The organism is Pseudomonas flavocrustae (assembly GCF_029872515.1).
GTDB lineage: Bacteria > Pseudomonadota > Gammaproteobacteria > Pseudomonadales > Pseudomonadaceae > Chryseomonas > Chryseomonas aestiva.
Genome location: NZ_JAPDIQ010000004.1, coordinates 1 through 57671 on the forward strand (window position 1 = coordinate 1; position 57671 = coordinate 57671).

Consider the following 57671-nt stretch of genomic DNA (forward strand, 5'->3'; position numbering starts at 1 on the left):
GCCTAGAATGACGGCTCCCGCGTCGGCGGCCCCCGGCCCCGACGCCCGCCCCCGGCAGGCAGCCACGATGTTCACCAAACTCGATCCGACCGACTGGCAGCTTATCCACCTGCTGCAGCAGAACGCCCGCGCCTCCAACGCCACCCTGGCCCGCCAGCTGGGCCTGGCGCGCACCACCGTGGTCACCCGCCTGGCGCGCCTGGAGCGCGATGGCATCATCCAGGGCTACGGCCTGCGCCTGGGCTCCGAACTGGAACAGGCCGCCGTGCGCGCCTACTGCGCCATCAGCGTCCTGCCGCGCAGCACCGCCGGCGTCATCCGCGCCCTGGAAAAGATGGTCGAGGTCGAGGAAGTCTCCTCGGTCAGCGGCCAGTTCGACTACCTGGCCTTCCTGCGCTGCACCACCCACGAAAAACTCGACGAACTGCTCGACCGCATCGGTAATCTGGAGGGGGTCAAGCAGACCCAGACGTCGATCATCCTGAATCGGAAGATCGACCGGCGCAGTGGCACTTAACGACCTTTTCATAATCAGGTGGGAATGATATCGGTAGCTCGCGGACGGTCTGGTTTGGTGTCAGCTCATTTAGGTGTACTACGACAGTTCACTGCTGGTATCTGCGGTGTTTTTCCTGTAGGCATCTAGCGCCCAGTGAACGCTAGATTATGGTGCCCAAGGCCACCTGTCCGAATCGTGAAGCTTGCGCGCCAATTAGCGTCCGATTCAACAGGTGGCTTGGTCCATGACCGCTTGGGAGGCCTGGAAGGTCAGGTCGCCCAGGATCCCGGCCTGCGCTTCCTGACCGCTAATCATGAAAAGCAGGTTCGTCCACAGCGTCTCATAGCCACGGAGCCAGGCGAGCAGGTCTGTATCCAGGACGTGGCTGTACATCAGGGCAGTGGCAGCGCTGTGAAGGCGATAAGGCTGTTCAGGCAGGTAGTGGTAGCAGTAAGGCCGACGCAGCGGACCTTGCCAGGGGTACCACAGTGAACCGTCGTCCTGTTCCACGCACAGATCGACCACCAGCTTGCCAAGGTCCTGCAGGAGCGCTGCATAGGCAACGCCCGCCGTCCAGGCTTCAGCTTGCGCTGCCTGCTCCTCGGGCGGCGCACCGATTGGTAGCAGGCAAGCCTGACGCAGACGCAGCGCATAGCAGACCCGTTGCAGGGCGTGGTCGAGCATGCCGCCTGCATAGCGGTACGGCCCGTCCAGGGATACCGGAAAGGCCTGGACCAACTCGGCGTAGCGCTGCAGTGGCGTCCGGTACAAGCGATCAAATTGCTCACGGGATACGGCGGTTCGCTGCCAGATCTGGTCCATCAACGTCTGGCGTTCGGGGCGCTCCAGTAATTCCGCGCCGGGTAGAGGGTGATGCAAGCCATTACTCGCTAAGGCTGAGGTATTAGAGGCCGACGATACGGCCGCATGGAAGTGGCGACGCCAACGCATAAACATGGTGAGCGCTCCTGGGGTGTAATAGATCTGAGCCGCTTACTTGCGGAGTCTGTGTGACGTAGTGGCAGGTCCAATGGCCATCAGCGCATCGCCTGCCGAACGGCGTCCGTCCCTCTGGCGCCAGCGCGGCGCGCATCCTGGGTACCGCTCGCCAGTGCCTGAAGGGCCGCACCGGCCCGTAGGCCTGCCCAGGTCAGAGCCGTTATCCAGAACGTTGGAAAGGCGATAAACATCGTGGCCATGACGAAATTCAACAACAGGTCACCGAAGGCGTTGTTCAGGCCAATCAGCGGATCGAAGTTGCGGTAGGGACGTCCGGCGCCAAAGCCCCAACCATAGAGGGCATCCAGGATGGTGCTGTCGAGCCAACGGGCCAACTGAAACCAGAACTCCACGAAGAAGAGCGCGAACTGCACGGTGCTGAGCGTCAGCGTGGTCTTGAGGTCGTAGGTGCCTATGACCAGCAGCAAGGGAAGGCCAATCACCAGCGCCATTTTTAGCAGCGACAGCACCATCGGCAGTGCCTGACGCACGACGTCCATAGCGGGAAAGAACCCCAGGGATCCCAAGGCCAATCCCGTGTCTCCGGCCAAACGGGCGGCCATGTTAGGCAGCGACATATCCACCTGGCCGCCATAGTCGGTGTAGACCTGACCCTGATTCAGCTTCTGCTGGCGCGGCGCGACGACAGCGCGTATGACCGCATCGTCTACGGTCTGCCGGGAGACAAAGCCTGCCCACTGCGCCAGACGGTTCAGCAGGCCGGCATCAACCTGTGTCAGCAATCGCTCGCGCAGCCCCCGTCCTGGATCGGACCACCATTGGCGACAGGTTGGATAGCCTGCGCCGTTGGGACCCGGTGCCAGGCCTGCATCACGCGTCGCTTCGTAAGGCCAGGCGGCGCGTGGGGCACGCGCCCGGTCGATGTCATAAAAGCCGGGTGAGTTGAGAAAGTAGCGAGAGCCGATCCAGGTAACGTCATAACGCTGATCCGCAGCCAGGCCAGGGCGCTGCATGAACAGCCGGGCGCGCGAAGGGCCGTAGCACTCACGGGTGAAGTCGGCTACTTCCTGTGCGAGCAGTGGATCGGCAATGCGTGTGGCATCGAGCTCCATACGGATCTGTCGCAAGTCCGTGCCGCAGGGAATGGCCGCGATGGCCGCACCGGTCACAGCCTTTGACAGCGCGTGCACAAAGAACCACCAGACCGGTATCAGGGCCTGCTGTCCATTGAGCTGGGTATAGCTCAGGGCCCAGCCGGTCTTGGCAGGGGCCGCAACATCGACTTGGCATTGGCGGGATCGGGTCGTATCAAACTGAAGGGTGTTCAGCGATACCGGGATCATGGGAATCGCTGCAAAGGCGATGATGCCGATCGCCAGGAGCATGCGGCTTTCGATGCGCCGGCTGGACAGTAGGCTCTGCTGGCTTTCATCCGCACTGACTGTACGAGCGTGTAGCCATTCCTGGGCCACGATCAGCAGAAAGGGCAGCGCAAAGAGACCGCTGGCCAGCAAGAGATTCCAGATGCCGTTATGGATAAGCCAGCCGACCAGGGTGAGGTAGTACTCAAGGTAGTCCGTGGTGTAGAGCGTCATGACAAGGTGTCCTCACTACACGGCGTGGGCCCAAAGGCGCCATTCCGCAACCGCCAGTGTCGACAGGGCCAGGCCTTCCAGCAGGTACAGACGTATCACGCCGCGTGATGACCCTTCGCGGGCGCGTACCCGTTGGTGCAGCCCATACCAGCCCCACACCGTGAGGCCATACAGGCACAGCCGCCACAACAACAGGAGCATCGCGTGCGCCTCCACCCAAGCGGTCCAGACCTGTAGTCGGTCTAGGGAAGGTTGGCCGAATTGCGGTGCCAGGAGGAGCACCACCAGGAGCACCAGCGAGGCCAGTGAGCGACGCCGCAGGCATTGTTTGCGGACCGCACGCCAAATAAGTTGCCTCATGGCGCATCCTCCTGAGGGGCCTGAATCACATCCAGGCGGCGGGGCGCGGCATCACCCTGGAAGATGCCGCTTGAGCGAGCGGCGCGTTCGCGTTGGCGATCGACCACACGCGACGCCGCATTGGTCGTCAGCGTCCTGCGCAGCTCCAGCTCGGTCTTCAGGTTACCGACCTCCTGGGTCAGGGTTTCCTGCTCGGTACGAAGGGTGCGCGTGGCGATCTCATTTGCGGCGACGTTGGGCTCCTTGAGACCGGTCAGCAGCAACCGCTGGAGCAACAGCGCTTGCTCCACGACGCGTGACAAGGCCACCTCGGAGGCAAGACGCTCGCTTAGTACATCTCGGTCCGGCTCATCGCGTAAGGCCTCGATGACACCTCGGGTGACGGGCAATGCGCGGCTACCCGCAGCGGTAAGGTGCTCGGAGGTGGTGGGCGTGGTGCCTGCCACGAGGTCGCGCAGCGTGCGCAGGACCTTGTCGTACTCCTCCTGGATCAGCGGCGTCAGGCCTACGCCGGGTGTGGTTTGGGTCTTGGTGCACTGCGTACAGGTTCTAAGTTCGCGCTCTCCTAAGACTCGATTGGCCCAGGCTGTCGCGGCGTGGGGCGACGGCCAGACCTGACAGATCAACCGGTCGTGGCACTGCGCGGGGTCCAGGTCGGTGGTCTCTTGAGCACTTCGCCCGTTGAGCAGGTTGTAGCCTGCCCGGGTCACATCGCTGATCAGGCGAATTGGGGGCTGATCACGTCCTCCTGCTGGCGCGCCGGCCACCCACGGCACGCCCTGCTGACCCCCGCGCGTTTCAGCCTGCTCGACCGCGGACACTCCGTCGCGACTGGCAAGGGTTTGCTTGAGCGCCATGCCTTCGGCTAGCTGATCCCATCCGGCGCTTCCGCCTGCGAGATCTGCCATGCGACCGGCCAGGGCGCGGCAACTGGCCTTGGAGCGATCAAAGTCCAGGCGCGCCTGCAGGATGCCGTTGGTGAGGAGGTTATACAGGGCAGGATCTGCCCGTTGGATGATGAGCGCGGGCAGTGAGGCCACTGCCCTGGTGGCGTTCTGGATGACGTTGTTCATCAGGCTGTGAAAGCCGTTGGTGACGCCATTGAGCTGATTTTGCACCGTGGTCGACAGGCTCATGTCGCCACAGACCAGGTTGCTGTTCCAGCCAACGCCCACACCCAAGCTCTCCATGTTGCCCGCCGGGCTCATGGACACCGCCCGGCCGCCGCCAATGCTGTAGAACACCTCGTCACTGAAGACCGGTCCGCTGAGGTTGATACCTGTGTTATCCAGGCGAAGTGATTGCGCGCCACTGTTGGTGAGCAGCAGCATGCCTGTGACGAGGTGCAGAGCCCGCCAAAGGCCCATTCGATGAGGAGGGGTCATGGAGATACCTACTGAGATCGCTACAGAAAGTCCTGGCTGCCCAGCAGCACCTGGCCCTGGCGCTCACAGCAGGCATAGGGGCGCCACAACGCCCAGGCGTAGTCGCCCTGCATGGCCTGTGGCCCTGCTTGGTCATGTGGGAACACCACGCAGGTGGACGAAAGCCGAGGCGCCAAGGGCTGCCACCTACCGGTTTGGGCATCGCCCTCTTTGAGCGGGCCGGCAGGCCAGTAACCCGGTTGCGGCTGCGCCCGCAGCGGCTGGTAGACGTGGGGCTGTCCCTCCCGTGTGACGATATCGCCTGCGCGCTGGGCGATGACGGCAGCGCCCTTGTAGTCATCGGCTTGATGCACAAAGCCGGTCCGGGGATAGACGGTGCTCCAGAGGTTGGCCTGCGCGCGGGTGCCAATCTCCCGTAGGCCGGGCGACACCGCTTCAGGATAGGCGCGCTCGGGTACGCCATATCGCCAGGCCAGGGTATCGAGGGTGCTGAGCAAATAGGGTTTGAAAGGCGTCCCGGCGCCACCGCAGGTGTAGCCAAACTGGCCGGCATACTGACCCAGGGCGGCAGCGCCGGGATGACCGATCACATCCGCATTCTTAAATAGGGCGAGGTTGTTTTCATGAGCATCGGCGCTGGTTCCTGCGCCGCCTGAGCGCGCCATGGACGTCGTCGGACTCAGCGCACGCAGGGCGTGCCACGGGTTTTCACCGGTGTTCGAATAGCTGGCAACGACGGCGTCCGGAACGTAATGCCTGACTTTGAGCGAGGTGCGGACGCTACAGCCGCCTAAGGTGCAGTAAAGCCAGTAGCAGATGCCGACAACGCGGTACTGCAGGCAGTCGGGTGAGGCCACCGAAGCCACGATCGTCGGGGTATCCAGCGCCAGTGCTGCGGTCGTGCTGGCAAGGGTTCCGGCCAGCAGCAAAGGACGCAGGCGAGCAGAACGCTTCATGGCCGGCGGCCCTGCTGGCGTTCGATGCGTGCCACGGCCCGGGCCACGTTCGTATCGCCATAGACGACGTAGCGGTGATCAACCACTACGGCCGGTAGGTGGGTAAGCCCCAGATGCCAGGCCTGTAGGAGATCTTGGTAGGCATGGGTCAGTTGCAGGGTGAGGACCGGCGTCTGTTCCAGGCGATGGCAAACCCGTTGTTCAGCAATCGCAAGGTCGGGTGGTAGGTCTCGAGAAAGCGCTTCTTGCAGCCACGAGGCCTCGTCGAGCAGAACGACACGGGCACCCTGAGTCTGAGTAAGTGGATGGTGGCGGTCCGTATAGGCCACAACGTCCGTAGCCTCTGCGCGAAGGCAGGCTAGCCCCAGGACCAAGGGCCCCAGGCAAGTAGGGCGATACCGGGCATTACGATGGGGCATGGCGGCAGTCGTCTCCAGGCACGGGGATATGCCTAGTTCAAAAGACGACGAAGCCGAGTACCAGAAAGAATAGGGAAGCGGGCCTTACCGGATTTTTAGCGACGTTTTGCTTGAGTGCGCATGCGGTCAGCACCGGAGAACACCCTTTGTGGGCTGCAGTGATCGATGCTCAACTAAAACTCAACTGGCAGCGGGTCTGGACCACGCTGCCCCGTGCTGCGAAAGGCTGGAATGAGCGCTAGGCCAGCGCGCAATTGCTCATAGGTGTAGTGCATCATGCGCCAAATGTCGGTACCGTGTATGTCAAATGACGCTAGAGGGTTTTGTCATGACTACTGTCACCAGCCGGTCGACCAAAGACTATAACCTAGCCAAGCCGACATGGTTTCTCCTCCACATTGATGCTGGCCAGCTGAGTGATTACGACATCTACAAACGCACTACAGAGGGCTTTCACCGTCACGACGTAGATGCGTTGATTTCGGCATATCAGCCTTTGGCGCACAAAAAGATCACCAGTCGCATCATTGGCAAATCGATCCGTACGCTGCAACGCCAGAACAGCTCAGGCCGCTCCGAAAGGCTGGATGCTCTTCAAAGCGCGGTCGCGTTTCAGTACGCCAAGGTGCTAGAGGACGCAATCAATGTGTTCGGTGACCAGCAGCTTGCAGAGCAGTGGTTGAGTCGGCCCTGTAAGTATCTCGACGGAGACATTCCTTTAGATGTCATCCATAACCCGATGGGGTTTCAGGCGGTCGAAGACTATCTAGAGCGAATTAAGTACGGGGTCTATCAGTGAATGCTTTGCCTTGGTCGGGAGCGTGGCATGCCTGGCGCCTCGACCGTGCTGAGTTTGCGGACACATGGGACAAAGGAATCGGAGCTCATAAGGTGGGTGGCCGATGGAATCCGCCGGGGCGCCACGTTGTGTACGCGGCTGCGGATCCTGCTACCGCGATCTTGGAAGTCGCGGTCCACACCGGGTTTGACCTGCTGGACATCGTTCCGCATGTGCTGACTTGCTTCACCGTGCTTGATCCAGACCTGATCAAGGTCGTGCAACCCGAGGACGTTCCTAACCCCAATTGGTTAACTGGTGCCCGGCCCTCTCCGAATCAGTGTCAGTTCGGGGACAACCTGTTAGCTAATTGTCCGTTTGTCCTCATCCCCTCCACGGTGTCTCGACACTCGTGGAATCTGCTCATGAGCTGCGATTTGGCAGAAGGTTCATACCGGTTGGAAAGCCAGGAGCGGTTTGGCCTCGATACGAGATTGGTTAAAAAAGTGAGCGAAGAGTAGAAAGATCAAAAGCGTTGCTCACGCGAACCCATTACTCTGATTTGCGTTTCGCGTGCTTTCGGGAGGACTTTCCAGCGTGAAACCAGCCTTACGGATGTAAAGCACCGCTGCTGCTGACGGTAAATTACCGCCTTGCTTGGATAAATCGATTTGGCCACGCTTGGGTGGAGCATGCAGATTAGGGTATGCGTTTTCTATAAAGCCTATGGCAGTGCGGCGACTGATCATCCCTGCGGATAATGAGCGACAGGTCTGCCTGAGCGGCCGCTTGTTCAGTTAGGCGGCGGCCTAGGAGGGTCCAGGAGGGCCGTGGTAATGCCACGCTGCTGGTCAAGCGCCTCTGCCATTTTGAACGCTGCGTCCAACTCGCTGAGCCCGTCCTGTTGCATATAGCGGTAGCGCTCAGCTTTTTCTTCCGGGTCGGTCATGGCCAAGGCCAGAACGAGGCTAGGCGGTACCACGCGAAAGAGCGTTTCCATCGACTTGGACAGGATAACCCCTTCGCTAAACTTGCCCGCTTCCTTGCGCGCCGAGCGCATCAAGGCCTTCTGCGCCGGCGTCAGCTCGCGAAAGCGAGCGATCTTCTCGACTTCGTCGGGAGGCATCGACAGGCAGATCCACCACTCGATCATGTTGAGCATGGGTTCGGCTGCTGCTGGCAAGTCGTCCAGATTCTGAGTGGCCAGCCAGAACCAGGCGCCGAGCTTTCGCCACATCTTGGTGATCTTGACCACATAGGGTGCCAGCAGTGGGTTCTTGGTGATGATGTGTCCTTCGTCGGTGACATTGATCAAAGGGCGTCCCAGGAACTGATCGCGCTCAGCCAGGTTGTTCACGGCGTTGATGAGGCTGACGTAGGCCACGGCAAGCTGCGCGCCATAGCCTTCCCGGGTAAAGGTAGCTAGATCCACCAGGGTGATGTCAGCCTCCAGCCAAGGCGTGCCGGGGCGATCAAAGAGCTCTCCGTCGCTGCCCTGACAGAACAGACTCATGGCTTCGGCCATGTCCAAGAGGCGGGCGCGTTGAGGTTCGGGAAGGGCGTCGTCGCGCACCTGCTCGCGTAACGTGGCGCAGAGATCGCGGGTCAGCACGGGCTGTCCCTGCGCGACACAACGTTCGGCGGTCGCCAACAGGCACTGACGCAGCAGGCTTCGGTCTGCGCGGGTCATGCGTGCGTCCTCGCGTGGATCACCGCCGGTGATCATTAGGCGCGCGATGATCTCCAGTTCGCCCAAGACATCACGTTGCTCATCCGACGCCTCCGAATGCTCACCCTCTGTACTGTCGAGCGCTTCGGTCATGGTTGGTGTGACCAGTCGCCAAGCATCGGCAAAGGGGGCCAGGCTGATGCCGCTGCCCGGTGTGAGGGTTACGCGGTGAACGGATAACCCCAGGCGGGCGGCGAAGTCGGCAAACAGCCCAAAGGAGTTACCGGCCTCGACGATGAATAATCGAGGTCGGTACAGCGCGGTCACCTGCTGCAGCAGGTAATTCAAGGTCGCGCTCTTGCCCGACCCGGTTGGACCGAACAGAAACAGGTGGGCGTTCATCTGGCGATCAAGGCGGCTCAGCGGGTCGAAGGTCACCAGACCCCCACCTCGATTGAAGAAGGTGATGCCGGGATGACCCGTTCCCGTACTACGGCCCCAGACAGGGGCCAGGTTCGCGGCGTGCTGCACGAACATCAACTGGGTATACCAATGCCGGCGGTCGGCCGCAGGATCAAAGACGGCGGGTAGCCAACGAAGGTAGCTGTTAAGCGGCGCCACCTCCGCGTCTTCGCGTACCACCTGCAGGCCTGCCGTCAGCAGCGCGTTGTTAAGTGTGTGGCAGCGTTGGCGCAGACTCTCCATTGCCGGTGCGCGCACATAGAACGCCAGCGCGCCTCGATACAACTTGTGCTGTCCGCCAATCAGGGCCCGGGCCTGCTCGACGTCCTGGCGGGTGTGCAGGGAGGCGAGGGTGTCGCCCACGGCCTTGCGTGCCAGGGTATTGAGCTGCGCTTCCAATCCATCCTGTGGCGTTGCGACTACCGTCAGGCACATCACCGTGCCCTCTGGTAGCTGATCCATTACCGCATTGAGGGCCTCACCATGCCGCATCTCACCGCTCAGGTGGCCTGCTTCCGGAGGTCGACGCAGTCGATCAACCACCAAGACGCGATGAGGTTGATCGTCGAAGTACCACACCCCGGTGGTTCGGTCTGAGCGAGGTGGCGTGAAGAAAAGGCGCTGCGCAAAATCGGTCCCGCTGGCCAATTCCAGGGCGTCGGGTGGTGTCGTGTCCGGATAGCGGGTGAGGGCGTAGAAGCGTGCCTTGTCGGCGTCGGTATGACCTAGGTGAGTAGGATCGGGATTGAACCAGCGCAGCAGCCAATCGTGGATGGCGGCAGCGTCCAGGCGTGTGCTGGACACACCTGCGCTGGCGAGCGCCGCGGTAAGGCGCTCGCAGGTTGCATTCAGGGCTTGCTCAGGTGGTGAGACAGGGCTGCGGCGCGTGGTGGCGGGAAGGCGCCGGTAGACGACCATCCGGGTACGGCGGTGCTGCCCACGCCAGGGCAACTGGGTCACGGTGGTGTCGTCGAACAGTCCGCCGGGCGTGCTGACCGCCTGCAGGTGGCGGGCGGTCAGGCCCAGGTAGTAGTGCGTGAAGACGCTGTGACGTGCGAGAGGGCGGACGTAGTCGGACAGTGTGTTGAGGTAAGCGTCGAAGGTGGGCTCGTCCTGGGCATAGAACTGTACGACCCAAGGACTCTCGTCGTGCTCATCGAGTGTTTCCTGCAGGGCGGTTTCTACGGCGTCGCGCGCTTGCGCGAACCAGTCAGGCTCGCGTCCTTCTGTCGCCAGTGGTTGCAACTCGAAGAAGGCTGCCACCGAGCGGCCATCGTCCAAGAGCATGCACTGCGCGTCAGGCAGGTATTCCACCCACGGCAAAAGATCGACGAACGAGGGCGCCTGGGCGTACAGCCTGTCCTGATCCGCCTGGGTAGCAGGCCGGCGTTTGGACGGGTCCAGGCAGGCGCCTGGGGCGGCCAGCCCGTGCTTGGCTAGCCGCATGACATGGGCCTGCCAGGCATCCGATGACTGAGGATCCGGTGTCGTCTGGCGCAGGCGCGGCCAGCGGAGCCAAGCGCGGCGCATCAGTAGTCCTCCACGCGCTCACCGGGCAGGGCGTAGGGTACGTGTCGATAGAGCGGAAATACTGTGCTGTAGCCTGGTACCGGAACCGACTCCTCGCCGGCCAAATGCGGGAAGACATACATCACCAGGTCAGGGTTGGGCAGGCGGGGAAATTGCTGGTTGAGTACCTGAGCGCGCTGGCGCAGGTCCGCACGCGGGCCGCTGGAGGGGTGCTCATCTGCGACGGATAGTGGGCGACGCACCTGCTGCCGGGCCTCGCTCAGGCGAGCCTCGGCGCCCTGGACACTGCTCGTGTGGACACGCCAGAGGTCGAGCATGCTGTGATCACCGGGCGGCAGTAGGGTGTCCTTGCTGGCGCAGCCTGCCAGCGCAAGGGTCAGCAGCGGGGTGGCAAGCGAGAGCGTCGTATTAGTCCAAGGGCGCTGCATGGAGTCCTCCGGTCAGGTGATGAACGCGTCGCCCCTGGGGGGCGTAATCCAACGTGCCAGGCCGCTCCAGGTGAACCGCGACCTGGGCGCCGGGTTTGACGTACACCGCCGCGAAGGCTTGGCCATAGAACCGATTGACCCACTGCGACAGGTCTTGCATGCCACTGGCTAGGATTTGGTTGAGCGCCCCCTGTCCGGACGTGCTGGTGGTGCCGAACGTGCCGGCGCCGCTGAAGACGGCATGTGTGCTCTTGTCGGCTGAAAGCAGCGATGCCGCGCCGGCACCTGCGGCGGTGATCAAGGCCTGCGAGCCCAGGTACTGGGCCGCATTGCTACGCCGTTCACCCGCTACGCAGGGAATGCCCTGGTCATCGCTGATCCAACCCAGGGCGTTGTCCGCCGACTCACCTCGCCGGCCCTGGCCGCTGGGCGGGTCATCGTCAGGTAGGGTGCGGATCGTGCCGTCGGTAAAGACAAAGGTCAGGCTGCGGATCTGTCCGCGGACGCAAGACAGGGTCCAGTCGCCGGAGGCCGTTCCGCTAACCACGGCGCCGGCCACGTCGGGTAATTCGATGCCGTTGGCGGTCAGGTTGTCCGGGCCGATCAGCACCTTGAAGGGGTAGGGGTCATTCACCGTGCCATCGACAGGGACCCGTCCGATCAAGGCCGTCATGGCGACCGAGCCCACCAGGGTGGCATTGGCTGGCAAGGTATAGACCGGTTTGGCCGGAGCATCAGGTGCATGGCTTATTCGGTCGTCAGGGACTGCGGCGGGTGGCGACTCAGGGGCTAATCCCAGCTGCAGTGGGTGCGCCTGGCTCTTGCTGGACGCAGCGTCAGGCGGCACATCGCTTGGCTCAATCCAGCGCAGTGGTACTTCAGTCGACGCCTCTTGGGTGGGCTCCAGGCCGAGTCCTACCGGCAGCTCCGTGGCATCGTCCTGTGCGGGGGTGTGCAGGCGCTGCTTGACGTCGTTGAGCAGTTGTTCGGTCTGCTGCCGTTCACGCGCCAGCTGCTCCTGAGCCTGCTGCCGCTGCGCCCGCTCAGCCTGCAGGGCGTGTTCGATTCGCTGATCCACCAGCGCGGTTGCATCCTCTGGACGGCCGGGCGCATGACGTGACTGCTGCACATCGCGCGTTGCAGTCTCAAGCTCCTGACGCAGCTGCTTGACCTGAGCTACCAGGGTCGCGACGGTGTCCCGAGGGGAGTCGCCTTCAACCCCCAAAGCGGCGCGTTCCTCTTGGGTCAGCGCATGAGCGGTTTCGGGCTCAACATCAGACGTACTGGAGGACCCGGTGCATCGCGTAAGGCCAACGGCAGTCATCATTCCGGCCAGGGGAATGGCCGCCCATTTGAGTAGGCTACTGGTCTTCATCGACATTACCGTGGCGCAGCGCGGGCAAGACAGGAGGGCGAGGTGCGACGTCTGGGAAGGGCGTGACCCTGGGGAGCAAGGCGCCCCGCAGTCCCTGGTGGCGAGTGACGAGATAAACCACTGTGGTATCGGTGGCCTGACCGGACGGGCCAAGGTCGGGGTGCTGGAAGGTGGCAGCCACAAAGTCGCCCTGTAGTGCCTCGGGCACCAACGCGATAGGACGTGCGCTTTGATTGCTCAGGCGAACCGCGGTGACCCGCAGGTGCTGCAGTTGCCAGGCGGCAAGGGCGCGCGCCCTAATCGGTAGCCCCGGCAATAGGCTGTCCAGGGGCAGCTCTTTCTCCACCGCGGCGGAGCGAATGCCCTCGACTGGCTCAAGGGTGCGTAAGGGTGCATAGAGACGCTGGGCGGCATAGCGGGTCAGGGCCATCGCCAGGGCCGCGTCCGGAACGCTCTGCGCAGTACCGGCTTCAGGCGTAGTCAGCGCAGGCGGCGAGCCCTCGTCTGGCGCATCTAGGACGATACGAATCGGCTCCGCTGCCGGTTGCCCCGATTTGGCCGGCTCTGCAGCGACGTCGAGCAGGATGATCATGCCTGTCTGCACATCCTGTACCTGCAGCCGCGTGGGCGGAAGCACGGTGCTGGCGCGCAGATACAGCGCGCCGCCAGTACTTTGGATACGCAAGCGATCACTCAGGGCTGTAGGGATGCCAACGCGCACCTTGCGGTCAAGGAACACGACACGTTCCTGGCCTACCGTGAGCGGCACCGCGAGGGGCAGGCGCTGCCAGTGCAGGATCTGTGTGGCATGACCGGGTGCTGCCACACCGAACCCGAGAAACAGCGCGGCGAGCAGGGATAGGGGCTGGCGAGTCATGTGGCGGCTCCTGGGGCTTGAGCAGGCGTCGGGTCCGGATGGGGGTCGATGCGTTGTGGCGGCTGGGCATAGCAGTCCAGCGCAAGGCCGAACGGGTTGTGCTCGGGGTCTTGATCCAGCTGCACGACCTTGAGCTGGTAGCGCACCAGCGCCCGCTTGATCTGCTCGCTGCTGTAGTACTCGTCCGCCGTCAGATCCAGCGTGACGATCCAGTCGCGAGCCGAGATCACCCTGACCCGACGCGCCGGGTCCTCGCCGTAGCCGCGTCCTGGGATTTCGTAGAGGCCCCGGACACGTAGCCGCAGCTCCCCGTTGGCACGTCGACGCTGATAGTCCTGCTCGAGGAAGGCCTGGCAGGCGGGCGTGAGGTAGGCCGAGAGGGTTTTGAGGTTGCGCGGGTAATCCGCCTCGCCATCGCTGGGCCAGCGCTGCAGCTGCTGCCAGATGTAGAAGGCGAAGGCATAGACGTTTTCGGGCGGTACGTCCCACCAGCGTCGAGTGCTGCCTGAACGCAGGTCAGGCGGTATATGGATGGTCAGATCCCGCGGCGCGCTCCACCAGCCGAGGCCCAGTAGCAGCGCCAGTAGGGCCAGGGCACCGGCGGCCAGGCGAAGGGTGCGTATGTGCGCCTGCAGATGCACGATTTCGTGGCGAAAGCGGCTCATGACCAGCGCTCCCCTTTACGCAGGACCGGCCGGGAACGTCGTGTGCTCCAGGTGCCTGAACGCAGGATCAACCGCTGTGCGCCGACCCAGGCGGCCAGGAGGGGGAGGCGGGTTGCTACCTGCCATTGCAGGTGCCGATGCAGCCAGGTATCAGGTCGTCCGCGCTTGAGGGTCTGCAGCAATCCGCTGCTCAGGTAGAGCCCAACCGCCAGGGTGATGAGGATGCCGGTGGGCAACACCGCCAGCTGCCCAACTACAACCGCCAGCGGCAGACTCAGCCCTAGCCCGATCAACGCAAACAGGGTGGAGGCAAACCAGAGCTCATCCGCGGTCAGCCCTCGGACAACAGCCGGTTGGCGATTGAGTCGGTGGGGCAGGAACAGAACCTGGCCGTCTTCGGCGCGTACGGTCTCCATGGTGAGGGGCAGCTCCGCGCGTCAGAGCACACCGATGGCGGTGGTCAGCAGCCAGATACCCACGACCAACAGCATGGCGCCTACGGCCACGGTGAGACCAAATTGCCCCCAGGTGGCGCGGCCAGTGTGGATCTCGGAGTAGCGGGTATAGGCGTGGTAGCACACGCCGATAAACATGGACGCCACGACCAGCAGCGCAACCAGCATGACGATGTCGTAGCCGTAGTTCTGCAGGGTTTGCAGGATGCCGGTGCCCTGGCCACGGGTGGGCGCTTCCATCTTGGGCAAGCCAGCGGCGTAGGCGCCTTCAATCAGCCCGATACCACTGACGGCCGTCAGGGATTGAGCAAGACGGCGAGGGCAGATGCGCAGCAGCGACGTAGACACGTTCAGGTCCTCCACAAGTCAGGAGAGCAGTAGAAAAATCAGGGCCAGGTACAGGAAGAAAAAACGCACCGCGACGCCCAGCAATTGGCGTTGGGTCATGCGGTGTTCGGCCCAGCTCACGAAGGCCGTACGCAGTGCCCAGACGCCCCAGAGCTGAAAGACGGCAAAGACCAGGCTCAGCACCACCGTGGAGACGGCAGCAGGGGTGAAGCCACCGCTGGCCTGAAAGGCTGTGCTCTGTGCGGCGGAGAGGGTCATGGCGAGGACGCCTCATGTCGATCGACCTCGCGGGCGTAGTTACCTGCCAGCGGCTGCAGATCCCTGGGCTGGGCCCGAGACGGCGTCAGGTAGTGTTCGATGCCCTGGCGGATGCGCTGCAGGTCTTGCTGTAGGCGGGCATAGTCGAAGTGGTAGCGGGTGCCTGCAGGGGCTGTGCGCGCAGCGGTCTGGACGGCCAGGTGTTCGGTGATCGTCAGCTGCCGGATGACTGCGGCTAGCTGCTCACGCTCAGCGTCACTGTCGCCCGCCCATGCATGGGGGGCGCTTAGGGCAACCGAGAGCGGTGTGAGGAGGAGTGCCCACTGAAGTAGGGCGAGGCCTTTACGCGTTGCCATCTTGCTCGCGTCCTGAGCGATTCGATGGCGCGAAGGTGCCGTTTACGGGAGCGTCACGCCGCAGAAAATCCGATTCAGCGCGTACCCGGTTTTTTGTGGACGGCGGCCTCACCGAGAAAGCGGAGCGCACGCCAGCCGGTTTGTTGGTTGCAACCGGTAACCGCGAACGTTAGATTTTGGCTGTCGTGGTCAATCCCGCGACCGGGCGTCAGAACCCGTTAAACCAGGGCGCGGCAGCGTCATAGCCAGGCGAATATGGGTCGTTTGATCCGTTCCGCTTTTCTATGGCAGGCCGTGCGGGGCAGGCTATTGCCTGGCCGGTTCCCTTGGTTTCCGGTTTCTGACCCCCGTACGGTCTGCCACCACTTCTGTGTCAGAACGGATGGTGGCAGCTCCTTAATCAAACCAGGGAGCATAAGTAGAATGCCTCGTCCTCCTTTCAAGCCCGGGCTCCGCCTGGCCTATCCGATTGTCTGTTCCACCTCCTGCGCAGAGGTGATCCATGACTAGTCGCACCAGCACCATTGTTCCTTTTCCGACGCCTCTGCTTCGAGCGCGCCAGCCAGACTTCGAGTCGGATACGCCGGAAGCCGAAGCTGAGTTGCATATTTCAGTGCTGAACGATCTGCTGGATCAGTTGGCGTCTGAGTCGGTAGAGAACGGAGAACTTCGTCAGCAACTGCTTGCGTCGATGATGCGCGAGTTGCTTAACGATGTTGTCGTGCTTTACCGCCAAGCCCTGACAGAAGCGAGACACTAACTACAGCCTCAGCTGAAGTCGCTGCACCTGTTGGAGCGGTTAGCACTGACAGGTGCGCCCGTCTTGCCCCCTGGAGACGATCAATTCGGCGTTGCGTCGGTGCTCAGGGCGTCGGGGCTGCTCTATCCGTTGAGCAAGCAGGTAAGCCTGCAGGGTAGAGCCGCCCTGTCAGGCACTCCGCATACAGCCGGCGAATCGGCTTGTAGGTTGCATCTGGGTGCATCGGGCGTTAGATTTTGGCTGTCGTGGTCAATCCCACGACCGGGCGTGAGAACCTGGAAGTTGTCCAAGGCGCGGTAGCGTCATAGTGCTTAGCCAGTATTTGCATGCTGCGCTAATGCTCCTCTATGGCGGGCCGTGTAAGGCAGGCTTTTGCCTGGCCGGTTCCCTTGGACGCCGGATTCTCACCCTTGCACGGTCCGCCTCCTATGCTCGTGAGAAGGCTGGTAGGCGGTTCCTTAACCTGTCCAAGGAGTAAAAGGAAAATGCCTCGTCCTCCTTTCAAGCCCGGGCTCCGCCTGGAATATCCGATTGTCTGCTCCACCTCCCGCGCGGAGGTGATCCATGACTGATCGCACCAGCACCATTGTTCCTTTTCCAACGCCTCTGCTTCGAGCGCGCCAGTCAGATTTCGAGCCAGTTAGGGCAGAAGCCGAGGCTGAATTGCACGTTTCAGTACTGAACGATCTGCTAGATCAGTTGGCGTCTGAGTCGGAGGGCAAGGGAGAACTTCGTCAGAAGTTGCTTGCGTCGATGATGCGCGAACTGCTTGACGACGTTGTCGTGCTTTATAGGCGAGCACTAACACAGGCTCGACATTAGCAACAGCCCAAGCGAGGCCGCTACATCTTTTGGTGAGTTAAAGATGTTGGTTGAGTCGTTTCTAAACAGTCGACGATAATTTAGTGTTGCCTTGGTCATTTTGTAGTGGCTAAGGCAACAAAATATCTTGCGCGTCATTAGAGTATATGGGTAGGTAACGAAGCTAATTTAGCTGGCGCGTTATGTTTTCGCATGATCTATTTTGATTTGAGATATGCAAAAGCCTTTTAAATTAGAGGTGTTTTAAAAAGATTTGCTTACTGTAACCCACCCTCTCACCGGTGATTGATCTGCCACCAGGGAAGGCTCACTGCCCAACCGGTTTGCAACGGAAAGCGAGCCTTGCCACTGCTCCGGCCCACGCCAATTTAGGCCGATACCTGCTCCAGACAAGCTACCGCTGTTTTCGGCGTTAGTCGTTGGATGACGATTGACCTTCACGTAAGCACTGTCTACGAACGCTATCGCTTGCCAGTAACCCAGAGGCCCCGAGCCTAGATCATGGCGTAGTTCGACAGTACCGGCGTAACCGGTATCACCCGAGAGCGCGCCTATGTCATATGCCCGTACGCTGTACGGACCACCAATCGTCATTTTCTCCGCAGAATCCAGGTTCACGTCACTCCACTGCGCAGCCACGTTCACATAGAGCGCATTGGTTGGCGTGAGTCCCTGTAGCCGGGAGAGATTGAGATTGAACTTGGAGAAGCTACCTTGCGCCTGCGCCGACGTGTTGACCTCGTCGAACACGGCCCGCCCACTCGTGACGCCCACGCTCCAGAGGTTGATAGCGCCCGCAAGAACATCGTCACGGAGATCGCCATTGAGCCCCAGCACCCAGTTGTTCAGATGCCTATCGGTCCGCAAGTCGGTCGCATCGATACGATCGTCCAGCTGTTTCCTATCGAATTGAGCCTGGACGTAGACGTTAGCACTGCGACTCCGCATCAGCGGATGCCGCACCCAGGCACTCCCCACCATGGCGGTGCCATTGGCGTCCAGGTCCGAGATGTTGTCGCCCAATCGATAGCGAAGATAGGAATAGGACGCGCCAGCGCGGGTCCCCTGCCCATTCATCAAGGCCTCGTAAGAGAAACGCCCGTAGTTCATCCCGTTCCCGGTCGTCAGGAGCGTAGCGCTGAGCACATCCCCTAGGTGAAGCGGATTGAGTACATTGAAGTTGGCCGACAGGCGTCCACGATCCGTGTACTTGTTACCGTAGTTGTCCAACGCAACGTTGGCAAAAGCGCTGGGATTTTGCTTGGTCGCAACAGTCAGGTCGGACGTCGCGACATCGCTACCGGGCTTGAGGGTCGCCGCGACCCCAACACCAGGGATGTCGGACAGCAATAGCAAGCTGCGGTTGAGCGAGCCGTCATTGATCACCGATCCACTGTGCAGCGGCGCGATCGTAGCCTGCAGGAGACTATCGCGTACCTCGCTCTGGTTATCGAGCTGCACTTTGCCATAGTGAGCTTCGATCACCTGGATGGTGACCACTCCGTCTCGGATGGTCTGCGCGGGAATGATCGCCCGCGTCAGCTGGTAGCCATGATTCTGATAATAGGCGGTAATTCGACCGGCAAGGTCACCCACTTGGCGCAAGGTCAACGACTTCTTTTCCTCGCCGACGACGAGGCCGTGAAGGGCGTCGGTGGGAAATATCGTATTGCCCGTTATCCGTAGCTGCTTGACGAAGAAGGGAGCCGACTCCGGCAACGTCGCATTGGTCTTCGGCTGCGCCTGCAACGAAGGCGCGGACGAAGGCGGTGAAGACGGTAAGGTCGGCTGCAACTGCTGCAGGATGGTCCCGGCGTCCGGCGGCACCTGGGCGTAGACCGAAGCTGCAAGACCATTCAGGAAGACGACGGCAACCAGCGGTTTATAGGCCAGTGCGAAAACGTTTCTATTGTTCATGAAGACCTACTGGGAGACGCTGACAGCGACAGGAGGCAGTTGAACGCCACCATTCTGGATACTGAGCCTCGGTGCTTGGGTACCGAAGCCGATGGAGGCGTTCACGAAAGCCGTATTACCGCTGTTTCCGTTACGCTCGTTACTGGCAACATTGTCCTGCTGCAAGTCACGCACCTCTAGGGTAGACGACAGGCTCAATGCGCGTGGCTGGGCAGTGGCCTGGACGGGAAGGACTGCCGACTGCACCTGAGCTACCGCGTTCTGTGTTGTCTGGAGCGAGCCAGTGGTAACGAGCGTCGCTGCGGGTGTAGCTGCAGCAGGCCCAGCAGGGACCGCGGTAATGCTAGCCAGCGTCGTGGTTTGGCCAGTAAGGGTGTAGTTGGCACTATCGCGGCCATTCAAGCCGTTGCTCAAGGTGACGAGCTTTCCATTGCCTACGGCGGCGTCCGCGAAGGCACCACTCGAAACCAAGCCGACGGCATCCCCACTCAGGAGCCCGGTAAACACCGCATTGCCGGTATCGATGCTGGCCGTTTGCGTACCGTCAAAAGCTTTGTCGCTGGCAGTGATGCCGGACAGGGTTAGAGAGGCAGGCGTTATGTTCGCCGTAAAGCTCGATGGGAGGATAAGACGGTAGTTGTCAGCATCGGCGCCGCCGAGGGCGTAGCCACCAACCGTCACCGCCTTGCCATTGCCGACATTCTTGTCGGCAAAACTGGCGCTACCGCTGCCTGCTACCGAGACGATGTCATTACCGGAGGCACTGACCGAGCCGGTACCCGACAAGGTTGCCACAGTGGTGCCATCGTAGACTTTGTTACTGACGCCCAAGCCCGTCAGTAAAAGCTCAGCCTTGCTGATGGTAGCGGTCAGGCCAGAGGGTTGGACCAAGTTGTAGTTGCCGGCATCGGCACCCGTCAGGCTGTAGCCGCTGACATTCACCGCCTTGTTGGCACCCGCGTTCTTGTCGGCGAACCTGGCGCTGCCGCTGCCCACTACCGAGACTACATCGCCACCGAAGGCGCTGACCGAGCCGGTACCCGACAGCGTCGCTGCCGTGGTGCGATCGTAGACCTTGTCGCTGACACCTAGCCCTGCCAATACCAAGGAGGCCTTGCTGATGCTCGCGGTCAAGCCAGACGGTTGAGCCAGGTTGTAGTTGCCCGCATCGGCGCCGCTCAGGGTGTAGCCACTGACCGTAACGGCCTTGCCAGCGCCGGCGTTCTTATCGCCAAAACTGGCGCTACCGCTACCCGAGACAGCGACCGCATCACTGCCAAAGGCGCTGACAGTGGCCGTCCCTACTACATTCGCCGCGGTGGTGCCGTCATAGGTTTTGTTGGCCGCGGCCACCCCAGTCACGCTGAGGTCGGCTTTGATGACGTCGGCGCTCAAGCCGGACGGTTGGACCAGATTGTAGTTACCGGCATCGGCGCCGGTCAGGGTAAAGCCGCTGACGGTAGCGGCCTTACCGCTGCCCGCATTCTTGTCGGCAAAATTAGCGCTGCCACTGCCCGCGAGCGAGACCACATCACTCCCGATGGCCGTGACCGAACCGGTACCTGTCAGGGTCGCTGCGGTGGTGCCATCGTAGACCTTATTGCTGATACCCAAGCCCGACAGCAACAGATCCGCCTTGCTGATGGTGCCGGTCAGGCCGGACGGTTGGACCAGGTTGTAGTTGCCAGCATCGGCGCCGCTCAGGTTGTAGCCGCTGACATTCACTGCCTTGTTGGCACCCGCGTTCTTGTCGGCGAAGCTGGCGCTGCCGCTGCCCGTCACCGAGACCGCGTCGCCACCGAAGGCGCTGACCGAGCCGGTACCCGACAGCGTCGCTGCAGTGGTGCCGTCATAGACCTTGTCGCTGACGCTCACACCGCCCAACACCAAGGAAGCTTTGCCAATGGTGGCGCTCAGCCCGCTGGGCTGAACCAGGTTGTAGTTGCCTGCATCGGTGCCACTCAGGGTGTAGCCACTGACCGTGACGGCCTTGCCAGCGCCTGCGTTCTTATCGCCAAAGCTGGCACTACCGCTGCCCGAGACGGCGACCGCATCGCTGCCGAAAGCATTGACGGTGGCCGTCCCTACTACGTTTGCGGCGGTAGTACCGTCATAGGTTTTATTCGCCGCGACGACCCCTGTCACACTGAGGTTGGCTTTGGAGATATTAGCCGTCAGGCCAGTGGGCCGAACCAGATTGTAGTTGCCGGCATCGGCGCCGGTCAGGGTAAAGCCGCTGACGGTGGCGGCCTTACCGCTGCCCGCATTCTTGTCGACAAAATTGGCGCTGCCACTGCCCGCGAGCGCGACCACATCACTCCCGATGGCACTGACCGAACCGACGCCTGTGAGGGTCGCTGAGGTGGTGCCGTCGTAGACTTTGTTGCTGATACCCAAGCCCGACAGCAGCAGGTCCGCCTTGCTGATGGTGCCGGTCAGGCCGGAGGGTTGGACCAAGTTGTAGTTGCCAGCATCGGCACCGCTCAGGCTGTAGCCGCTGACGTTCACTGCCTTGTTGGCCCCCGCGTTCTTGTCGGCAAAGACGGCGCTGCCGCTACCCTGCACCGACACCACATCGCCATCGATCGCGCTGACCGAGCCGGTACCCGACAGGGTCGCTGCCGTGGTGCCGTCATAGACCTTGTTGCTGACGCTCACACCACCCAACACCAAGGAAGCCTTGCCAATGGTGGCGGTCAGGCCAGACGGTTGGACCAGGTTGTAGTTACCCGCATCGGCGCCACTCAGGGTGTAGCCACTGACCGTGACGGACTTGTTAGCGCCGGCATTCTTATCGCCAAAGCTGGCACTCGCGCCGCCAGAGACGGCGACCGCGTCGCTGCCGAAGGCATTGACGGTGGCAGTTCCCACGACGGTTGCGGCGGTGGTGCCGTCGTACGTTTTGTTGGCTGCGGAGACGCCCGTCACGCTGAGGTTGGCTTTGGCGATATCCGCCGTCAGGCCGGTAGGCTGAACCAGGTTGTAGTTGCCCGCGTCAGCGCCCGTGAGGGTGTAGCCACTCACCGTGACCGCCTTGCCCGTGCCGGCGTTCTTGTCAGCGAAGCTACTACCTGTACCGCTCCCCGACACACTGACCACATCACTACCGAGTGCTGAGACCATGGCGCTGCCAGAGATCGTGGCGTTCGTCGTGCCGTCGTAGGTTTTGTTGTTAGCCGAGATGCCGGACAGGCTCAGGTCGCGCTTGCTGATAGTGGCGGTGCTGCTATCCAGACCATTGAGCGCGTACTTGGACGCGCCGGAACCGCTCAGCGTGATACCGGAAACCGTGACCGCTTTGCCGGTGCCCACGTTCTTGTCGGCAAACGTGGCAGTCGCGCCGCTGGTGTCGACAGTCACGTCCGAGGGGACACCACCGCGTACGGTCGCCGAGCTGATCGAAGCGGCCGTGCTGCCGTCATAGGTCTTGTTGCCGATGACCGCTGCCAGGTTCACATACATGTAGGTACTGAGCTTGCTGGCATCCGGCATTCTGATCAGCGGATCACCGTTGACGTCGGTTAGCCCCGCGTAATTGGTCGGCGAGGTATAGCTGCTCGGGTTGTAGTAGATCTGAACCTTGCCAGTGCTATTTCCGAAGATATTTGATTCGTTGTTAAGAAGGACAGTGCCGGTGCCTGTACCTGTGTTATCCGAACGCAGGACCATGCTGCCAGTGGCTGACCCCGCGTCCAAATTAGCCAGACGGAGCAGTTCAATGTTCCGGTAGGCGCTAAGGGTGAGCGTGGTACCGCTGGTCCAGTTGGACCCCCCGATCAGCGCGCCCTCGGCCAGGATGATATCGCCGTTGCCGCTATGGCCCGTGCAGCTTAGGCCGCCAGTACAGGTCGTCGTTGCGCCAGTCTTGATGGTCACGTTGGACGACTGCAGGGCAGCCGTCACATCGGTATCCTTCATATCCCCGGTACTGTAGCCGTCGGAGTAAATGGTGAAGTCGTTCGGGTCGAGTAACCAATCTCCGGTCTGGCCATTAGGCGCCAGCGTGGCGACAGAGGCATTCGAACCGATCGTCAGGTGCTTACCGGATGTCTCGACGCTGCCGCCGTTACCGCTCGCCCTACCACCACGGGCACTGATGTGGCCGTCGAAGCGGGTCGCCCCGTCCGACCAGACGGCAACCTGACCACCATTTCCACTGCTGCGCGCATCCGCTTCAATCCGACTGCCCGCGGCGACCGTGGTGTTCGTCGCCCGCTGTTCAGATCCAAGGCCTTTGAAATTGCCCCCGATCAGCGCTGAGCCACCGCCCGTATCACCGGACGCATCGATTCGGCTGTTGGCGGTCAGGTTGACTGTCCCGCCCAGGACCTTGGCGCTACCGCCGTGCTGGCCGGCGGCTACGCCTGCCACGTCCAGCGTTCCATCGTTGGTCGTGGTGCCCGCACTGCCGGCCTCCAGGACGATGGTGCCATTGACGTTCTGTACGCTGCGCGCCTGCACGATGCCGGTGTTGTTCACCACACTGGCGAGGACTGTGTCGCGTGCGCCCGCGGACATCCACACCGCCCCACCATCGGCTTGCACCAGGCCGCCGTTTTCCGCCAGGGTATCGACGGTGCTCTTGTTGATCTGCAGGTTCACCAGCTTGTCGCCAGTGAAGGATAGAGTCACATCACTGCCGGCAGCCAAGGCCGCCGCGCCGCCGGGTGCCGTGATCGTGCCCTGGTTCTGGACCTGCTTGCCGACGAACGCGACATAGCCACCGTTCGCCGTGTTGATGGTGCCCTTGTTGACGACACTGCCAGCGCCTGTACCGCTGAAGGTCCGCGCATTACCCGAAGCAGCGCTGTCGTTGATATCCAGCGTGGAGGCGACCAGGCCGCCGACGTTTACCTGAGCGCCGGAGCCGAAGACGATGCCATTGGGGTTGATCAGATAGACTTGGCCATTGGCGTTGAGCTTGCCCAGAAACTGGGTGGGGTTCTGATCGCCGATGCGGTTGACGGCAATCGCGGACGTCGAAGGCTGCGAGAAATTGACCGTCTCTGAGGCGCTGGTGTTGAACGACTGCCAGTTCAACGAGAGGTTTTGACTGCCCTGGTTGATCGTGGTGGTCGAGCCAGACTGATTGATCGTGCCGCTGCCGGCCGTGATCTGTCCCCCCGTCGGTCCTGCATGAGCCAGGGGTGCCACCATACTGGCGGTCACGACGACTATCGCGCTGAGCTTACGGGTGACTTTCTTTCCTTGACCCCGGGTGAGCTCGGAGACCGCAACCCACGTTTGGTGCAGATCGCTCCATACCAAACGGTAGATGTGGTTCAGGGTTGCGTGTCGCATTTTCTCTTCCTTGGCGCCAACTGGGCCACTGGCCGTTTCACAACGGCGCTTTTTTGATTTGGTTAAATTTTGCAAGATGGGTTGCGACGCGCTGGTCTAGGCCAGACTTCCTCTGTGGCGGCATCACTGGCAGCTTCGATACGCGCTATCTCGGCCAACTGCGCCGGATCTTGAGCAGTCGCTTTAGTAACGTTGCTCCAACGAAGCTTTTCGTTAAATCTTCAGTACTCAACACGCTCTGAAATCCAGCAGTGCGTTGGCGTAGAGGCGGTTGGCGTGGATAGATCCCTCCACCTATGTAAAGCGGCTGGATCGTCATGGCCGATATCGATTATGCAGGAGTAGCGCCCCGGCATAGCGCCAGTCTTCGTGGTAAGTCTTGTATGACAATTCCGCCCACGATGGATAATTCACCTGTGTCGTAGGTAGCACCAGTCGAGCCTTGATCTGCGGCTGTTTTGTAGCAACGAACGGCAGCAGCCCCATCGATTGGATTCCCGAGGCCCTGTTCAGGGCGATCTCCGCCACTTATTCGAGATCAATGGGTGGTCTTCTCCCCTAGCACCTGCTTTAGCTCGCAGATCTGCTGAAGAGCATTTGAGGCCAGCACTATCGTATTGTCAGCGCTAACTGCCGATGGGCTGCCATCGTGATAGTGCTTGTGTCCACGAAGCAGTGGCTCAAGCGTGATAGCAATTTGATAGCATTTCAATGCGGCCATCAGGCTCTAGGCTTTACTCACCTTAGGCGGTATCTACATGAGGCGCCAGCAACTACGCCGCCGCTGACCAAGCATATGGATGGTTTTGTATTGGTTGATAGTCATGAGCACAGTCGATCCCTATTTCTCATGTTGCAGAGAATGACGTCCGGTGTTTCAAGCGGCTCGTCTCGGACTTTTCCACCATATGCTCAAACCAGACAGCGACCTACGCGAACCTGCCACTACCTTTCCAATATTGCATTGGGGCCTACCTATATAACGCACTGGTGACAGCTCTCTGCAGCATCTGACGCCTAGGTCAATTCTCAATTTAATAAGGTGCTGGTGCTTGGGTCGATATGGGTCTTTCAGCTAAGGAGATGGCGTGTCGGTTGCAACTGGGTGCGTCGGGCCGTTAGATTTTGGCCGTCGTGGTCAATCCCATGACCGGGAGTCGAAACCCGAGTTGTCTGAGGGCGCGGAAAAGCGCCATAGCGTAGTGATCTTTGCGATGCATCGAGCACTGCGATTCTATGGCGGACCGTGCGGGGCAGGCTTTTGCCTGGCCGGTTCCCTCGGACGCCGGTATTTCGACCCCCGTACGGTTCGCCACCCTTGCCGAGTCGAAACGGTATGAGTGGCTCTTCAACCTGTCCGAGGAGCATGCCGAATGCACCGACTTCCTTTTAAGCCTGGGCTCCACCTGGTACATCCGACTACGTGTCCTACCTCTTGCATGGAGGTGTGCCACGACTGGTCGCACTAGCACCATAGTCCCTTTTCCAACGCCTTCGCTTCGAACACGCCAGCCTGACTTCCAGCCAGATACGCCGGAAGCCGAAGCTGAGTTGTATGTTTCAGTGCCGAACGATCTGCTAGATCAGATGGCGTCTGAGTCGGTAGAGAACGGAGAACTTCGTCAGCAACTGCTTGCGTCGATGATGCGTGAGTTGCTTAACGATGTTGTCGTGCTTTACCGCTAAGCCCTGACAGAAGCACGACATTAACAACCCTCTTGAGCAATGACGCTGCACCTGTCAGATAAGGTAGAGCCGGCAGGTGCGCTACTGTCCTTGCCAAGAAGACAGGTTAATACGTGCTAGTGCTTTGGTAGAAAGCCGGCGGCCTGAAGTTGTTTCACTCAGCGAAAGATCAACGACTGGTGAGCTGCGCCACCTGTGCGAGCACCGTCGCCGACTGCGATCGCCACGTTACCGGCAGCCACTGCCGCATCTCCGCAGGCAAACACCCCTGCTACGCTGGTTTCCCGCATCTGGTCTACGGTGAGGAAGTTGCCCAAGGGACCGCTTTCAACGGCAAGGCCCAGCTGCTTGATCAGGGGGTTGTTCAGATGCGTGCGTGGTTGGACGAACAGTCCTGCAAGAGTAATCACACGACCACTGGCCAGCGTTACTTCCAACCGCTCCCCGCCAATAGAAACAACCTGCTCTTGCTCGAGCGAAACGCCACGCTGTGCAAGCTTCTCGCTTTGCTCTGCATCGGGCTGGAAGGCGCCGTTAAGGAACAAGGTTGTTGGTCCCCAATCAGGCAGCATCAGGGCCTGATGGATAGCGAGTGGTGAGCTGGCCAAGACACCGATGTTTCCTTTGCCCACCTCATACCCATGGCAGTAAGGGCAGTGGAAGACCTGTCGCCCCCAGCGCTCAGCCAAGCCAGGAATATCTGGCAGCTCATCGGTGACGCCGGAAGCCAGAATCAGCCGACGGGCATTGAAGGTGAGGCCATCGCTTGTAGCGATAGAGATCACATCGGCCTGTTTCTCTGCTGCAACCGCAGACGCGCCACGCCAAGTGACGGACGGGTAGGCGAGTAGTTGCCGACGCGCTTGGTCAGCAATTGCATCTGGGCTGTTGCCGTCTTGCCCCAAGAACCCATGAGACGTGGCAGCGAATCGATTACGGCGTTGCCCAGCATCAATCACCAATACAGAACGGCGCGCCCTAGCCAGTTGCATGGCAGCGGACACACCGGCGTAGCTACCCCCCACAACGATCACATCGTAAATCATGGAATTTCCCTTTTGAATTTCAGGAAACAACATAAGTTACGTGATGAGCGAAAGTCTAGGTCTTGTAACTTTTCCTGTGTCGGGAGATGCTGGTTGGCTTTAATGAGGCTTTTGAGCTATGAGAAATGACACGCGCCTATCGCGGATGCTGCATACGCTGATTCACATGGCTCGCCATGAACAGCCTGCGACGTCTGACACCTTGGCTCAGATGCTGAGTACCAATCCGGTAGTAGTGCGCAGGACGATGGCCCTGCTCAAGGAGCAGGGGTACGTTCGTTCTGAAAAGGGTCATCGGGGAGGGTGGATGCTGGCAAAGCCCCTTGCAGAGATCACACTGCTAGATATCCATCAGGCGCTCGGGTCGTCGTCGATTTTCGCCATAGGTTTGGCGACCGATCAACCTGAATGTCTGGTTGAGCGAGCCGTAAACAATGCGCTGACCGAGGCATTCGATGCCGCGCAGGCTTTGCTGCTGACGCGCCTGCGAAGTATCACGCTGCAGCAGCTAGCGGATGACTTCGAACAGTATGCTGAGCTACTCGAGGCGACCAGAGCGTAACGTCTTCATGAGGTTCCGGCTGATCCCTAAAGCCCTGTCTGGAAGCAGCTTCTATCCTCAGGTGATGAAGTAAAAGGACCGCTCGTTGGGCGGCTTATCGTGCTTGGCTTGAGCGAACAGCTGGAAAACTGCTAAGGGTTATATCTGGGCTCGCACGATCAATAAACAGTGCAGGGTTCCACGTGAAACGTGTCGTAGCCTGGCTGGCGATCACTGCCCTAGATGTCTTGCTAGATGGAATAGCCGAAGCTGTTCGTCAGAGATGCTTCTTGAAGGTCCCAATGGCGATTGCGGCCATCAGGCCTGACAGGATCGCACTCACAATCGCAAAGCTGGCAATAGACAGGCTGATGGGCAGTACCAGGTACATGAACCCTGGCAGCAGTGTCAGTGGAACGAAGAGGGCCTTCGCGCGGTGATGGAGATAGCCCGATTCACGCTGTACGTTGAAGCGACGCACTTGCCGTCGGACCAAGCCGTCTACGGTACCGACGAGCACGCTCAGTATCAGCATAGGCAGAGCCTGAAGCAGCAGTAGGCTTCGTATGCCAACGCTCAGCGCGCTGTGCCGAGCTGCAGATAAAGCCTCTTTTAGCCCCGAACGTTCTTTTGCCCAAGGCAAACGCAGCGTCTTATAGCCAAGGATGCTGGGTACGGCTGGGAGCCTGCCCTGCAGCTCGATCCATGGGTTGGATAGCGCCATGAGCTGCACTGAGCGTTTGGTATTTAGCCACGTACGGGAGATCGACTGCCATCGATCCGGCCAAGGCGTGCGGGCGAGATCGCGTCGATCCTGCTCGTAAACGATCTGCGCGTGCAGATCGCGGTTATCCGGCCAAACGAACAGCATGCCGAAGCCTTCCAGCAAAAGCCGAAGGAGCAGCGCGGCGCACAGCAGGCCCAGGACGGTAAAGGGCAGTAGCAGAAGCTGGGTAAACTCTCCGTAACGACGCGGCCGGGTCTCTACAGCTTCACTCATGAGGAGATGCCTCAGCAATCGAAGTCATCGGCGGCTCTGGGGCGGTCGGGAGTGTTGAGTCTGGTTCGCCAGATGGCTCAGCCGTCTTGGGTCCGAACGGGCGCCGACGCATGGCAGCGGTCAACGCGCGAAGATCAGCCGGTAAATCATCATCAGTGTCTGGTAGCGGCAAGGGCATGCGCACCTTCCACAGCGCACCACCCTCAAGCAGCGCAAAGCACTGCCCCTTGGGCAACGCGACGAGATGAGCGGGCTCGATGAGAGGCCGGCGACTGCCCACGAGCTGATCTTGAGTGCTGGAGGTGAAGGCGCTGGCGGCCGCTGGATCAGAGGTATCGGTGACGCTACTGGATTGCGCGGGTGTATAGACGTCGACCTGGGGGAGTTGGCGGGTCAGCAGCTCGGCCGTGGCTGTTTCGCGTACACGCAGCATGAATAGGTTGTTGAAGTTGCCAATCACCTGATCTGCCTTGGCGCGATTACCTAGCCGCGCCTCGATATCCGACAGGGTCTGGGTATAGGCCGTCACCTGAACGCCAGCGCCGCCGCCCTTGTTGACCAGGGGAATAAACTCATCACCCATCAGTTCGTTGAACTCATCGGCGTGCAGATTGATGGTTGGCTTGGTGCCTGGCTTGCCGCCGGGTAATCCGCTGTCGACGCCGAACTTGTAGAGGTGTCCCGCCACCGAAACCAGATCCGCAAACATGGAATTGCCTACGGCTGCGGCGACCTCGGCATCGGATAGGGCATCCAAGCCCACATAAACAATGGCGCGTTGGCGAACGACTTGTAGCCAGTCGAAGATCGGCCGCGGATCCTGCAGATCCTCGTAGTCAGGCGAGAGCAACTGGACGATCTTGCCGGTGGTGAGCTTCTCCAGCAGGGGCAGGAGGGATGCCACAATCTTGTCGAAGAAGCTGCGCTCGTAGCGCACGGCGCTGCGCAGGCCATCGAGCACCGGATCGAAGTGATGCGTATTGGAAAGGTACTGCTCGAGGGCAACGACTCGGATCTCCCGCCCAATCATGTGCCGCGGCAGATTACGGTTGTTCAGTCCCGCCTCAAGCGTGAGGATTGCCTCCCACGCCTCGGGCTCACGTGTGGCGAAGTAGTGTTCGGCGTACTGAATAAACAGCGCATCGATGTTGATGACATAGCGCTGGATCAACCGATAGTCAGGGCGCTGACCCAACTCCACCAGCGCGCGCGCGATGATGTTGACGAAGCGCCAGGCAAACTCGCGAAAGGCGGCGCTATCGCCTTCACCTGAGAGTTGCCCGGCAAGACGAGTAGCCACCTCGGAGATACGACCAAAACGGCCGACGGCGTTGTACCGAGCCGAGCTGTTGGGCCAGCCCAGGTGGAACACCAAAAACTCCTGCTCACGGCCGGCGCGCTTGGCTTCGGCGTACATCCGCTTGAGCAGATCTGCATCGCCTTTGGGATCGAACACGATCACCACTTCATGCTCGCCCTGCGCATTGCGACGGCGGATGTCCTGCGCGATGAAGAGCTCGGCCAGCCGCGTCTTGCCGACCCGCGTGGTACCCAGTACCAGCGTATGACCCACCCGCTCGTTCAAGGGTAGGCAGACGTCTTGCTCGTCAGGCTCGACGCCATGAAGGCGAGGCAGGCCGCCAATGGCGGCTTGAGTCAGGTGACCGCGCCGCGAAGGCTGTTTGAAAAGGTATTGGATAAAGCGGTCATACCGGCTTGGCTCGACATAGCGGCGGCACTGCGGCAAATAGGTCTCGAGCAAGCGTTGGGTATGCCGCGCCTCCCAGCGAAACCCACGGCCGATGAACAGCGTTTGCGTGCTGACCGGTATCGCAGCGCTGGACAAGGTGTATGCAGGCAGCCGCCGAAGATTTCGTCGGTAGCGCAGTATGCGATGAGCCTGATACAGCCGTGCGGCGGCGAGGCATAGGAATGCCGTTGTGGCGAATGAGACCATTGGGGCCGAGAGCCCGAACGTTTCGGGGATGAGTGCAACAAGGCCAGCCGCTAGCATGCAGGCGACAACGCTGTACAACTCCACGGCTGGACGAAGCCAGCGCTCATAGCCGGTTGGATGGGACATGGCCTGCGCTACCTGTCATCCGCAATTGGCAGGAGCAGCACAGGGTAGTGGTGCAGCCCCAGGCGTTGGGCGAGGTCATCCCCCGAGGTTGGAATGAGAGTGAGGTCGGGGGCCAGGCGCCGAAGTTCGGCCAAGGCCGCGGCAGTGTCGATATTTACCACCAGGCCAATAGCCTGCTGGTCCTTCAGCTGCCGCTGCTTCTGGCTCAGCCAATGACGTGAGTACTCATCATCACCGATGAGAAACAGGGGGCTAAGCCCAGGTGCTTGGAGCGCTCGTGTCGAAGCTTCGCCTGGAGTCAGTCTTTGCGACCGCACCGGTAGCATTGCGATCTCAGCCTCGTAAGCATCGGCAGGAAACGGGGTCACAGTGGCCGTGCGTGGTGGAGCTGTTCGTTTGAACGGCTCGAAGTACGGCCGGGTGGAAACACCTCCCTCGTGACCCACCACGATGAGTGGGTCCGCCATTGCCTGCAGGGATAGCCATCCCGTACCGAGTACAAACAGCGAGCGTCTTCCGAACCCAGGTCTCACGGCAGCTCTCCCACCTGCAGTCCACTGGCTACCTGATCCTGTAGGCGATCCAGATGCGCCTGGACGAGGCGCTGATAGCGTGCGGCGAATGCGCCGCCGGCCGGGCGGTGGTAGCGGCCAATGGCGGCTGGCCAATCAGGAGCGGCTGCGCGCTGCTCGACGAGGATTGCAGCGGCAATCGCAAGGTTTTGATAGGGGTCTAGCAAGTCACACGGATGGGTGACGCGATGGCGGTGGTAACCCAGGTTGATCTGGCCGAGACCCACGTCGATTTTGCGGCCTGGGGTAGTGTCCATGGCCTGCAGCAGGCCGGTGCATGCCGTATGGCGATTGGCAAACCGCTTGGCCTCGCCAGCCACGTTCAGGGTCCAGGGCCACGGCACTGACCGTCCTTGCCAGCGTCGCCCGCTTTCCTGCAGTGCTATGGCGTACAGAACCAGAGAGGGAACGCCGGCTTGCTGGGCCGCAAGCTGATAGGCCGGAGGCGGCAGCTGAGCCTGCGCCCAGGTGGCGACGCTGACCAAAGCCGACAACAAAAACGCCAGGCCAGCGACTGCTCGACGGCGCCTTGTTGGCGTGGCTACTGTCGCTGCCATTGTCCATTCACCCGCTGTGCGACGACGGGCAATTCGCCGGCAAGACCTAGCGACTGAAAGCGGCCATTGTCATGGTTGAGGGTAATGGTCCGCTGCTGAACGCGCGTGGGATCCAGGCGAGCCTGACGCGCCCAACGCCGTAGTAGTGCGTCATCGCCTTTGCTATCCACCAGGTACAGGTCGAAGGCCCGACCTTGTGCCTGGAACTGCCGGACACGTTCAAGACAGGGCGGGCAGTCCGCTTTGACGAACACAGAAAGGCGCGCCTCGTCTGCCACGTTGGCGTCCTCGAGCGTGACCCGCTGCAAGTCAGGTGCAAGGCGCTGCCAGGTAGCGTCGTAGGCGCGCTGATAGGTCAGCAGTTTCTCGACGCGTCGGGCCTCGGCTCTGACCTGCAACTCCGCATAGCGCGCACGCTCTTCGTCACTGCGTGCCTCGATACCTAGGGCGGTCAATGGGTCCAGGTTCGGCGCGTAGATACCTAGCGGACCCTGCATCAGCTCGCGATAGCGGACCCAGTCACTGGCCTGCAGACCCCAGGCCTGGGCCTGTGCGTCCTCGCTCAGGATGAGTCGGCTGTGTTGGGTATCGCTCCAACGCGTCTGGTCGTGGGAGGCGGGCGCAGGAGATGCCTGAACAGCCTGAATAGAGCCAAGGATCAGACTGAGCAACGCGGTAGCAGGTAACCGTTGTGTCATCGCGTGTCTCCTCCAGGCAGCGGCAGACGCCGCACCAGGCCATCCACCCGAAATGTCGCGGTGTCCTGGGTCAAGCCGGTGAGCTGCCATTGGCCCAAGGACTCGCCCACGCGGAGCAGCGTGACGGCGTTGAGCCCTTGCTGATGAGCAGGTAACAGGGAAAGAAAGGTGTGACCGCCACGTTGCTCTGCACCGAGTAGCTGAAAGGGCGGTTTGGACGCCTTGGCCTTTGGCGCAGGTCGTGCCGGTGTTTGGCGCTTCTCGCGAAACGCCGTTGCTTGGTGCATCAGGGCGTGCAACTGAGCCTCAAGTCGGTCAGTGCGTTGTTGCAAAGTCAGCGTGTCTGCAGCTTGGGCATGCTTTTCCTGCTGCTGAACAACGGCGGCCAATCTGGCTTCAAGGTCCTCACGTACCGCGCTTAGCTCGGTCGGGCTGACCAGGCGCTCTGGCGTTGGCAGGGCATCCAGTCGGGCAGTAAGGGAGGCCATGTCCGCCTGCAGCGCCTGAAGGCCCGGCTGGTCATTGTGTTGCACTAGTTGCTGACGCAGACGCGACTGGCCCATGTGGTCATGCACCATCAGGATGCTGAGCGCGAGTAACCAGGCGGCGCCGCCCAGGCGTTGTAGATGATCAGCACGCATGGCCAGAAAAGACGCTCGCACCCTCACGATGGCCGGCCCTCGTTTGGATGGGTTGGCGCAGGTGCAAAGCACACACGCCGAGCGAGCGAATCAACCTGTAGCGTCCAGGCAGGGCCTGCCAGGGCCTGCAGGGCGTCACGCAGCGGCAGCGGTCCCAACTGCAGGTGTGCGGCCGGCAAGGGCAGCGCATAGAGCCGAGCCGCCTCTGGCGTCTCGCACAGCGAAAAGCCGGAGCGGATCAGCACGTAGCGCAGAGCATCGCCCACGGTACGGTCGGCGCCGGCGGGGATGGAAACGTCCACAATCTGACGCATCAGGTTGCGTTGAGCGAGTTCAGGTCCTTGCTCGACCAGGGTGTAGCGTCCCTGGCGGACAACCAAAAGATCCCGTTCCGGTACGGGCGCTGGCGAGCGCACAGGAGGGGTGTCAGACAGCGCGCCTGCTGGGTCGGATGGCAGTGGAGTACAGCCTTGGAGCAGTAGGCCTAGGGCCGCCCCGGCGCAGGCGGGTATGAGGCAAGCGGTGGCGTAGGGTGCGCGCATGGAAGACTCCCGAGAAGGCGAGTCGCTACTTTCCAATGCAGGGCCGTCTTGAGGCTGCGATTAAGGCGCACTGTGGCCTTACCAGTTTTCGCTAGGCGTTCTCGGAGTCCACCCGGGTGTTTGCCACGTGAGAGCTATCCCCTGGGGATAGCTCCAAGATAAGCCTCACTGGGCTATGCGAAATTGATCCAAGACGTGTGATTTATCTTGGGGCCGTCACCTATCCCCAGGGGATAGGCAAGTGCCTGCTTAGCGGGCCTACGCTAAACCATGGTGTTGACGAGGCTGCGCGCAACTTGCATTTCTCCGCTGAACGCCGAGCTATACCCTGGGGATAGATCAGGTTTGCGACTGCACTGCAGCCCTTGCAGGTAGCCAAAACAGTGACAGAGCCACATGCAGCACGAATCCTGGAGCTATCCCCAGGGGATAGCTTCCGAAAGACAACAGCACTGAGTTGAGTGCGGTTGATCCAGGTGCCACGACCCCTTCTGAGAATTCTCGAGCTATCCCCTGGGGATAGCGTCCCGAGGAGGAAGACGCAGTGCTGATCGCAGTTGATCCAAGTGAGCCCGACCTACCTCAGGATTTCGCGACATCTGGCACGCCCGCGCCGGTGGCGGTTCGGCAGGAATGATTGGTGTCGGCTCAGGCGGCAGCGGTGGTGGGGTAGGCATAGACGTAGACGCTGCAGCGCGATTGAATTCGCCACGCAGGGCTTTCTGGATGATGCCGAACAGATAGCCTGCGGGATTGCGAACCGCGGAGCGCTCGCAGCGGGCCGCCCATTCATCGAGAATCGCCTGTCGCTGTGCAGGCTCCACGGGTTTGAGGGCCGCTAGGGCGCCGGACTGTTGCTCGCGGTCAAGGGTGAGAAAGCGTGGGGGTAGTACGAGCTCGTTAGACACAGTCGTCTTCTTACGTACTAATTCTTTATCTACTTTACGTACAGTACGGTCTGCCTTCGGATTCCGAAGGGCGTCTTCAGAATCAGGGATTGCACCTGCTTCGGAATCCGAAGACGGTGTGGATGTACTGTCTTCGGATTTCGGGATTTCAGGGTCCATTACCGCCAGCACGCCTTTGTCCGCCCAGCCCTGCTGAGCGAGACGTTGAGCAATGATCTGCAGGCGAGTGGGAAGGCTCCGCTGGTTGACCTGCGGATCTTCAGTCACCTCCTTTAGCACCTGTCGCGCGACCACCTGCACTGTCTTCGCCGCGTGGCTCAGTGCTTGGCTCACCAGCTTCAGATAGCCCGGATCCAGCTGGATTGCTTCGAACGGCGTGAGGGGCTCATCGTGCAGGACATAGAGGTTGCCCTGGATACGGCCGGTGTGAGGATCACGTTGTCGCCGGACAAGACTCAGCCACCGCGTCAGTCGGAGGAGGGCCAGGGCGCGGGCCACGGTTTCGTTGGACGCTTGTGTGGCGCAAGGCATGACCGCCAAGTACGGACGGAGCCGCTCGTAGGTCGGAAAGGCTGTCAGGCCGCTGCGATCCAGCAGCACGTGCAAAACCTGCCAGGCGTTGCGCTCTAGCGGCGTCAGGCGCCGATCAAGCAGGAGCGCGCGCGGTAGGCTGTCGTGGCGGTTACCGCTGTAGAGGAAACCATCCTGGGGCGTGCCGTCCGCCTTTGGGGATGGTTTGAGGGTGCGCAGGACGTCATTGAAGACAGCTGTCAGGGGCGCGGGAGTCGCGCGCCGCAACGCCTCGTGGGCCATGCCTACGCTCCCTATTGACCGGTCCAGCGACGAACCGACGACCATAGAACGGCCAGCGGTACTTCATGCGCCTCAGCGAGCTCCATGGCCAGCTCAAGCATGGCGGTCTCGTCGTCGGTTGATAGCCCTCGCTGCGCTACCTCGGTTTTCCATTGCCGCCAGAGTGCGGCGTCCTGCGCATCGTCCAGCGCGGGATAACGGCCTTTGCGCTTGGGTAAGCCCAGCACCTTGCGGCGTAAGGCAACCTCTTGGTGGGTGAGCCCGAAGCGATGACTGACCATCTCGCTGCTACTGCCCAGGCGCAGCATGCGATCAATCTGCGCGATTTCCTGACTCACATCGGCAGATTGTCCAAGCAGACGTTTGATCACGTCGCGATTGATCGACACCGTGCACCATGAGACTGGCGCGTTTACCAGAAGGCTGACCAGGTCTGGCTGCTTCAGGGCGGCCAGCTCCTCCTCGTCAAATCCCATCGCTTGGCAGCGGCGAAGCTCGCCGTGATGTAAGTGGTGCAGGGCTTGGGTCAGTACGGCTTGGTTCAGAGGGTGGCTGGTCGACATGACAGAGGTTCTCGGAACAGTGCACAGGATCAAGAGAAAGAACCGGCCTCTAGGCGGTTGAGGTGACGGGTGTGGCGGATGAGCCGAAATAGCAGTGAGAGCGAAGGTCTACTTAGCGGGGCGATCTCGCCCGCCTGACCGTGCAAGAGCACGCCGAGTCCATCGGCAAGGGCTGCACGGTCTACCAGGGGTAGCGCCTGCGCGGTGCCGTTAAGCGCGTGGAGCAGGATCAACACGGTACGCGCGGTGGGCTGCAGGGCATGAGCATCGGTTGGCCACGTACAGGAGAAGCCCAGGTGACTTGTCTGGACGCTCACGTAGGGCTCGACACCTGCGTCTCGAGCCAACTGCTGCGCAACGTGTGCAATCTGCTCCCGCAGGTGCTCAGGTTGGGTGCGTACAGATTCAGGGGGCGTCGCGTGGTCGCTGGATTCATCCCTTGCCAGAGAAGGTTGAGCCATGTGAGGTGTGTTTCCCGGCTGCGCAAAGGGCTCACCGGTATGGCGGGCAATCAACTGCTGAATGGCCATGAGCCGTGAAGTGGTACCCGAGCCGGTCTCATTCGGTGTGTGCCCCGGTGCGTGCGAACCGAGCGGTGGCGTTTGCGAGAGCGCACGTTGGCGCGTTTCCTGATGATCGATGTCCAGTGCCAGCGCTTCGTAATGCATCCCGAGCGCTGCGGCCATTTGTGCGATCAGCTCGTCCTGTACGCGTCGTGGGCAAAAGTGCTCGCCCGTAGAATCAAATTGCGCCAATACGTGTTGGAACAATTCGGCAAAGGTGTGGCGCTCGCGGTGGTTTGCCAGACGCTGCCAGGTGCGTTCGCACGCCCGTCTTAGAATCGCGAGGCGTTCCACCTGGTGCCGCCCAAGGCCGGCGTACAGCACGGTGGGTATGGCCGGTAGCAGATAGCGCAACGCTTCCTGCATGCGACTGATGTGGGATTGGCGAACGGGATAGCCATCCGCGTTGAGGCGCCGTGCCAGTTCGGATTGGGAGAGGGTGCGTCCGGCTTCTTGCTCGTAAAGCGCTTGCGCCCGTTGGATGGCCTTGGCGCGTTCGATAAAGGTGAGGCCGCCACGGAGTTCATTTTCGGCTAGGTGGCCCGTCAGTGCCTCCAGCTCGCCACGCTCGGTCCACGGACGATACCGGCAAGTCAGCCGGGAAAAGCGCTCTTCGCCAGTTTCGGCATAGAGCTCGCGCAGGATCGACAGGCGCGTATTACCCCCGCTGTAGATGATGTAGTGAGACTCGCCAGTACGCCGCGTGATGACAGGTACGCTGTCCAGACCACGCTCGCGGATCGAAGCCTTGATCTCGTCATAGGCAGGATTTCTTAGAGTACGGGGGTTGTGATCAAAGGGGCGCAGCTCGTCGAGGGTGACAATCCGTAGCGACTCGCAAGCCGTTCCTGCTTCGTACGTTTCGGGCTCCAGGCGCGAATCTTCTACCGGGCTATCTTGGTCAGCCTTGGCAGGAACGCCCTGTCGGGAGGCATGGGATTCGGCATCGCCGGAAACTGTTCGGGCCAGCGGGTCAAGCGAGTCAGGTTTGATCGGCTCGTCAGAGCCGGTGGCTTCATGAGGATACGTGTGCATGGCAAACGTAAGGTCAATTGAGTAGGGGTGAATAGGTCCGGTCTCCGTTGCTCCTGCAAACGGTGCCACCGTCGATGGAAACGCCCTCACAGCGCACGACCAATAGGAGATACCAGGATTAAAGCGCTTCTGACGCTCTCCCTAAGCCGACTGCTGGATATGCAGTCGTGCCGCTGCCCGGGCGAAATGACGTTCTTTTGCCGCGGCAATGAAACAGCGTAAGTGGCGCAGTTCCACAGCCTTTCCTTCAGTCAGTGTTTAGAGTCGAGATAGGTGTGATTGGATGCCGTGCCTTTCTGGCGTAGTAGGAGCAGTTGGGCAAAGGCGCCAAGTGTGGCTACGCCGGCAGCGTAGAGCGCCAGATTACCGACCGGCTGTTCGAGCAGTAGAACGAACCCGCCTGCAGCCGCACCAAGAGCGCTCCCCAAGTACAAGGCTGATTCATTCAAGGCCACGGCAAGGTTGCCATCACCATGGTGTTGGCGCGCCTGGATCAGCTCGTTGTTCTGCGGTACCTGCAGGGCCCAGCCGACCGCGCCCCAAGCGGCAATGGGTAGCATGACAAGCCACTGATTCCACTGTGCGGTTTGAGGAAGAAAAAGCAGAGACAGTGCCAGAACGACCATGATCCCTAGGGTCAGCACCGCACCACGAACGCGATCAACCAGGGGGCCAATTAAGAAACTTCCTAGTACACCGCCGATACCCCACACCCAGAGGTAGGGCGTCACAGCGTGGATACCACCGTAGGCAGGGTCGGACAGCAGAGGGGCGATGAAGGTATACATGCCGAGGCTGGATACGGCCGCTAGCAACGACACGAGCAAAATGGTCAGGACTCGGCCATCGCTGAGCATGGCGAGTTTTTGGCCAAGGGAGCTGGCGGTCGCCTTGGGTAGCGCTGGCAGACGCAGGTAAAGGCCCGCCCAGCTCACAGCGCCCAAGAGCGTGATCAACCATAGAGCTGCTTGCCAGCCCCATTGGTGAGCCAATAGCAAACTCAGCGGTACACCAAGGACCACACCGCTGGCCATGCCGCCCAAAATTACGGCGATACCTTTGCCGCGGCGCTCCGGAGTAGAGAGCGAAGCGGCGGCAGCAATGCCCATGGCGAGGTAGACACCGGCACCAATACCGGCGATTGCGCGGCAAACTACAAGCGTCAGAAAGCTATCAGAAAGGGCGCTTCCTGCGTTCGCAAGTACGAAGACCAGTAGGGCGAGTAACAGTCCAGCACGTTGGCGGTTGGGCGGCACAAGGGCGACGAACACAGGCGAGCCGATGCCATAAGCAAGGGTAAAGGCGGTAACCAGTTGGGCCGCCATGGCTACTGACACTGAGAGGGAGTTTTGGATGAGCGGGATGAGCCCTGCTGTCACATAGGAGGCCATCCCAAGGGCGAAAGCGCCCAGGGCGATGAGATAGGTAGGTGAAGTACGATTTGAAGGCATGACAAAGTCCTCACGGAGGTGAGTCGGTAAATAGGAAGTGAAGGGGCGACGCGGCGGTCGCCCAGGTAACTAGAAAAGCTCGACGCTGACGTCGTACTCGCGCAACCAAGTATCAAGCCCGACCGCGAGTTCCATACCCATGCGGTCATACATAGGCGAGTGGGCGCCAAGGGGCCTTTCTAACGCTGCCTCTACACGGGTGAAGTCGAGGAAGGGGCGGACGGGCGCATTCGTGTCATCCCGGATAGCGGCTAGGGCTCTGCGTAGCCCCTGCTCGTAAGCGGGATCTTGCGTCGAGGGGTAGGGGCTTTTCACGCGCTCGACGATGGACGCAGGCAGAAGGTCGCGTGTCGCCGCGCGCAGAATGCTCTTTTCTCTACCGTCGAAGACCTTCATCTGCCAGGGGATGTTGAATGCATACTCGACCAAGCGGTGGTCACAGAACGGCACCCTTACTTCCAGTCCAACCGCCATACTCATCCGGTCCTTGCGATCTAATAGCGTCTGTACAAAACGGGTCAGGTTGACGTAGCTCATCTCCCGCATCCGACGATCATCGGCGGCCTCGCCTGGCAAGCCGGGCGCTTCAGCAATAGCCTGCGAATAGCTGTCCTGCAGAAAGTTGTGCATATCCAAATGTTTTAGCAGTCCTGGATCGAACAACGTCTTGCCGTCGAAATATTTCTCCGTCACGGAAGTCAGCCAGGGAAAAGTACGCGCTTGGATGGCAACTGGATCGTGGAACCAGCGATAGCCGCCGAACACTTCGTCTGCGCTTTCCCCGGACAAGGCGACAGTAGAATGCCGTCGGATCTCTTCAAAGAGTCGGTAAAGCGAGGGCCACATATCGCCCCAAAAGGCGGGGGGTAGGTCCAACGCTCGGATAACCTGAGCCCGCAGTTGCGGATCGGCAAGTTCCCGACTGTCTAGGATGACCTCGCCATGGTGGGACTGGATCTGCTGCACCAAGTCCGTCACGAAAGGTGCATCGGCCGTGCCTCGAACAGCATCGCTTGCGAAGCCCTGGCCATGATCAGCGAAATCCAACGAGAAAGAACGGATGTTCTCTTTTCCCGCTGCAAGTAGCTTGCGCGATGCCAGCGCTGTGATGATAGAAGAGTCGAGTCCGCCTGAAAGCAGACTACACAAGGGCACATCCGAAACGACCTGACGCTGAACTATGTCTTCGAGTAGATCACGCGTGTGGCCAATGGTCTGGTCCAACGAATGCTCGTGCTCCCATGCTTCAAGCTTCCAGTAACGCTGCCGTTGCAGACCACTCCGGGCAATCCTGACCCATTCACCGGGAAGCACTTCGCGCATGCCAGCAAAGATGGCCTGCCCTGGGGTTTTCACCATCTCAAGGATTTCACGCAGACCGTCTGCTTGAATCTTGCGAGGTGCCAGAGGGTTCGCCAGCAAGGCTTTGGGCTCGGAACCAAAAATCACGCCATCGGCAGTCGGAAAGTAATAGAGCGGCTTGACTCCCATCCGGTCACGCACCAGCAGTAGCTCCTGCTTTCGCCTGTTCCAGATGGCGAAGGCGTACATGCCATTGAGTCGATCTACGAAGTCATAGCCCCATTCCAGATAGGCGTGCAGAACTACCTCGGTGTCGCTGCGAGTTTCGAACCGATGTCCGAGTGCTTGCAGATCACGCCGGAGGTCCTGGAAGTTATAGACCTCGCCGCTGTAGGTGATGGCTACCGCTTCAGGGTCGTTGCCGAAGCCTGCCGTCATTGGCTGACGACCGCCTTCGAGGTCAATGATGGAGAGGCGTCGATGTCCGAGTCCAATTGGTCCATCAATCCATAGGCCGCCCGCGTCAGGTCCTCGTCGCGTCATGGTTTCGGTCATGCGCTCCAAGATAGAACGCTGGAAGTTAAGATCTTGGCTGAAAGACAGCCAGCCAGTAATGCCACACATTGGCGGTCTCCTTTGAAATCAGCCCAAAGTTTCCAAGTCACTCGTTTCCGGCAGCAGGCTGCGGTTCCCGTAAGGGACATAGCAGGCCGGAGCAGGGCAGCGGGCTGAGGACTCAATCAGGTTAAGCTGGTGCTGTAGAGCGATAGCCGTTTGCAGGTCTGCAAAGGGCTGTGAGGGCATCTCGCGAAGGGATACCCACCGCACTACGTGGCGACAGAGGCGACTCAGCTTATGCAGGGTTTCAAGTCCGGGTTGGGCAAGGCTGAAACACTGTTCATCGATCAGTTTCTCCTGCCCTTTATCATTGCGCGTCCAAATTCGCAGGTGATCCTGATCCCAAGACGGCGTATCGAAGACCAGGCGCGCCTGAATGACTTGCTGTTCTTGATCGATGAAGCTGAAGTCCACCGTGCGCTGACGCATGATGTTCACGAAGCTGGCATAGCCTGCGAGTGTGGCCTGGCCCAACGTTCCGGTGAGAGAGACGGTATCCAGCACGGAATGTCCGGAAATCGAGAAGTCCGAACGTACTCCGATCACATCGTGAATCTGCAAAGGATCAGCGGAGGAACAGATCCACGACACCAAATCCAGCGCATGGATGACTTCACTGGTGACACCGCAGGTAGGACGGTAGTCATTGAGCCGGTCCTTACCCCAGTGAAAGCTGGCTCTCACCAGCGACCAACCCTGTGCGCTGATCTGCCGACGCAGAGATTGTGTGGCGGGTGAGTACCGTTCTACCAAGTCCAAGGCAAAACCACTTACCTGACTTAGCTGCTCGGCAACAAGTGTCAGGTCGTCAGCGGGAGTAACGAGTGGTTTCTCGCACAGCACGAAGCCACGATATCCGCTTAGCTCCGTCAAGATTCGTGCATGACTTTCATCGTTGACGCTGACCACGACGATGTCGGGCTCGAAGTGATGAAGCGCGGACGCCACCGTAGGAAAGAATGGCAGTTCTGATGCCTTGGGTTTCCGATCAACATACGCCAAGCGCAAGGGCATGCCAGTACTGACGGACAGGTGTTCAAAGGCACGCCAAAAACGGTGACCGGCATAGCCCAGACCGATGATCAGGACGTTCATGGCCGGCCCTCCGCACGTACCAATAGAGCTTCGCCAGTCGAGGCGAATCCGAGCCTCTGGTAGAGCGAGGTAGCAGCAGGCGTAGTTTGTAGAGCGACTGAGTTCACTTGGCGCGTCCTGAACCAGTCTAGAAGCCGCTGTATGAGTGCCTTTGCGATACCGCAGCGGCGTAGCTCAGGCGCTACGGCAACCGATTGAACCCAACCCGATCGGCCATTAAGACAGTCGGGAGCCGGGGCACGGTCATCAATGATGCCTGTGGCGCAGCCGAGTATGGCTTGGGTGTACTTATGCTCAGCGCACAGGATGAGTACCCGATCTGACCCTTCAAGACAGGTGGCCAGCCAAAGCGGGTAGGCCCTGCGCCAACGCTCAGTGTCTGTGGGTGTACGGCTGGCGTAAGGCGCTCCGCCGGCATCGAGTAGATGGGCTCTGAGCTCGATGAGCGCAGGGATGTCGTCAGGCGTAGCACGACGGATGTCGTAGGAGATGCTCATCACGCAACCTCCGCACCAACCCGCTGGGAGGCAAAAGGAATGGCGAAGTGCTCGAAGGTTTCCCGTAGGGCAAGGGCCAGTTGCTCGATCTGCTCATCGCTATGGTTGGGCGTTGCGTTAACGCGGAAGCGTTCCGTGCCTACGGTGACCGAAGGAAAATTGATCGGCTGGAGATAGATGTGATGGGTTTGCAATAGGCGTCCTGCAGCCGCTTTGCAACGCTCGGCATCGCCGATTAGTACCGGCAAGATGTGGGTGCGTGAGCAGGGCATGACGGGGATGTCCTGTTCCAGAAGCTTGCCGCGCAGCTTGGCGGTATGCGCGTGCAGTCGCTGCCGTTCTGCGTCACTGTCCTTGAGGTGTTCGATACTCTTGATGCAGCCTGCCGTTACCGCGGGCGGCAGCGACGTGGTGAAGATGAAGCCCGTTGCGAAGGAACGTACAGCATCGATGATGACGGAGCTTGCGGCGATATAGCCACCGATGACACCAATGGCTTTAGCCATAGTGCCTTGGATAATGTCTACCTGCTCCGCAATGCCTAGTTCAGCCGCAACACCGGCACCCCTAGGCCCATACATCCCTACCGCATGTACTTCGTCGAGGTAGCTTAGAGCGTTGTATCGCTTGGCTAGCGCAACAATTTCTCTAACGGGGGCGACATCGCCGTCCATTGAGTAAATCGACTCGAAGACAATGATCTTGGGTCGGTCAGGGGAGTAGGTTTGTAGCAGTTGCTCCAAGTGCTCGAGATCGTTGTGCCGGAAGATGTGGCGCTCATTCGAAGTTGAGCGGATACCGTTGATGATCGAGGCATGGTTACGCTCATCACTGATTACCACGCATTCGGGCAGCTCCCGCAGCAGACATTGCAGGGTGGCCTCGTTAGACCCGAAGCCGGTAGGGAACACCAGTGCCGCTTCCTTACCGTGCCAGTCGGCCAAGCTTTGCTCTAATTGTCCGTACAACGCATGGGAGCCCCCAATGTTGCGCGAACCTCCCGAACCTGCACCGTAGGCATCCAAGGCCTCGTGCATGGCGCTACGTACCTCGGAATGCTGGGACATTCCGAGGTAGTCATTGCTGCACCACATTACGACCGCTGATTGCGAATCGGGCAAGCGGGCCAAAGGGTAACGACCACATAAGCGGTCCAAGGTCGTAAAGGTGCGGTATTGGTTGGCTTGTTTCAGGGCTTCCAGCTTCTGATGCAAAAGCGTGTTGTACATCGGTGTGACTCCTAGGCAGTAATAGCAAGCGCGTCTATTTCTCCTCGCGCGACAGCCCTGACATGAGGCACTCGGCGCCAGGACGCGCTATTCTTCGCACCCTTTTGAGCCTGTTACAATTTGGTTGCTTATACTGTTACTAGGAGTAATGGCATGTCGGCGGCGCGGTCTTTCGAACGTTCTCGGATTGAGCTTGCAGAGTTTCTAAGAAGCCGCCGGGAGCGTCTGACACCTGAAGAGGTTGGGTTGCCTTCCGGTGGGCGACGGCGGACACCTGGGCTACGGCGTGAAGAGGTAGCGACGCTGGCACGGGTAGGTCTCAGTTGGTACACCTGGCTCGAACAGGGCCGAGAAATCAGCGTGTCCTCGACTTTTTTGGACAATCTATCCCGTGCACTCAAGCTCGATGCCACGGAGCGTCGTCATCTCTATCTACTCGCCCAACAGCGGCCACCGTGTGAACCCGGCAGGACGTGGTGCGTGGTTCCGCCCCTGATTATCCGGTTGATAGAGGATCTGGATACCCGCCCGTCATACGTCTTGAACCTGCGCTGGGATGTGTTGGCTTGGAATGACGCGGCCGACCGACTGTTTGGCTTTTCGGAGCAGATTCCTGAGCGACGTAATTTGCTTTGGATGCTGTTTACGTCCAAGCGGCTACGCCAGCTTCTCGATCCCTGGGAGGGCCAGGCAGTCCAGATTTTTTCGAGCTTCCGGCGCGATTTTGTTCAGGGAACCCAGGACGCAGACATCGTGGGACTGGTAAAGGACTTGGAGCGGGTAGCCCCAGAATTTTGTGACTGGTGGAATCGCCAGGACATCCATGGGCCCTGCCAAGGGATTCGATACTTCCGACTCGATGGGATAGGCCAGATGGTGTTTGAACACACGACGCTTACAGTTGATGTGGACCGCCATCTACGGCTGGTTTACTACGCTCCACAGAGGGATGAAGCACAGGGCGCGACGTTTGAGCGCTGGCTGAAGGAGGGGTAGAAAGAAGCTCAAGCCACGAAGCCAAGTGACCTGGCTGTGGAGTATCCATGACCAGTTCGCGTCTCGACTACAGATTTGCAGCCTACGCTGATGAACAAGCGGTGGTGACTGATTTAGAGAAATCCCTCGCCAAAGCACATAGACTTTTCTAGCCATCACAACCTCATGGACAGCTAAGAGCCACACGAGCGACGCTTAGCTGTCTCCTCCCCTAAGGGTGACGAGCCTCTGACAGCGCTCTGCGATAGAGCGTCACCATTTCATCGAGTAGATCTCGAGCCATATAGGCCGAAATTCGCTGACGTAAGTCTGTTGGGCTATCCGCGTTGCCCTGATCGTTGGCTAGGCGATCCAACAGGTCGCTGAGCATTGAAGCCCGTATATCCGCGTCTGCCTCTGGCTACTCCCGGGTGAAGTCAGGCTGTCGTAACGAGGCTGGGCTGACGGGGAAGGGAAGGACCGCACCTTTCTTCTCAGCCATTGTTCACCTCCACCATGGAGGTACAACGTAATGGGCTAGGAAAAAGGCGGGGCGCGAGTTTCAAAGGAAGACGATGCATATCTATGCTGCTCCCTGGTTCGGTTTAGGAGCCGCCGCCACCGTTGCTACGCGGTACGGAGGCGGACCGTACGGGTAGCAAACCGGGGACTAAGGGAACCGGCCAGGCCGAAGCCTGCCCCGCACGACCCGCCATAGAGCGCGCGCAACCAGATGCTAAGCATTGGCTGTGAGCTATAACGCTGACGCGCCTTGGTTTGTCAGGTTGCTACACCCGTCCACGGGATTGACCGTAGCGCCCAGGATTTAACGTTTAGGCCCAGCGACTGCAAATAGTTGCCACGGATCGTGCGCCTGCTTGGATGTCTATGGATTGCGCAGACTGGCCAATCAGCTCGACGCCGGGAGTGCCAATGGAAGCGGCACCGCCGGCTTGAGCGAAGGCTCCGTCCTTGCCGACGGTTACGCCGACATAGGTGGGTTGGGTGATCTAAAGACCGTTCCACACCGCCGAGGCAGCGGCGCCAGCACCGTAGGCTTCGGATGCTGGCCGTCGCTGAAGGCTTTGCCGCCGCTAGCGTGAGCAGTGTTGATAGGGGTTCCATCGCGAGCACTTTCTGCGATCAGGCCACAGTAAGGGGTGACTGCTACGTTACCTAGGTGATCGAGCAGTACCGCGAATCCGCTTTGCCGCTCTCAATGTTCGGGTAGGGATTACGCAGGGATTCTAAGGTTGAGAATCGTAGCAGCGTACGCACCGGGCAACCGAAGGATTAGGCGCATTCTCCGATTTATTCACCGTAACCGGCGTGGAACCTGACACGTTTTAGGCCTTGAGCAGGAGTTTTTTTAATTTGGAAGGCGATTTTTCCGACGCCTAATCTTCAGTTGTCGTCGATCTGCTCCTGAGAGGACCTCCTCCTGTCTGTAGCGTATGTCTAAGGCCCGGACTGGCCATCCGGAGCTAACACAACTACCAACGCGCCGACCATCTCGCTGCATTCGGGAAAAGCATGCCGGTGTCGACGAAAGGCCGTCTCATCAGCCGTAACAAGAGGAATCCATGACGGCTGCCCTGGCCGCGCTGGGCAAGCCCGCCTAGAATGACGGGTCCGCAGAGGCGCCTAAATCCAGTGCAACCTTTTGCGGCAGGGAGCCTCATGTTCACCACGACAGACCCGAACGACTAGCAGATGATCCACGTGCTAAAAAAGGATAGCTGCAAATTTGATGCCACGCTGCTGCATAGGCTTGGCTCTGCTTGCACAACCGTTTTTGCCAGAATCGCCTGCTTTGACCGTAATGGCACATTATTCGGCTATGGGTTACAACTCTCTTCTACAGCCAAGCACGCTGCAGTCTGCGCACACGACGTAATTATCGTCGTCCTGTACGGCATCATTCCTAACGGGAAAAAAATGGATGACGTACAAAATGCTTTGTTTTTGAGCGGTCAGTTCAGTACTCGAAATTACTTATACTGCATATTTCATCGGAAACATCATTTACTTTTGAGCTTTTTAGGCCGTTTATATAGAGCCGTGCATGGGCGGGCACTAATCATCCTGGTTCAACGGTTAATTTGGTGCAAAGATAGTTTCAGTGCTAATAAAAGAATGATAGCAACCTTTACGAACAGCTATTCTCGTATTGAGGCCTAACGATGATCTCCTATTCGCAGTGCGGTGAAGATATTTACTTGGATAGATGCTTTAAAGGTAAGAAGAGCGGATTTTACATAGATATTGGAGCTAGTCACCCTGTGACAAGTAATCCGGCATATCATTTTTATCAAATGGGATGGTCAGGGATTAATGTAGAACCTACCCCATTCCGCCTCTCTGAGCTTAAACGTGGCCGGCCGCGGGATATAAATTTAGGATGCGCTATTTCCAATAGGAAAGGGGTTTCAAGTTTCAACATAACGGCTAGCGCAGATCATATTTCTTCGCTCGGTAAAATAAGCGATGACTTGGTCTTGTCTCATAATTGCTCTGTCAAACAGATTCAAGTTGAGGTTATGTCGCTTGCGGAGCTGTGCGAGCAATACGTCAGCGGTGATATAGATTTTTTAAAAGTAGATGTAGAAGGTTCTGAGCACGACGTGCTAATCGGGGCAAACTGGAAAAGATGGCGTCCGAAGGTAGTATTAGTAGAATCTGTCGATGCTGCTACCGGAGAGCCAAATTGGGATTTTTGGGAGCATATCCTACTTGAAAATAAGTATATTTTTGCTTTTTTTGATGGTGTAAATAGATATTACGTCGCGACGGAGCACGCAGACTTGTTAAGCTGTTTCAATAGTCCAGTAAATCCTTTCGATGGCGCTAACGTCTACAGTTCATATGGCTCGCCATTGCGTGACACTAGACATCCAGATCATATGTGGTCTATGAATTTTGCCAATGTCTTATTGGCATCAGCTTCTATCGAGAGTGACGATCACCTATTCAAAGCGCTTACCTGGGATCTATTGGCCGAAGAGTTATGTGCGCCTGCAGATAAGCACGGTATTGATCTAGCATTCAAGCGGATTTTGAATAGGCTGCCTTCGGCAGCAGATTACAAACATTGGGAAAATGAAGAGCATTTGCCCTTGTGTCTGCTTTATAAGATCTTAGTGTCAGGTGAAGAGTTTAGGCTGAAAAGAACTAGAGTCTCTTCTTTTTCGGTTTGGCGGACGTTTGAATAGCTTTAGCAAGGTAGGAGGTTAGAAGTGAATTTTCTGAAAAGGCAAATAATAAAAGTGCTTGACTATGTCGCCTACAAAGTAGCTAGTCAAATTAGGCTAGATGAGACTATAAAAACGGCGGTAGATCTAAGTTTTGTAGCTGTAACTGATAAAATGTCCGCGCTTTCTTCAGAAACAAAAAATATAGATCTCAAGGTTGATGCTCTAAATAGAAGGCGAGAAGTTATTAGTATCAGCGACACGGAGTTGCTAGTTAAGACCGACTATGGCGGATGGCTGCTGGTTCCCTCCTATAATATCGACGTAGGTATAGGTGTTGTTCGAGATGGCGGTATTGAACCATGGACCAAAGCCCTGGTAGGCAGCATTTTAAAGCCCCATGATACTTATATAAATATTGGTGCGAATTTCGGGTATTATGTTTGCTATGCCGCTGCACTCGTTGGTAGGCAGGGGAAAGTAGTGGCATTTGAGCCAAATCCATATGTTATGAATTATTTGCATAGGTCAGTTTATTGGAGCGGCTTTCCAGATATCGTTGAGCTATACCTATTAGCTGCTTACGATAGTAAGTGCTATCTGAATTTCGGTTTTAACCCGCATTATATGGGGAATGGCAACGTTTTTGCTCGCGGACGTAAGCCAGATTTTCAAAGTTGCTTAATAAATTCTTTCACCCTTGCCGAGATTGTTAATCCGGAAGGGAAGATTGTTGTTGGTGACCATCCAGGAACATTTCCATTAGAGGTCCAAGCGGACAGCCTGGATAATATTTTTAAAGATCGGGAAGGCGATGCAGTAAAATTACTTCATATCGATGTGGAAGGTGCTGAAGCTTTTGTTTTAAAAGGCGCCAAAGAAGTATTAGAAAATAATCCGACCATGCATATCATTTGTGAGTTCGATCCCAAGACCCTTAAGGATGAACGAAAAGACTTGGTTGTTTCTACGTTCCAGTCGCTAGTGGACTTGCAAGGATATACAGCTTATCGTGTGGCTCCAGAGATCTGGAATGGTAGTAATCCACCCTTGGAAAAGATAGATATAAAAAACCTTTCACAACTGCCTCATGGTGATCTTTATTTTGAGCCAAAAGGAGAAATTCTTTGAACAGCGGAAGTACCTTAAGGCGGGAAATCTCTGCCTTCTTCAAATTGTCATACGTTTGGAAGTTATTATCTATACAGGACGTAAAGGCTAGGTATAAAAGATCCGTTCTTGGCCCTTTTTGGTATACAATCACGACAATTCTTTTTGTCGCTGGCTTGGGATTGGTCTATTCTAGATTATTTAAGTTGAACTTGGTTGAGTACCTGCCGTATCTATCAGTTGGTATAATTGTTTGGACGTTCATTATCACGTTGTTGAATGAAGGTGCCAACTCAATTATAGGCGCTGGCCATATTATAAAGCAGATCAGCATGCCTTTATATGTTCATGTTTTGCGGGTTGTATTCCGTAATTTTGTCATATTCATGCATAGTTGGGTGGTTCTTATCCCATTACTGATTTGGTATAATACTCTTACAGTCGCGGGCCTTATATTTTCAATTTTCGGATTATTGGCTTTGCTATACTGTCTTACCCCTTTTGTGTTATTGCTTGCCTTGTTATGCGCCAGATATCGTGATTTCTTGCCAATGGTATCAAGTGCACTTCAATTGCTTTTTTTCATTACGCCGGTAATGTGGCAGCCGCATCAGTTAGAGGATCTAGCTAGAGTTATTCACTTTAATCCTTTCTACTATCTAATAGCTATTGTACGTGAGCCAATGCTAAATGGCTATTTTCCTTCTGATGCCATGGTGTACACATTATGCCTTGGGTCGTTCCTCTGGATCTCGTCATTCATAGCACTTTCTATGAGCTATAAAAGAATTGCGTACTGGTTGTGATATGACAGAAATAAGCTTAAAAAATGCGGTGGTCGATTATCCGGTAATGGACGTATCAAACCGGTCTTTCAAAAAGCAGGCTTTGTCGTGGGTTACTGGAGGTGCAATTTCTACCCGCCGGGGTGAGCAAGTTCATGTGCGAGCTCTTGATAATATAAATCTAGAGATTGCTCCTGGAGATAGGGTTGGACTTTTAGGGCACAATGGCTCTGGCAAAAGTACATTATTGAAACTTTTGGCCGGTGTGTATCATCCCACTCAAGGCGAAGTCTACGTCTCAGGAAAAATCACCTCTCTGTTAGATTTGACTCTCGGAATGGAGCCAGAGTCATCTGGTTACGAGAATATTTTTCTAAGAGGTGTTCTTCTTGGGATAAGACCCAACGAGATCAAAGCAGTGGTTGAGGAAATAGCGGATTTCTCTGGCCTTGGTGATTACCTTAATTTCCCTATCAGAACGTATTCTTCAGGAATGCTTGTTCGACTAGGTTTCGCAATATCAACTGCGTTCCCTGCCGACATTATCTTAATGGATGAATGGTTAGGTGTAGGTGATGCGGATTTTCAGAAACAGGCAAACCTCAGGCTTAAGCAAATGACAGAAAACGCCGCTATTCTCGTATTGGCGTCACATTCAGACTCCCTAATCAAAGAGGCCTGCAATAGAGTCGTTCGCCTAGAGCATGGTGTTGTTGTCGAAGACAGATCATTTGGGAGATCTTTGTGAGAATAGCAATAGTTTCTACGTATGGTATCGAATGCGGAATCGCTAGATTTACTGACGTTTTGAAAAATGGTTTGAGTAAGGTGCCTGAGATAGAGGTTGAGGTATTTGATCTGCCGCCGCATGAGCTGAAGAGGAGCTTTGGCGCTACAAAAGCTGGAGCTAATGTTTTCATAGAAAGTCTCTGCAAAAAACTGAGAGGTTTCGACGCTGTTTCTGTTCAATGCGAATATAGTATTTTTGCTGATACGTTGACTGATTCGGTTGAACGGTTAAAGAAAGTTTTGTTAGCCAATGGCAATACAACTTTGACTCTTCATACGGTAATCAGTCGATCGACATCATCAGATTTTAATAGGCCACCTATTGTTCAGTGGCTGTCGCATCCTCGGCGAGCTTTGTCTAATTTTCTTTCAAATAGGCAGCATACTATACCGGCTATAGTTGAGGCCGATTTGTTAGGTTTTTGTAAGGACAAGAAGATAAAGCTAATCGTGCATACGAAAACCACACGCGATATTCTTAAGTATAGATTTAAAATTGATAATGTAGATTGTCATCCGCTTTGCTATAATAGCGCTGAAAGTCTTTCTGGATTCAATCACGACAGTTGTCGGGCTGAGATTATTGCCAGATACAAATTTGAATATACAGATAAGCTAATCGGTGTCTTTGGGTTCTTTGGTCATTATAAGGGATTCGATTATGCAATAAGAGGCTTGTCACGCATGGGCGATGAATATAAATTGCTTATTTATTCAGGTCTTCATCCAAATAGCATTCGGCATTCGGACACTAGTCAAATTGATAGCTTAGTCGAATTAGCAAAAAAACTTAACGTTTTAGATAAAGTCTTTTTTATGGGCAGTGTCGATGATGTTAGTTTATATAAGGCTATTGCAGGTGTTGATTATTGTTGGTTGCCTTATCGAGAGGTCGGGCAGGAAGCTTCCGCTATTTGTAGCGAGGTTGCTGAGCTTTCGCGTAGAATGATCATATCACGAAATTTCGCATTTTCGGATTATATGAACTTTGGTCTTAGAGAAGATTACGAGTTCTTTGAGATAGGGAATATTGAAGAGCTTAAATTTAAAACTCACCTATATGACACTTTAAACCCTAAAGAACATGACGTGTCCCCTGGGATTGATTTTTTGTCAAAGCAATCGAGCTTTTATTTAGAGAATTTGAAGAGGACTCCAGTGTGAAAAAAGCGATTATTACTGGTATCACCGGGCAAGATGGCGCCTACCTCGCCCAACTGCTGCTGGAAAAAGGCTACACGGTCTATGGCACCTATCGCCGTACCAGCTCGGTCAACTTCTGGCGCATCGAAGAAGTGGGTGTCGCCGGCCATCCCAATCTGCATCTGGTCGAGTATGACCTCACCGACCTGTCCGCCAGCATCCGCCTGCTGCAGACCACCGAAGCGACCGAGGTGTACAACCTGGCGGCCCAGAGCTTCGTGGGCGTTTCCTTCGACCAGCCGGTAACCACCGCCGAAATCACCGGCGTCGGTCCGGTGAACCTGCTCGAAGCCATCCGCATCGTCAATCCGAAGATCCGCTTCTATCAGGCATCCACTTCGGAGATGTTCGGTAAGGTCCAGGCGATTCCGCAGATCGAGAGCACGCCTTTCTATCCGCGCAGTCCCTACGGCGTGGCCAAGCTCTATGCCCACTGGATGACCATCAACTACCGCGAGTCCTACGGCATCTTCGGCACCAGCGGCATTCTCTTCAACCACGAATCCCCGCTGCGCGGCCGCGAGTTCGTGACCCGCAAGATCACCGACAGCATCGCCAAGATCAAGCTGGGCAAGCTGGACGTGCTGGAGCTGGGCAACCTCGATGCCAAACGCGACTGGGGCTTCGCCAAGGAATACGTCGAGGGCATGTGGCGCATGCTGCAGGCCGACAAGCCGGACACCTATGTACTGGCCACCAACCGCACCGAGACCGTGCGTGACTTCGTCAGCCTGGCGGCCAAGGCCGTGGATATCCAGCTGGAGTGGAAGGGCGAAGCGGACAAGGAAGAAGGCTACTGCACCCGTAGCGGCAAGAAGGTCGTGGCCGTGAATCCGAAATTCCACCGTCCCGCTGAAGTGGATCTGCTGATCGGCGATCCCGAGAAGGCCAAACGTGAGCTGGGTTGGGAGCCCAAGACCACCCTGGAGCAGCTGTGCCAGATGATGGTCGAGGCTGATCTGCGTCGCAACGAACAAGGCTTCTCGTTCTAACTAAGGGGATAGGCATGCCAACCGCTCTGGTCACAGGCGCATCGGGCTTCACGGGACGCTATCTGATCCAGGCGCTCAAGGCGCGGGGATTTAAGGTAGTCGGATTCGGTAGTGGTACTACCGATGCGGATGTCACCCTGGCATGCGATCTCACCGACAAGGCGGCGGTCGTCGCTGCCGTAGCTCAGGTGCAACCAGACTGGGTCATCCATCTGGCGGCGCTGGCCTTTGTTGGGCATGCCGACCAGGAAGCCTTCTATCGGGTGAACCTGTTCGGCACCTTGAATCTGCTGGAGGCGCTCGGTGCTCTCGAGCGTCAACCCCAGCGGGTGCTGATTGCCAGCAGCGCCAACATCTATGGAACTCCCGGCATCGAAGTGATCGATGAGTCGGTTTGTCCGGCACCGGTCAATCACTACGCCTGCAGCAAGCTGGCCATGGAGCATATGGTCGCTACCTGGTACGACCGTCTGCCCATCGTCGTCACCCGGCCCTTCAACTACACCGGGCCAGGGCAAGACGAGCGCTTTCTCATCCCCAAGATCGTGGGCCATTTCGCCCGTGGCGAACGGGTGATCGAGCTGGGCAACCTGGACGTGAGTCGGGATTTCTCGGATGTTCGCGATCTGGCGCAGGCTTACTTGGGGCTGCTAGACAGCGACCATCGTGCCAGTCCCGTCAACGTCTGTTCGGGCAAGGCAACGGCGCTACGCGCCATCATCGAGTTGATGGAGCGGATCGCCGGTTACTCGATAGAGGTCCGGGTCAACCCGGCCTTCGTTCGGGCTAACGAGATTCCGACGCTCCGTGGCAGTGACGCACGCCTGCGCAAGATCGTGGGTGCCAGGGAACTGATCTCGCTGGAGCGGACGCTCGAAGATCTGTACAGGTCTTTGAGGAGCGTCCGTTGACGGCATTGAAAGTCGGACTGGGCAGCACGGTCTGGTCTTCTGGGGTAGCCAAGGGGCATCTCGACGGGATCGGCATCTATACCCAGTCCTTGTCCCAAGCATTCACCAGCCGCTCAGACGTCCGGATTCGTCCCTACACCTTTGGCGTAGATACCCCGCCTCTGGGGTGCGGCGTACCTGTCAGCCTGGCACCGCACTTCCCCAAGTTCGTCCTGAAGAACGCGCTGCTGGGTGCTGATCGCGAGGTCGACCAGCGCCTGGCGAACGAAGTCGATATCTTCCACGCGCCCGATCATCACATTCCTCGGCTCAAGAATGTGGCGATGGTGGCCAGCGTGATGGACCTGATTCCGCAGATTCATCCCGAGTGGGTCACGCTCAAGCTGCGCAGATTGAAGAACTGGCTGTTCAACCAGAGCGTGGGCTGGGCCGATCAGGTCATCACCATCTCGGAGTACAGCAAGAGAGACATCGTCAGGCTGCTGGGTATTGCGGAGGAGCGAGTGCATGTCACACCGCTCGGCGTGAATGGGCACTACTTCGCCCGGCAATCCGACGTCGTGCGCCACGAGGTGCTACACAAGCATGGCTTGGAGCCAAGCTTCTTCCTCTTTGTCGGTACGCTGCAACCGCGCAAGAATCTTGCGGCTGTCCTTGCCGCTCATGCCCAGCTACCCGAGACGTTGCGCAAGCAGCATCCCCTGGTTGTCGTCGGGCGCAATGGCTGGCGTGTCGAGACCCTGGTCGAGGAACTGCGTGCTCTGGAGGCTAGAGGCGAAGGGAAATGGCTGGAGTATCTACCACAGGAGGAAGTTATCGCGCTACTGCAGAGTGCGGCGGCCCTGGTATTTATGTCGTTGTTCGAAGGCTTTGGTCTGCCGGCTATTGAGGCCTTCGCCGCGAGGTGTCCCGTGATCTGCTCCAATACGACATCGCTGCCGGAAGTAGTCGGCGATGCGGCCTTGCAGGCTGATCCGCAAGAGCCCAAGGCCATTGCCCAGGCGATGCTGGAGGTACTCGACGATCCTTTGGCAGCACGCCAGCGTGTAGATGAGGGTGAACGCCGCGCGCGCGATTACACCTGGGATGCCTGCGCTTCTCGGACTCTCGAGGTTTATCGCTTAGCCGTTCAAGGCCGTTGAGTAGAGTACTAGCGCTTTTGCATAACGGTGCATGGACGACACCGAGATCAGAAAAGCATATCTATATGAATTGGCTGTCCCTGCGAGACACTATATATGGTGAATCAATATAGTTTACCTTTCTTGAAGCATAACGGTTGAAGAGGGATTATCTTATGCAGGTCTCTAGCTCTTCATTTTAAGCGATTCGGGGAAGTGGAAAGGAAGGTTTTTGAAACTTCCGTGGCTTGTCATGGCTTATTATTCTAAGACATATTATATTTAGGCAAATCAAATTAGGTTGATTTTATATATCAATCATGAGTATCAAGCGCCTTGATATGGCGCTGGGGTCTGGCATATACCTGTGTCTGCGATGTATCCTTTTTGCTACCCGTGGAACCATCGAAATCAATCGCTAAATGTGACTAGTCGCAATCTTCGTAGGCGTGTCTGATCCTGCTGCGCGAAGCGATATGATAGATGAGTTATCAATCGGGATCGTATGTAATTTATAAGTAAATATCTATACCTTGGAATGACCTCATTTGGTGATTTACCGGTTTTCTTTTATATGACTATAGAGAGCCGCGCTTTCAAAATCGATATCTATAATAGCCGTCTTTTTTGTAGGTTTTAATTAATTTTATCCTTTCTTTCCTTGCATTATAAAGGCTTCAAGTTCCGCCTTCGATCGATTTGGCTAAGTTTATTTGCTGAACTTTCTTGGTTTTTATTTGTCACCTTTAATGCGATCCATCGATACACTCAGATAATTATTGCTACTAGATACTGATTTCCTGCGGATGAATGCGGTCGTAACAGGGGTATTGCCTTGATCCAAAATATTCCGTTTAAAGCAACCATTCTGTTTTTATTCTGCATAGTCGCCAATGACGTACGGGCTATGCCAATGGTAGGGCTGAACTTTTCTGGAGCAGGGTTTGCTGGGAACATAATTCCGGGTATCAATAATAAGAATTATATATTTCCTACTGAGTATCATTTTAGCAGTTGGAGTGCTCGAGGCGTCAAATTAATTAGATTTCCTATACTTTGGGAAAGGCTTCAGCCAGCGTTAGGGGGAGAGTTTGATTCAAGCTATGCTCAATTAGTAGATGGCGTTTTTTATTATGCCAATAAATATAATATGAAAGTGATTCTGGACCTACATAACTATGCTAGGTATAGGGGCGCAGTAATTGGTACTGGTGATGTTTCCTATGCTAGCTTTAGGGATGTAACCACAAAGATTGCGAGAAGGTGGTCGCGTGAGCCTGCTTTATATGGGTACGACATTATGAACGAACCCCATGATGCGACGGCGTACTGGCCAAAAGCAGCACAGTATGGAATTGACGGTATAAGGACTTTCGATTCAGTACATAAAATATTTATTGAAGGTAATGGTTGGGCGGAAGCCACACGATGGCCTCAGTGGAACGATTCTTTATTGTCTCTGCAGGATCCGGCAGGAAATTTAATATATGAAGCTCATGTTTATTTTGATGAGGGAGGTGGCGGTAATTATGCAAACGCCGACCCCTCAAGTCTTGATGCTATGTATGGCGTTAATCGAGTAAAGCCATTTATTGAGTGGCTTAAAAAAAACAATAAAAAGGGTTATATAGGAGAATTTGGCGTACCAGATAACCATTCCCATTGGATAACTATTATGGATAATATGTTGGGATATTTGAGAGATAATTGTATTCCGTCGACATACTGGGCTGCCGGACCCGGATGGGGAAGCTATAATCTATCTGTAGAACCAGTTGGGGCACAGGAGAGACCGCAGTGGGCTACATTAAGGAAATATTTGGACGCTGATGGATGCTCAGAAATCGGTCCTAGATCTGGAGCACCCGTTCTTTTGTCAGCGAGTTCTTCCAGCACTCAACTATATTTGAAGGCGGCTGACAGTAAACAAGGTCAGGCTCAGTTAAACCTTATACAGCAGCTTTACCTCTTGTACTTAGGCCGCCCAGCAGATGCACAGGGATTGGCATTTTGGAGAGACGCCTTAGCTGACGGCCGAATTGATACTAAAGGCATTGTTAAAGAATTCTCGAAAACCCCTGACTATTATCGAGCATATGGAGCGCTGTCCGCAGATGATTTCGTGAGGCAGGTTTTTTTTAATGTCCTAGGACGGGATCCTTCTCCAATTGATGTTGTTTTTTGGAAATCGAAAATAGATTCTGGAGAAGTAGGTAGGGACTTATTTATATTTGTACTTTTAAATAGCCTTGGATCAGCCGATCTTAGGAATATAGAAGCATTAACTCAGGGGGCATATTGTGCGACCCAAGCAACTTATTTGCCAACAAAAGCAAACATTCTTCAGCTTTACATTATTGAACGAATATATGTTGGTTATCTGAATAGAGCTGCAGACAGAGTCGGTTTAATTTTTTGGGGTGATGCTATTGTAGACAACCGTACTACAATAGATGGAATGCTGAGTAGCTTTTCAACAACAGCAGAATACGCAAGAGATTTTGACGGCACATTAGATGAATTTGTGAGTAGAGCATTCAAGCGTGTTCTTGCACGCGATGCATCAAGCGTAGATATTGTTTTTTGGAAAGGTCTGATAGAGAAGAAGCAGATCTATCAGTATAATCTGATCTATAGCATTATTAACAGCCTGAGTGGGGCAGATGCTGTTGAATTTAATAGACGTGTGAATAATGGATTTTGTTTGATCCAGTAATCTTTAAGTTCAGTCGCGTATATTATTTTCGTCTTTATTTATATTTATTATATGCGCGTTTGAGAATCCGTTTGATTCAGTAGCAGATAGCTTCAATATTGGGTTTTGCTGCACGCATGTCATTAAGGTTTAACTGGATTTCATCCTTTAAATATAGGGCAGCAATTCTTTATATAGGTTTGAGTGTTGCTAAAAAGATGTCGCTAAATAGCTAATGAAAGGCCACTACCTCTTTGCCATTATTAATAATTAGAATATTTATC

The 57671-nt window shown here is 57.6% G+C and carries 50 protein-coding genes and 1 pseudogene; 17 read left to right on the top strand and 34 right to left on the bottom strand.

Annotated elements, in window-relative coordinates:
* Positions 1-67: 67 nt before the first annotated feature.
* Complete coding sequence (locus OMP44_RS10480) at positions 68-517, top strand: Lrp/AsnC family transcriptional regulator (RefSeq protein WP_280307753.1); 450 nt, start codon at positions 68-70, stop codon at positions 515-517.
* A gap of 207 nt (positions 518-724) precedes the next feature.
* On the opposite strand, the gene OMP44_RS10485 is transcribed toward OMP44_RS10480, so the two are convergent.
* From OMP44_RS10485 to OMP44_RS10510, 6 genes are all read right to left on the bottom strand, one after another.
* Positions 725-1456 carry a TraI domain-containing protein gene (locus OMP44_RS10485; RefSeq protein ID WP_280307755.1) on the bottom strand — a complete coding sequence of 244 codons (732 nt, stop codon included), beginning with the start codon at positions 1454-1456 and terminating at the stop codon, positions 725-727.
* 80 nt (positions 1457-1536) lie between these two features.
* The gene (locus OMP44_RS10490) at positions 1537-3054 is read right to left on the bottom strand and encodes a conjugal transfer protein TraG N-terminal domain-containing protein (protein WP_280307758.1); all 1518 of its coding nucleotides are present in this window, start codon (positions 3052-3054) and stop codon (positions 1537-1539) included.
* 15 nt (positions 3055-3069) lie between these two features.
* Complete coding sequence (locus tag OMP44_RS10495; protein ID WP_280307759.1) at positions 3070-3255, bottom strand: hypothetical protein; 186 nt, start codon at positions 3253-3255, stop codon at positions 3070-3072.
* Between the two features lie 155 nt (positions 3256-3410).
* A complete protein-coding gene (locus OMP44_RS10500) occupies positions 3411-4745 on the bottom strand; it encodes an integrating conjugative element protein (protein ID WP_280307761.1) in 1335 nt (444 codons plus the stop codon).
* 74 nt (positions 4746-4819) lie between these two features.
* The gene (locus OMP44_RS10505) at positions 4820-5755 is read right to left on the bottom strand and encodes a TIGR03756 family integrating conjugative element protein (RefSeq protein WP_280307763.1); all 936 of its coding nucleotides are present in this window, start codon (positions 5753-5755) and stop codon (positions 4820-4822) included.
* Entirely contained in the window at positions 5752-6084 is a 333-nt protein-coding gene (locus OMP44_RS10510; protein ID WP_280307766.1) for a TIGR03757 family integrating conjugative element protein, read from the bottom strand. The genes OMP44_RS10505 and OMP44_RS10510 overlap by 4 nt, the downstream gene beginning before the upstream one ends.
* A 418-nt stretch (positions 6085-6502) precedes the next feature.
* Here OMP44_RS10510 and OMP44_RS10515 point away from each other — a divergent pair, with 418 nt between their 5' ends.
* Together OMP44_RS10515 and OMP44_RS10520 are read left to right on the top strand one after the other, a co-directional pair.
* Positions 6503-6973 carry an Xre family toxin-antitoxin system antitoxin gene (locus tag OMP44_RS10515; protein WP_280307768.1) on the top strand — a complete coding sequence of 157 codons (471 nt, stop codon included), beginning with the start codon at positions 6503-6505 and terminating at the stop codon, positions 6971-6973.
* On the top strand, positions 6970-7473 hold the full coding sequence (locus OMP44_RS10520; protein ID WP_280307770.1) for an RES family NAD+ phosphorylase: 504 nt from the start codon (positions 6970-6972) through the stop codon (positions 7471-7473). Before OMP44_RS10515 ends, OMP44_RS10520 begins: the two co-directional genes overlap by 4 nt.
* 272 nt (positions 7474-7745) lie before the next feature.
* On the opposite strand, the gene OMP44_RS10525 is transcribed toward OMP44_RS10520, so the two are convergent.
* Genes OMP44_RS10525 through OMP44_RS10565 form a run of 9 tightly spaced genes read right to left on the bottom strand, consistent with a single transcriptional unit; the run spans position 7746 to position 15375 of the window.
* Complete coding sequence (locus OMP44_RS10525; protein ID WP_280307772.1) at positions 7746-10613, bottom strand: conjugative transfer ATPase; 2868 nt, start codon at positions 10611-10613, stop codon at positions 7746-7748.
* The gene (locus OMP44_RS10530; RefSeq protein ID WP_280307774.1) at positions 10613-11041 is read right to left on the bottom strand and encodes a TIGR03751 family conjugal transfer lipoprotein; all 429 of its coding nucleotides are present in this window, start codon (positions 11039-11041) and stop codon (positions 10613-10615) included. The genes OMP44_RS10525 and OMP44_RS10530 overlap by 1 nt, the downstream gene beginning before the upstream one ends.
* On the bottom strand, positions 11022-12416 hold the full coding sequence (locus tag OMP44_RS10535) for a TIGR03752 family integrating conjugative element protein (protein ID WP_280307776.1): 1395 nt from the start codon (positions 12414-12416) through the stop codon (positions 11022-11024). Before OMP44_RS10535 ends, OMP44_RS10530 begins: the two co-directional genes overlap by 20 nt.
* Positions 12403-13293, bottom strand: coding sequence for a TIGR03749 family integrating conjugative element protein (locus tag OMP44_RS10540; protein WP_280307778.1), 891 nt, complete (start codon positions 13291-13293; stop codon positions 12403-12405). The genes OMP44_RS10535 and OMP44_RS10540 overlap by 14 nt, the downstream gene beginning before the upstream one ends.
* Positions 13290-13958, bottom strand: coding sequence for a PFL_4703 family integrating conjugative element protein (locus tag OMP44_RS10545; RefSeq protein WP_280307780.1), 669 nt, complete (start codon positions 13956-13958; stop codon positions 13290-13292). Before OMP44_RS10545 ends, OMP44_RS10540 begins: the two co-directional genes overlap by 4 nt.
* Positions 13955-14374 carry a TIGR03750 family conjugal transfer protein gene (locus OMP44_RS10550; RefSeq protein WP_280307783.1) on the bottom strand — a complete coding sequence of 140 codons (420 nt, stop codon included), beginning with the start codon at positions 14372-14374 and terminating at the stop codon, positions 13955-13957. The genes OMP44_RS10545 and OMP44_RS10550 overlap by 4 nt, the downstream gene beginning before the upstream one ends.
* A gap of 21 nt (positions 14375-14395) precedes the next feature.
* On the bottom strand, positions 14396-14767 hold the full coding sequence (locus tag OMP44_RS10555; RefSeq protein ID WP_115946408.1) for a TIGR03745 family integrating conjugative element membrane protein: 372 nt from the start codon (positions 14765-14767) through the stop codon (positions 14396-14398).
* 12 nt (positions 14768-14779) lie between these two features.
* Positions 14780-15019, bottom strand: coding sequence for a TIGR03758 family integrating conjugative element protein (locus OMP44_RS10560; RefSeq protein WP_115946264.1), 240 nt, complete (start codon positions 15017-15019; stop codon positions 14780-14782).
* A complete protein-coding gene (locus OMP44_RS10565; RefSeq protein ID WP_280307790.1) occupies positions 15016-15375 on the bottom strand; it encodes an integrative conjugative element protein, RAQPRD family in 360 nt (119 codons plus the stop codon). The genes OMP44_RS10560 and OMP44_RS10565 overlap by 4 nt, the downstream gene beginning before the upstream one ends.
* 502 nt (positions 15376-15877) lie before the next feature.
* On the opposite strand from OMP44_RS10565, the gene OMP44_RS10570 reads away from it, so the two are divergent.
* Together OMP44_RS10570 and OMP44_RS10575 are read left to right on the top strand one after the other, a co-directional pair.
* Positions 15878-16135, top strand: coding sequence for a hypothetical protein (locus OMP44_RS10570; protein ID WP_280307792.1), 258 nt, complete (start codon positions 15878-15880; stop codon positions 16133-16135).
* A gap of 564 nt (positions 16136-16699) precedes the next feature.
* Entirely contained in the window at positions 16700-16957 is a 258-nt protein-coding gene (locus OMP44_RS10575; protein ID WP_280307795.1) for a hypothetical protein, read from the top strand.
* Between the two features lie 243 nt (positions 16958-17200).
* On the opposite strand, the gene OMP44_RS10580 is transcribed toward OMP44_RS10575, so the two are convergent.
* From OMP44_RS10580 to OMP44_RS10590, 3 genes are all read right to left on the bottom strand, one after another.
* Positions 17201-18874 carry a ShlB/FhaC/HecB family hemolysin secretion/activation protein gene (locus OMP44_RS10580; RefSeq protein WP_280307797.1) on the bottom strand — a complete coding sequence of 558 codons (1674 nt, stop codon included), beginning with the start codon at positions 18872-18874 and terminating at the stop codon, positions 17201-17203.
* A gap of 6 nt (positions 18875-18880) precedes the next feature.
* Positions 18881-24175 (bottom strand): YDG domain-containing protein, encoded by a 5295-nt coding sequence (locus OMP44_RS10585; protein WP_280307800.1) that lies wholly within the window; start codon positions 24173-24175, stop codon positions 18881-18883.
* A gap of 1844 nt (positions 24176-26019) precedes the next feature.
* Positions 26020-26907 (bottom strand): NAD(P)/FAD-dependent oxidoreductase, encoded by an 888-nt coding sequence (locus tag OMP44_RS10590; protein ID WP_280307802.1) that lies wholly within the window; start codon positions 26905-26907, stop codon positions 26020-26022.
* Between the two features lie 118 nt (positions 26908-27025).
* Between OMP44_RS10590 and OMP44_RS10595 the strand changes: the two genes are divergently transcribed.
* Positions 27026-27469, top strand: a complete 444-nt coding sequence (locus OMP44_RS10595) for an Rrf2 family transcriptional regulator (RefSeq protein ID WP_280307803.1) — start codon at positions 27026-27028, stop codon at positions 27467-27469.
* Positions 27470-27725: 256 nt separating this feature from the next.
* On the opposite strand, the gene OMP44_RS10600 is transcribed toward OMP44_RS10595, so the two are convergent.
* The 16 genes and pseudogenes from OMP44_RS10600 to hemA all read right to left on the bottom strand — a co-directional run bounded on the left by OMP44_RS10600 (position 27726) and on the right by hemA (position 43615).
* Positions 27726-28448 (bottom strand): IncC plasmid conjugative DNA transfer DtrJ family protein, encoded by a 723-nt coding sequence (locus tag OMP44_RS10600; RefSeq protein WP_280307805.1) that lies wholly within the window; start codon positions 28446-28448, stop codon positions 27726-27728.
* Positions 28441-30531 carry a type IV conjugative transfer system coupling protein TraD gene (traD, locus tag OMP44_RS10605; RefSeq protein ID WP_280307806.1) on the bottom strand — a complete coding sequence of 697 codons (2091 nt, stop codon included), beginning with the start codon at positions 30529-30531 and terminating at the stop codon, positions 28441-28443. The genes OMP44_RS10600 and traD overlap by 8 nt, the downstream gene beginning before the upstream one ends.
* 8 nt (positions 30532-30539) lie before the next feature.
* Positions 30540-30998, bottom strand: coding sequence for an integrating conjugative element protein (locus tag OMP44_RS10610; protein WP_280307809.1), 459 nt, complete (start codon positions 30996-30998; stop codon positions 30540-30542).
* A 62-nt stretch (positions 30999-31060) separates the two neighbouring features.
* Positions 31061-31660, bottom strand: coding sequence for a transglycosylase SLT domain-containing protein (locus OMP44_RS10615; RefSeq protein ID WP_280307811.1), 600 nt, complete (start codon positions 31658-31660; stop codon positions 31061-31063).
* A complete protein-coding gene (locus OMP44_RS10620; RefSeq protein WP_280307813.1) occupies positions 31645-32358 on the bottom strand; it encodes a TIGR03759 family integrating conjugative element protein in 714 nt (237 codons plus the stop codon). The genes OMP44_RS10615 and OMP44_RS10620 overlap by 16 nt, the downstream gene beginning before the upstream one ends.
* Positions 32355-32999: a hypothetical protein gene (locus OMP44_RS10625; RefSeq protein WP_280307816.1), complete on the bottom strand. Its 645-nt coding sequence runs from the start codon at positions 32997-32999 to the stop codon at positions 32355-32357. Before OMP44_RS10625 ends, OMP44_RS10620 begins: the two co-directional genes overlap by 4 nt.
* Positions 33000-33022: 23 nt before the next feature.
* Positions 33023-33541: a PFGI-1 class ICE element type IV pilus protein PilL2 gene (pilL2, locus tag OMP44_RS10630; protein ID WP_431312634.1), complete on the bottom strand. Its 519-nt coding sequence runs from the start codon at positions 33539-33541 to the stop codon at positions 33023-33025.
* A 506-nt stretch (positions 33542-34047) separates the two neighbouring features.
* Positions 34048-35262, bottom strand: a complete 1215-nt coding sequence (locus tag OMP44_RS10635) for an STY4528 family pathogenicity island replication protein (protein ID WP_280307818.1) — start codon at positions 35260-35262, stop codon at positions 34048-34050.
* A gap of 11 nt (positions 35263-35273) precedes the next feature.
* Positions 35274-35825, bottom strand: coding sequence for a DUF2857 domain-containing protein (locus tag OMP44_RS10640; RefSeq protein ID WP_160922242.1), 552 nt, complete (start codon positions 35823-35825; stop codon positions 35274-35276).
* Between the two features lie 29 nt (positions 35826-35854).
* Entirely contained in the window at positions 35855-37423 is a 1569-nt protein-coding gene (locus OMP44_RS10645; protein WP_280307824.1) for a ParB family protein, read from the bottom strand.
* A gap of 147 nt (positions 37424-37570) precedes the next feature.
* A pseudogene (locus OMP44_RS10650) lies at positions 37571-37660 on the bottom strand (LysR family transcriptional regulator); the annotation flags it as partial.
* A 14-nt stretch (positions 37661-37674) separates the two neighbouring features.
* Positions 37675-38874, bottom strand: a complete 1200-nt coding sequence (locus tag OMP44_RS10655) for an MFS transporter (RefSeq protein WP_280307827.1) — start codon at positions 38872-38874, stop codon at positions 37675-37677.
* Between the two features lie 69 nt (positions 38875-38943).
* On the bottom strand, positions 38944-40800 hold the full coding sequence (gene asnB, locus OMP44_RS10660) for an asparagine synthase (glutamine-hydrolyzing) (RefSeq protein ID WP_280307829.1): 1857 nt from the start codon (positions 40798-40800) through the stop codon (positions 38944-38946).
* An 18-nt stretch (positions 40801-40818) separates the two neighbouring features.
* Positions 40819-41889: a Gfo/Idh/MocA family oxidoreductase gene (locus OMP44_RS10665; RefSeq protein ID WP_280307832.1), complete on the bottom strand. Its 1071-nt coding sequence runs from the start codon at positions 41887-41889 to the stop codon at positions 40819-40821.
* Positions 41886-42386 carry a GNAT family N-acetyltransferase gene (locus OMP44_RS10670; protein WP_280307834.1) on the bottom strand — a complete coding sequence of 167 codons (501 nt, stop codon included), beginning with the start codon at positions 42384-42386 and terminating at the stop codon, positions 41886-41888. Before OMP44_RS10670 ends, OMP44_RS10665 begins: the two co-directional genes overlap by 4 nt.
* Entirely contained in the window at positions 42386-43615 is a 1230-nt protein-coding gene (gene hemA, locus OMP44_RS10675; RefSeq protein ID WP_280307836.1) for a 5-aminolevulinate synthase, read from the bottom strand. The genes OMP44_RS10670 and hemA overlap by 1 nt, the downstream gene beginning before the upstream one ends.
* 153 nt (positions 43616-43768) lie before the next feature.
* Between hemA and OMP44_RS10680 the strand changes: the two genes are divergently transcribed.
* The 11 genes from OMP44_RS10680 (at position 43769) to OMP44_RS10725 (ending at position 57408) form a co-directional block, all read left to right on the top strand.
* Positions 43769-44611 (top strand): helix-turn-helix transcriptional regulator, encoded by an 843-nt coding sequence (locus tag OMP44_RS10680; protein WP_280307838.1) that lies wholly within the window; start codon positions 43769-43771, stop codon positions 44609-44611.
* Between the two features lie 1692 nt (positions 44612-46303).
* Entirely contained in the window at positions 46304-46771 is a 468-nt protein-coding gene (locus OMP44_RS10685; protein ID WP_280307841.1) for a hypothetical protein, read from the top strand.
* A 2-nt stretch (positions 46772-46773) separates the two neighbouring features.
* Positions 46774-47802, top strand: a complete 1029-nt coding sequence (locus OMP44_RS10690) for an FkbM family methyltransferase (RefSeq protein WP_280307846.1) — start codon at positions 46774-46776, stop codon at positions 47800-47802.
* 24 nt (positions 47803-47826) lie between these two features.
* On the top strand, positions 47827-48912 hold the full coding sequence (locus tag OMP44_RS10695; RefSeq protein WP_280307849.1) for an FkbM family methyltransferase: 1086 nt from the start codon (positions 47827-47829) through the stop codon (positions 48910-48912).
* Positions 48913-48956: 44 nt separating this feature from the next.
* The gene (locus tag OMP44_RS24970) at positions 48957-49697 is read left to right on the top strand and encodes an ABC transporter permease (protein ID WP_431312636.1); all 741 of its coding nucleotides are present in this window, start codon (positions 48957-48959) and stop codon (positions 49695-49697) included.
* 1 nt (position 49698) lies between these two features.
* Complete coding sequence (locus tag OMP44_RS10700; protein WP_280307851.1) at positions 49699-50424, top strand: ABC transporter ATP-binding protein; 726 nt, start codon at positions 49699-49701, stop codon at positions 50422-50424.
* The gene (locus OMP44_RS10705) at positions 50421-51629 is read left to right on the top strand and encodes a glycosyltransferase family protein (protein ID WP_280307853.1); all 1209 of its coding nucleotides are present in this window, start codon (positions 50421-50423) and stop codon (positions 51627-51629) included. Before OMP44_RS10700 ends, OMP44_RS10705 begins: the two co-directional genes overlap by 4 nt.
* On the top strand, positions 51626-52660 hold the full coding sequence (gene gmd, locus OMP44_RS10710) for a GDP-mannose 4,6-dehydratase (protein WP_280307855.1): 1035 nt from the start codon (positions 51626-51628) through the stop codon (positions 52658-52660). Before OMP44_RS10705 ends, gmd begins: the two co-directional genes overlap by 4 nt.
* 14 nt (positions 52661-52674) lie before the next feature.
* A complete protein-coding gene (locus OMP44_RS10715) occupies positions 52675-53571 on the top strand; it encodes an NAD-dependent epimerase/dehydratase family protein (protein WP_280307858.1) in 897 nt (298 codons plus the stop codon).
* 5 nt (positions 53572-53576) lie between these two features.
* On the top strand, positions 53577-54713 hold the full coding sequence (locus OMP44_RS10720; RefSeq protein WP_280308493.1) for a glycosyltransferase family 4 protein: 1137 nt from the start codon (positions 53577-53579) through the stop codon (positions 54711-54713).
* An 814-nt stretch (positions 54714-55527) separates the two neighbouring features.
* Entirely contained in the window at positions 55528-57408 is a 1881-nt protein-coding gene (locus tag OMP44_RS10725) for a cellulase family glycosylhydrolase (protein ID WP_280307860.1), read from the top strand.
* Positions 57409-57671: the final 263 nt, after the last annotated feature.

Bases quoted from the DNA above. Each gene is read 5' to 3' on its own strand.
- OMP44_RS10575 (WP_280307795.1), top strand. From the start codon at position 16,700: ATGACTGATCGCACCAGCACCATTGTTCCTTTTCCAACGCCTCTGCTT.
- traD (WP_280307806.1), bottom strand. From the start codon at position 30,531: ATGTCCCATCCAACCGGCTATGAGCGCTGGCTTCGTCCAGCCGTGGAG.
- OMP44_RS10500 (WP_280307761.1), bottom strand. From the start codon at position 4,745: ATGCTGCTGCTCACCAACAGTGGCGCGCAATCACTTCGCCTGGATAAC.
- OMP44_RS10635 (WP_280307818.1), bottom strand. From the start codon at position 35,262: ATGGCCCACGAGGCGTTGCGGCGCGCGACTCCCGCGCCCCTGACAGCT.
- OMP44_RS10655 (WP_280307827.1), bottom strand. From the start codon at position 38,874: ATGCCTTCAAATCGTACTTCACCTACCTATCTCATCGCCCTGGGCGCT.
- OMP44_RS10580 (WP_280307797.1), bottom strand. From the start codon at position 18,874: ATGAACAATAGAAACGTTTTCGCACTGGCCTATAAACCGCTGGTTGCC.
- OMP44_RS10480 (WP_280307753.1), top strand. From the start codon at position 68: ATGTTCACCAAACTCGATCCGACCGACTGGCAGCTTATCCACCTGCTG.
- OMP44_RS10595 (WP_280307803.1), top strand. From the start codon at position 27,026: ATGAGAAATGACACGCGCCTATCGCGGATGCTGCATACGCTGATTCAC.
- pilL2 (WP_431312634.1), bottom strand. From the start codon at position 33,541: ATGCGCGCACCCTACGCCACCGCTTGCCTCATACCCGCCTGCGCCGGG.
- OMP44_RS10665 (WP_280307832.1), bottom strand. From the start codon at position 41,889: ATGAACGTCCTGATCATCGGTCTGGGCTATGCCGGTCACCGTTTTTGG.
- asnB (WP_280307829.1), bottom strand. From the start codon at position 40,800: ATGTGTGGCATTACTGGCTGGCTGTCTTTCAGCCAAGATCTTAACTTC.
- OMP44_RS10570 (WP_280307792.1), top strand. From the start codon at position 15,878: ATGACTAGTCGCACCAGCACCATTGTTCCTTTTCCGACGCCTCTGCTT.
- OMP44_RS10700 (WP_280307851.1), top strand. From the start codon at position 49,699: ATGACAGAAATAAGCTTAAAAAATGCGGTGGTCGATTATCCGGTAATG.
- OMP44_RS10680 (WP_280307838.1), top strand. From the start codon at position 43,769: ATGTCGGCGGCGCGGTCTTTCGAACGTTCTCGGATTGAGCTTGCAGAG.
- OMP44_RS10640 (WP_160922242.1), bottom strand. From the start codon at position 35,825: ATGTCGACCAGCCACCCTCTGAACCAAGCCGTACTGACCCAAGCCCTG.
- OMP44_RS10610 (WP_280307809.1), bottom strand. From the start codon at position 30,998: ATGGCGGACCCACTCATCGTGGTGGGTCACGAGGGAGGTGTTTCCACC.
- OMP44_RS10485 (WP_280307755.1), bottom strand. From the start codon at position 1,456: ATGTTTATGCGTTGGCGTCGCCACTTCCATGCGGCCGTATCGTCGGCC.
- OMP44_RS10685 (WP_280307841.1), top strand. From the start codon at position 46,304: ATGATCCACGTGCTAAAAAAGGATAGCTGCAAATTTGATGCCACGCTG.
- hemA (WP_280307836.1), bottom strand. From the start codon at position 43,615: ATGTACAACACGCTTTTGCATCAGAAGCTGGAAGCCCTGAAACAAGCC.
- OMP44_RS10600 (WP_280307805.1), bottom strand. From the start codon at position 28,448: ATGAGTGAAGCTGTAGAGACCCGGCCGCGTCGTTACGGAGAGTTTACC.
- OMP44_RS10625 (WP_280307816.1), bottom strand. From the start codon at position 32,999: ATGCGTGCTGATCATCTACAACGCCTGGGCGGCGCCGCCTGGTTACTC.
- OMP44_RS10535 (WP_280307776.1), bottom strand. From the start codon at position 12,416: ATGAAGACCAGTAGCCTACTCAAATGGGCGGCCATTCCCCTGGCCGGA.
- OMP44_RS10590 (WP_280307802.1), bottom strand. From the start codon at position 26,907: ATGATTTACGATGTGATCGTTGTGGGGGGTAGCTACGCCGGTGTGTCC.
- OMP44_RS10540 (WP_280307778.1), bottom strand. From the start codon at position 13,293: ATGACTCGCCAGCCCCTATCCCTGCTCGCCGCGCTGTTTCTCGGGTTC.
- OMP44_RS10525 (WP_280307772.1), bottom strand. From the start codon at position 10,613: ATGCGCCGCGCTTGGCTCCGCTGGCCGCGCCTGCGCCAGACGACACCG.
- OMP44_RS10545 (WP_280307780.1), bottom strand. From the start codon at position 13,958: ATGAGCCGCTTTCGCCACGAAATCGTGCATCTGCAGGCGCACATACGC.
- OMP44_RS10490 (WP_280307758.1), bottom strand. From the start codon at position 3,054: ATGACGCTCTACACCACGGACTACCTTGAGTACTACCTCACCCTGGTC.
- OMP44_RS10620 (WP_280307813.1), bottom strand. From the start codon at position 32,358: ATGACACAACGGTTACCTGCTACCGCGTTGCTCAGTCTGATCCTTGGC.
- OMP44_RS10690 (WP_280307846.1), top strand. From the start codon at position 46,774: ATGATCTCCTATTCGCAGTGCGGTGAAGATATTTACTTGGATAGATGC.
- OMP44_RS10560 (WP_115946264.1), bottom strand. From the start codon at position 15,019: ATGACCCTCTCCGCCGCACAGAGCACAGCCTTTCAGGCCAGCGGTGGC.
- OMP44_RS10670 (WP_280307834.1), bottom strand. From the start codon at position 42,386: ATGAGCATCTCCTACGACATCCGTCGTGCTACGCCTGACGACATCCCT.
- OMP44_RS10530 (WP_280307774.1), bottom strand. From the start codon at position 11,041: ATGCAGCGCCCTTGGACTAATACGACGCTCTCGCTTGCCACCCCGCTG.
- OMP44_RS10495 (WP_280307759.1), bottom strand. From the start codon at position 3,255: ATGCTCCTGTTGTTGTGGCGGCTGTGCCTGTATGGCCTCACGGTGTGG.
- OMP44_RS10505 (WP_280307763.1), bottom strand. From the start codon at position 5,755: ATGAAGCGTTCTGCTCGCCTGCGTCCTTTGCTGCTGGCCGGAACCCTT.
- OMP44_RS10585 (WP_280307800.1), bottom strand. From the start codon at position 24,175: ATGCGACACGCAACCCTGAACCACATCTACCGTTTGGTATGGAGCGAT.
- OMP44_RS10645 (WP_280307824.1), bottom strand. From the start codon at position 37,423: ATGCACACGTATCCTCATGAAGCCACCGGCTCTGACGAGCCGATCAAA.
- OMP44_RS10550 (WP_280307783.1), bottom strand. From the start codon at position 14,374: ATGGAGACCGTACGCGCCGAAGACGGCCAGGTTCTGTTCCTGCCCCAC.
- OMP44_RS10615 (WP_280307811.1), bottom strand. From the start codon at position 31,660: ATGGCAGCGACAGTAGCCACGCCAACAAGGCGCCGTCGAGCAGTCGCT.
- OMP44_RS10515 (WP_280307768.1), top strand. From the start codon at position 6,503: ATGACTACTGTCACCAGCCGGTCGACCAAAGACTATAACCTAGCCAAG.
- OMP44_RS10565 (WP_280307790.1), bottom strand. From the start codon at position 15,375: ATGGCAACGCGTAAAGGCCTCGCCCTACTTCAGTGGGCACTCCTCCTC.
- OMP44_RS10715 (WP_280307858.1), top strand. From the start codon at position 52,675: ATGCCAACCGCTCTGGTCACAGGCGCATCGGGCTTCACGGGACGCTAT.